At 70.1% G+C, this 57671-nt stretch carries 50 protein-coding genes, 1 tRNA gene and 1 pseudogene (2 of these 52 only partly in view); 36 read left to right on the top strand and 16 right to left on the bottom strand.

All coding sequences use genetic code 11. From position 1 onward, the window contains the following. A protein-coding gene (locus tag ACWDEW_RS35730; protein ID WP_450518527.1) for an exo-rhamnogalacturonan lyase family protein crosses the window boundary here: on the top strand, positions 1-2310 show its 3' portion. The gene continues 426 nt to the left of window position 1, outside the view; 2310 of the gene's 2736 nt are visible here — the last part of the coding sequence; the start codon falls outside the window, past its left edge; the stop codon is at positions 2308-2310. Between the two features lie 7 nt (positions 2311-2317). On the opposite strand, the gene ACWDEW_RS35725 is transcribed toward ACWDEW_RS35730, so the two are convergent. Next, positions 2318-4753, bottom strand: coding sequence for an SCO7613 C-terminal domain-containing membrane protein (locus ACWDEW_RS35725; protein WP_450518525.1), 2436 nt, complete (start codon positions 4751-4753; stop codon positions 2318-2320). A gap of 65 nt (positions 4754-4818) precedes the next feature. Here ACWDEW_RS35725 and ACWDEW_RS35720 point away from each other — a divergent pair, with 65 nt between their 5' ends. The 3 genes from ACWDEW_RS35720 (at position 4819) to ACWDEW_RS35710 (ending at position 6279) form a co-directional block, all read left to right on the top strand. Next, positions 4819-5265 carry an SRPBCC family protein gene (locus ACWDEW_RS35720; protein WP_450518523.1) on the top strand — a complete coding sequence of 149 codons (447 nt, stop codon included), beginning with the start codon at positions 4819-4821 and terminating at the stop codon, positions 5263-5265. A gap of 39 nt (positions 5266-5304) precedes the next feature. Beyond that, positions 5305-5376 (top strand) — tRNA-Val (locus tag ACWDEW_RS35715). 234 nt (positions 5377-5610) lie between these two features. Next, a complete protein-coding gene (locus ACWDEW_RS35710; protein WP_450518522.1) occupies positions 5611-6279 on the top strand; it encodes a class I SAM-dependent DNA methyltransferase in 669 nt (222 codons plus the stop codon). A 39-nt stretch (positions 6280-6318) separates the two neighbouring features. Here ACWDEW_RS35710 and ACWDEW_RS35705 read toward each other — a convergent pair whose 3' ends face one another. Both ACWDEW_RS35705 and ACWDEW_RS35700 read right to left on the bottom strand, forming a co-directional pair. Then, a complete protein-coding gene (locus ACWDEW_RS35705; RefSeq protein WP_450518520.1) occupies positions 6319-8328 on the bottom strand; it encodes a S9 family peptidase in 2010 nt (669 codons plus the stop codon). A gap of 397 nt (positions 8329-8725) precedes the next feature. Then, on the bottom strand, positions 8726-9451 hold the full coding sequence (locus ACWDEW_RS35700; RefSeq protein WP_359608468.1) for a 3'-5' exonuclease: 726 nt from the start codon (positions 9449-9451) through the stop codon (positions 8726-8728). A gap of 169 nt (positions 9452-9620) precedes the next feature. Here ACWDEW_RS35700 and ACWDEW_RS35695 point away from each other — a divergent pair, with 169 nt between their 5' ends. From ACWDEW_RS35695 to thrS, 3 genes are all read left to right on the top strand, one after another. Next, entirely contained in the window at positions 9621-10187 is a 567-nt protein-coding gene (locus tag ACWDEW_RS35695; RefSeq protein ID WP_093624554.1) for a DUF4365 domain-containing protein, read from the top strand. Continuing rightward, entirely contained in the window at positions 10184-11410 is a 1227-nt protein-coding gene (locus tag ACWDEW_RS35690; protein WP_450518517.1) for a hypothetical protein, read from the top strand. Before ACWDEW_RS35695 ends, ACWDEW_RS35690 begins: the two co-directional genes overlap by 4 nt. Before the next feature lie 130 nt (positions 11411-11540). Further along, positions 11541-13517: a threonine--tRNA ligase gene (thrS, locus tag ACWDEW_RS35685; RefSeq protein ID WP_450518515.1), complete on the top strand. Its 1977-nt coding sequence runs from the start codon at positions 11541-11543 to the stop codon at positions 13515-13517. Between the two features lie 37 nt (positions 13518-13554). On the opposite strand, the gene ACWDEW_RS35680 is transcribed toward thrS, so the two are convergent. Continuing rightward, positions 13555-14211 carry an ion channel gene (locus tag ACWDEW_RS35680; protein WP_450518514.1) on the bottom strand — a complete coding sequence of 219 codons (657 nt, stop codon included), beginning with the start codon at positions 14209-14211 and terminating at the stop codon, positions 13555-13557. 67 nt (positions 14212-14278) lie between these two features. Between ACWDEW_RS35680 and ACWDEW_RS35675 the strand changes: the two genes are divergently transcribed. After that, on the top strand, positions 14279-14839 hold the full coding sequence (locus ACWDEW_RS35675; RefSeq protein WP_019066352.1) for an HIT family protein: 561 nt from the start codon (positions 14279-14281) through the stop codon (positions 14837-14839). Between the two features lie 19 nt (positions 14840-14858). Here ACWDEW_RS35675 and ACWDEW_RS35670 read toward each other — a convergent pair whose 3' ends face one another. Both ACWDEW_RS35670 and ACWDEW_RS35665 read right to left on the bottom strand, forming a co-directional pair. Then, the gene (locus ACWDEW_RS35670; protein ID WP_450518512.1) at positions 14859-16523 is read right to left on the bottom strand and encodes a hypothetical protein; all 1665 of its coding nucleotides are present in this window, start codon (positions 16521-16523) and stop codon (positions 14859-14861) included. A 208-nt stretch (positions 16524-16731) separates the two neighbouring features. Then, positions 16732-18927, bottom strand: coding sequence for an elongation factor G-like protein EF-G2 (locus ACWDEW_RS35665; RefSeq protein WP_450518510.1), 2196 nt, complete (start codon positions 18925-18927; stop codon positions 16732-16734). Positions 18928-19145: 218 nt separating this feature from the next. Here ACWDEW_RS35665 and pgsA point away from each other — a divergent pair, with 218 nt between their 5' ends. The 16 genes from pgsA (at position 19146) to ACWDEW_RS35585 (ending at position 35364) form a co-directional block, all read left to right on the top strand. Then, positions 19146-19880 carry a phosphatidylinositol phosphate synthase gene (gene pgsA, locus ACWDEW_RS35660; RefSeq protein ID WP_431249433.1) on the top strand — a complete coding sequence of 245 codons (735 nt, stop codon included), beginning with the start codon at positions 19146-19148 and terminating at the stop codon, positions 19878-19880. Beyond that, entirely contained in the window at positions 19877-20788 is a 912-nt protein-coding gene (locus ACWDEW_RS35655; RefSeq protein WP_450518508.1) for a phosphatidylinositol mannoside acyltransferase, read from the top strand. The genes pgsA and ACWDEW_RS35655 overlap by 4 nt, the downstream gene beginning before the upstream one ends. Continuing rightward, entirely contained in the window at positions 20785-21945 is a 1161-nt protein-coding gene (locus ACWDEW_RS35650; RefSeq protein WP_450518506.1) for a glycosyltransferase family 4 protein, read from the top strand. Before ACWDEW_RS35655 ends, ACWDEW_RS35650 begins: the two co-directional genes overlap by 4 nt. A gap of 76 nt (positions 21946-22021) precedes the next feature. Further along, the gene (locus tag ACWDEW_RS35645; RefSeq protein ID WP_450518504.1) at positions 22022-22855 is read left to right on the top strand and encodes a formylglycine-generating enzyme family protein; all 834 of its coding nucleotides are present in this window, start codon (positions 22022-22024) and stop codon (positions 22853-22855) included. Between the two features lie 25 nt (positions 22856-22880). Then, on the top strand, positions 22881-23423 hold the full coding sequence (locus ACWDEW_RS35640) for a hypothetical protein (RefSeq protein ID WP_450518502.1): 543 nt from the start codon (positions 22881-22883) through the stop codon (positions 23421-23423). Between the two features lie 189 nt (positions 23424-23612). Continuing rightward, positions 23613-24461 carry a pyridoxal 5'-phosphate synthase lyase subunit PdxS gene (pdxS, locus tag ACWDEW_RS35635; protein WP_234468195.1) on the top strand — a complete coding sequence of 283 codons (849 nt, stop codon included), beginning with the start codon at positions 23613-23615 and terminating at the stop codon, positions 24459-24461. Then, positions 24461-25063: a pyridoxal 5'-phosphate synthase glutaminase subunit PdxT gene (gene pdxT / locus ACWDEW_RS35630; RefSeq protein WP_450518501.1), complete on the top strand. Its 603-nt coding sequence runs from the start codon at positions 24461-24463 to the stop codon at positions 25061-25063. Before pdxS ends, pdxT begins: the two co-directional genes overlap by 1 nt. Positions 25064-25114: 51 nt before the next feature. After that, positions 25115-25867 carry a YebC/PmpR family DNA-binding transcriptional regulator gene (locus ACWDEW_RS35625; RefSeq protein WP_019066362.1) on the top strand — a complete coding sequence of 251 codons (753 nt, stop codon included), beginning with the start codon at positions 25115-25117 and terminating at the stop codon, positions 25865-25867. 120 nt (positions 25868-25987) lie between these two features. Further along, positions 25988-26563, top strand: a complete 576-nt coding sequence (gene ruvC / locus ACWDEW_RS35620) for a crossover junction endodeoxyribonuclease RuvC (RefSeq protein WP_450518499.1) — start codon at positions 25988-25990, stop codon at positions 26561-26563. Further along, positions 26560-27168: a Holliday junction branch migration protein RuvA gene (gene ruvA / locus ACWDEW_RS35615; protein ID WP_381246099.1), complete on the top strand. Its 609-nt coding sequence runs from the start codon at positions 26560-26562 to the stop codon at positions 27166-27168. Before ruvC ends, ruvA begins: the two co-directional genes overlap by 4 nt. A 9-nt stretch (positions 27169-27177) precedes the next feature. Then, on the top strand, positions 27178-28248 hold the full coding sequence (ruvB, locus tag ACWDEW_RS35610; protein WP_366021970.1) for a Holliday junction branch migration DNA helicase RuvB: 1071 nt from the start codon (positions 27178-27180) through the stop codon (positions 28246-28248). 165 nt (positions 28249-28413) lie between these two features. After that, positions 28414-28920, top strand: a complete 507-nt coding sequence (gene yajC, locus ACWDEW_RS35605) for a preprotein translocase subunit YajC (RefSeq protein ID WP_450518496.1) — start codon at positions 28414-28416, stop codon at positions 28918-28920. A 142-nt stretch (positions 28921-29062) separates the two neighbouring features. Further along, the gene (secD, locus tag ACWDEW_RS35600; RefSeq protein ID WP_450518494.1) at positions 29063-30832 is read left to right on the top strand and encodes a protein translocase subunit SecD; all 1770 of its coding nucleotides are present in this window, start codon (positions 29063-29065) and stop codon (positions 30830-30832) included. A gap of 1 nt (position 30833) precedes the next feature. Next, entirely contained in the window at positions 30834-31952 is a 1119-nt protein-coding gene (gene secF, locus ACWDEW_RS35595; protein WP_450518492.1) for a protein translocase subunit SecF, read from the top strand. After that, positions 31949-32488 carry an adenine phosphoribosyltransferase gene (locus ACWDEW_RS35590; protein ID WP_450518490.1) on the top strand — a complete coding sequence of 180 codons (540 nt, stop codon included), beginning with the start codon at positions 31949-31951 and terminating at the stop codon, positions 32486-32488. The genes secF and ACWDEW_RS35590 overlap by 4 nt, the downstream gene beginning before the upstream one ends. A 335-nt stretch (positions 32489-32823) precedes the next feature. Beyond that, positions 32824-35364, top strand: a complete 2541-nt coding sequence (locus ACWDEW_RS35585) for a RelA/SpoT family protein (RefSeq protein WP_450518488.1) — start codon at positions 32824-32826, stop codon at positions 35362-35364. A 67-nt stretch (positions 35365-35431) separates the two neighbouring features. Here ACWDEW_RS35585 and ACWDEW_RS35580 read toward each other — a convergent pair whose 3' ends face one another. Together ACWDEW_RS35580 and ACWDEW_RS35575 are read right to left on the bottom strand one after the other, a co-directional pair. Then, positions 35432-36661, bottom strand: coding sequence for a DUF349 domain-containing protein (locus ACWDEW_RS35580; protein WP_450518486.1), 1230 nt, complete (start codon positions 36659-36661; stop codon positions 35432-35434). A 135-nt stretch (positions 36662-36796) separates the two neighbouring features. After that, the gene (locus ACWDEW_RS35575) at positions 36797-37615 is read right to left on the bottom strand and encodes a peptidylprolyl isomerase (protein ID WP_450518485.1); all 819 of its coding nucleotides are present in this window, start codon (positions 37613-37615) and stop codon (positions 36797-36799) included. Between the two features lie 179 nt (positions 37616-37794). Here ACWDEW_RS35575 and ACWDEW_RS35570 point away from each other — a divergent pair, with 179 nt between their 5' ends. Together ACWDEW_RS35570 and hisS are read left to right on the top strand one after the other, a co-directional pair. Then, a complete protein-coding gene (locus tag ACWDEW_RS35570; RefSeq protein ID WP_450518483.1) occupies positions 37795-38502 on the top strand; it encodes an MBL fold metallo-hydrolase in 708 nt (235 codons plus the stop codon). Positions 38503-38515: 13 nt separating this feature from the next. After that, positions 38516-39778 carry a histidine--tRNA ligase gene (gene hisS, locus ACWDEW_RS35565; protein ID WP_450518481.1) on the top strand — a complete coding sequence of 421 codons (1263 nt, stop codon included), beginning with the start codon at positions 38516-38518 and terminating at the stop codon, positions 39776-39778. A gap of 169 nt (positions 39779-39947) precedes the next feature. Here the strand turns inward: hisS and ACWDEW_RS35560 are convergent, their stop codons facing one another. From ACWDEW_RS35560 to ACWDEW_RS35545, 4 genes are read right to left on the bottom strand one after another with little or no spacing between them, the layout of a single operon-like run. Next, complete coding sequence (locus ACWDEW_RS35560; protein ID WP_450518479.1) at positions 39948-40571, bottom strand: response regulator; 624 nt, start codon at positions 40569-40571, stop codon at positions 39948-39950. Continuing rightward, the gene (locus ACWDEW_RS35555) at positions 40568-41794 is read right to left on the bottom strand and encodes a sensor histidine kinase (RefSeq protein WP_450518477.1); all 1227 of its coding nucleotides are present in this window, start codon (positions 41792-41794) and stop codon (positions 40568-40570) included. Before ACWDEW_RS35555 ends, ACWDEW_RS35560 begins: the two co-directional genes overlap by 4 nt. Next, positions 41791-42636, bottom strand: a complete 846-nt coding sequence (locus ACWDEW_RS35550) for an ABC transporter permease (protein ID WP_450518475.1) — start codon at positions 42634-42636, stop codon at positions 41791-41793. The genes ACWDEW_RS35555 and ACWDEW_RS35550 overlap by 4 nt, the downstream gene beginning before the upstream one ends. Further along, positions 42633-43499 carry an ABC transporter ATP-binding protein gene (locus ACWDEW_RS35545; protein ID WP_359614048.1) on the bottom strand — a complete coding sequence of 289 codons (867 nt, stop codon included), beginning with the start codon at positions 43497-43499 and terminating at the stop codon, positions 42633-42635. The genes ACWDEW_RS35550 and ACWDEW_RS35545 overlap by 4 nt, the downstream gene beginning before the upstream one ends. A 142-nt stretch (positions 43500-43641) precedes the next feature. On the opposite strand from ACWDEW_RS35545, the gene ACWDEW_RS35540 reads away from it, so the two are divergent. From ACWDEW_RS35540 to rpsD, 3 genes are all read left to right on the top strand, one after another. Beyond that, positions 43642-44298, top strand: a complete 657-nt coding sequence (locus ACWDEW_RS35540; RefSeq protein WP_450518473.1) for a vitamin K epoxide reductase family protein — start codon at positions 43642-43644, stop codon at positions 44296-44298. A 47-nt stretch (positions 44299-44345) separates the two neighbouring features. Beyond that, entirely contained in the window at positions 44346-45701 is a 1356-nt protein-coding gene (locus ACWDEW_RS35535) for a replication-associated recombination protein A (protein WP_450518471.1), read from the top strand. A gap of 313 nt (positions 45702-46014) precedes the next feature. Continuing rightward, a complete protein-coding gene (gene rpsD, locus ACWDEW_RS35530) occupies positions 46015-46629 on the top strand; it encodes a 30S ribosomal protein S4 (protein WP_362660023.1) in 615 nt (204 codons plus the stop codon). Between the two features lie 31 nt (positions 46630-46660). Here rpsD and ACWDEW_RS35525 read toward each other — a convergent pair whose 3' ends face one another. Beyond that, positions 46661-48820 (bottom strand): ATP-binding protein, encoded by a 2160-nt coding sequence (locus ACWDEW_RS35525; protein WP_450518468.1) that lies wholly within the window; start codon positions 48818-48820, stop codon positions 46661-46663. Between the two features lie 152 nt (positions 48821-48972). On the opposite strand from ACWDEW_RS35525, the gene ACWDEW_RS35520 reads away from it, so the two are divergent. From ACWDEW_RS35520 to ACWDEW_RS35490, 7 genes and pseudogenes are all read left to right on the top strand, one after another. Beyond that, complete coding sequence (locus ACWDEW_RS35520; RefSeq protein WP_450518466.1) at positions 48973-49419, top strand: DUF948 domain-containing protein; 447 nt, start codon at positions 48973-48975, stop codon at positions 49417-49419. Positions 49420-49426: 7 nt separating this feature from the next. Then, positions 49427-49777 (top strand): hypothetical protein, encoded by a 351-nt coding sequence (locus tag ACWDEW_RS35515; protein WP_381257109.1) that lies wholly within the window; start codon positions 49427-49429, stop codon positions 49775-49777. Further along, positions 49777-52449: an alanine--tRNA ligase gene (gene alaS / locus ACWDEW_RS35510; RefSeq protein WP_450518463.1), complete on the top strand. Its 2673-nt coding sequence runs from the start codon at positions 49777-49779 to the stop codon at positions 52447-52449. The genes ACWDEW_RS35515 and alaS overlap by 1 nt, the downstream gene beginning before the upstream one ends. A gap of 15 nt (positions 52450-52464) precedes the next feature. Beyond that, the gene (ruvX, locus tag ACWDEW_RS35505; RefSeq protein WP_450518461.1) at positions 52465-52929 is read left to right on the top strand and encodes a Holliday junction resolvase RuvX; all 465 of its coding nucleotides are present in this window, start codon (positions 52465-52467) and stop codon (positions 52927-52929) included. 122 nt (positions 52930-53051) lie between these two features. Further along, positions 53052-54866, top strand: coding sequence for an endolytic transglycosylase MltG (gene mltG, locus ACWDEW_RS35500; RefSeq protein WP_450518459.1), 1815 nt, complete (start codon positions 53052-53054; stop codon positions 54864-54866). Beyond that, on the top strand, positions 54847-55686 hold the full coding sequence (locus ACWDEW_RS35495) for a shikimate dehydrogenase (RefSeq protein ID WP_450518457.1): 840 nt from the start codon (positions 54847-54849) through the stop codon (positions 55684-55686). Before mltG ends, ACWDEW_RS35495 begins: the two co-directional genes overlap by 20 nt. Positions 55687-55774: 88 nt before the next feature. Next, positions 55775-56091, top strand: a pseudogene (locus tag ACWDEW_RS35490) (chorismate synthase); the annotation flags it as partial. 184 nt (positions 56092-56275) lie between these two features. Here ACWDEW_RS35490 and ACWDEW_RS35485 read toward each other — a convergent pair. The 3 genes in view from ACWDEW_RS35485 to ACWDEW_RS35475 are tightly spaced (at most 5 nt apart) and all read right to left on the bottom strand, a layout consistent with a single transcriptional unit that may run on beyond the window. Beyond that, positions 56276-57046: a hypothetical protein gene (locus ACWDEW_RS35485; RefSeq protein WP_450518455.1), complete on the bottom strand. Its 771-nt coding sequence runs from the start codon at positions 57044-57046 to the stop codon at positions 56276-56278. Continuing rightward, entirely contained in the window at positions 57043-57534 is a 492-nt protein-coding gene (locus ACWDEW_RS35480; RefSeq protein ID WP_450518454.1) for a hypothetical protein, read from the bottom strand. The genes ACWDEW_RS35485 and ACWDEW_RS35480 overlap by 4 nt, the downstream gene beginning before the upstream one ends. Before the next feature lie 5 nt (positions 57535-57539). Then, positions 57540-57671: the end of a glycoside hydrolase domain-containing protein gene (locus ACWDEW_RS35475; protein WP_450518453.1), read on the bottom strand. 2103 nt of this gene lie beyond the right edge of the window; 132 of the gene's 2235 nt are visible here — the last part of the coding sequence; the start codon falls outside the window, past its right edge; the stop codon is at positions 57540-57542.

Below are 57671 nucleotides of genomic sequence, written 5' to 3'. Positions count from 1 at the left end.
TCGACCGGGGTCATCACCGCGAAGATCGGCAAGAACGGCTCCACCCTCATCAAGTCGGTCACCCGGGGCGGCACGGAGATCGCCAGGAACGGCCGGCTCGTCCTCATCCGCCAGCCGGAGATCGAGGACGAGGACCAGGGCTCGGTGAGGACCGAGCGCTTCGACGGCGTGATCGGCGAGGTCATCGTCGAACAGGACGGCCCGGTAAGGGCGGTGGTCCGCATCGACGGCAAACACCGCAAGAGCGGCCGGAGTTGGCTGCCGTTCTCGATCCGCCTCTACTTCTACGCGGGCGCCGACTCCTTCCGCATGGTGCACACGATCACCTTCGACGGGACCGTGGAGCCGGGCAGGGCGAGCGGCGACTTCATCCGCGGGCTCGGCGTCCGCTTCACCGTGCCGATGCGGGACCAGGCCTACGACCGCCACATCCGCATCGGCGGCGAAGGAACCGGCCTGCTGCGCGAGGCGGTTCAGGGCATCACGGGTCTGCGCCGGGACCCGGGCGCGAGCGTCCAGGCCGCCCAGTACGCGGGCCAGAAGCTGGCCGATCCCTCCACCTGGGACCAGCGGGTCACGACCCGCCTCCAGTACATCCCCAAGTGGGGCGACTACACCCTCTCCCAGCTCTCCGCCGACGGCTTCACCCTGCGCAAGCGCACCACCAAGGGCCACGGCTGGATCGCGGCCGGCGGTGGCGGACACGCCTCCGGATTCGGGTACGTCGGCGGGGCGAGCGGCGGATTCTCCTTCGGACTGCGGGACTTCTGGGAGAAGTTCCCCGCCCAGCTCGACATCCGCGACGCCCACACCGACGAGGCCGAGGTCACCCTCTGGCTCTGGTCCCCCGAGGCCCAGCCCATGGACCTGCGCTTCTACCACGACGGCATGGGCCAGGACACGTATGCCGAACAGCTCCAAGGTCTCGAAATCACCTACGAGGACTACGAACCCGAGTTCGGCACCCCGTACGGCATCGCCCGCACCTCCGAACTCCTCTTCTGGGCCAACGAGTCGACACCGGCACCGGAGGCGCTCGCCCAACAGGTCGAAGCGGTACGGGTGTTGCCCCAACTCGCGGCCCCGCCCGCGCAGTTGATCAAGTCCAAGGTCTTCGGCCCCGGCCTCTACTCCGAGCCCGACCGCTCCACCGCCGCCAAGGCGAAGATCGAGGACCACCTCGACTTCCTCTTCACCTACTACAAGGACCAGGTGGCGCAACGCCGTTGGTACGGCTTCTGGGACTACGGCGACTTCATGCACTCGTACGACTCCGTGCGCCACCAGTGGCGGTACGACGTCGGCGGCTACGCCTGGGACAACTCCGAGCTGTCGCCGGACATCTGGCTCTGGTTCGCGTACATCCGCTCGGGCCGCTCGGACATCTTCCGCTTCGCCGAGGCGCTCACCCGGCACACCGGCGAGGTCGACGTCTACCACCTCGGCCAGTGGGCCGGCCTGGGCACCCGGCACGGCGTCCAGCACTACGCCGACAGCGCCAAGCAGCAGCGCATCGCCAACACCACCTACCGGCGCTACTACTACTTCCTCACCGCGGACGAACGCGTCGGCGACCTCATGGCGGCCAACGTCGACTCCGACGAGACGTTCCTCGTTCTCGACCCGATCCGCAAGATCCGCACCGAGCCGTACACGCCCGACCGGCACGCCCTGTCGATCGGATTCGGCACGGACTGGAGCGGGTTGGTGTCGGCGTGGCTGACGGAGTGGGAGCGCAAGGGCCCCAAGTGGGAGAAGGCGAAAGCGCGCGTCCTGTCCACGATGGAGACAATCGCCGCCCAGCCCAACGGATTTGTGCAGGGCAGCGGGCTGTACGACCTCGACACGGGCAAGTTCGCCGTCGCGTCCGCGCCCGTGGTCTCCGTCTCGCACCTCTCGGCGGTCTTCGGCCTCAACGAGCTGTGCGCGGAGCTGATCTACCTCGTCGACATGCCCAAGTTCAAGGAGGTGTACATGGATTACTGCCGCTACTTCAACGCCTCCAAGACCGAACAGGCGGCACGCTACGGCTCCAACTTCGGCACCCTGCTGCTCTTCCAGGGCCATTCACGCCTCGACGCCTACGCCGCCGTACAACTCGACGACGCGACGCTCGCCAAGCGGGCCTGGACGAAGTTCTACAGCTCGGACGGCTATATGGAGACCTCGCCCTGGAAGACGGAGGCGCTGAACGGCCCGGTCACCCTCGTCCCGGGCAGCGAGGCCGCGTGGGTGTCCTCCAACGACACCGCGCTGTACGGCCTCGCCGCCATCGAGAACCTGGCGCTGCTCGGCGACAAGATGCCGTAGCGCAGGGCTAGTTCATTCTCCCCAGGACCTCCCGCACCCGCCGGGCGTCCCGGATCCGCTGCTCGTAGGTCGCGCCGATGGCGAGCAGCAGCAGTCCGGCGAGGGCGGGAGGTGCCCAGCGGGGGAGGGCGCCGACGACCTGGGCGAGGTACGGGGCGAGTTCGTGCAGCGCGTCCAGCGCGAGGGTGGTGCCGCCGAGGACGAGGGGTGCCTGCAGACGGTGCCGGGCTCCCAGCAGGGTGACGGCCAGCGCGGCCGTGCCCAGCAGCAGCGGGCGCGTCCAGTGCGGGTCCGTCCAGGCCGCGAGGAGGCTCGGTGCGAGCGTGACGGTGAGCCCGGGGCCGTAGGCCGTCCAGGACGTGGCGCTCGGGTCGCGGCGCCTGCGCAGCGCGCCGACGAACAGCGCGGGGGCGGTCACCGGCAGCGTGTACGCCTCGGGGTCGGTGACGTTCCAGGTGCCCAGCCGCACCCAGCCGGCGAGGACGAAGAGAGCGGCGGCCGCATAGCCGAGGCCTCTGCGCTCGGGCCGTATCGCCGTACCCGCCACGATCACCCCACACAGGGCCAATACCAGTGCCAGCAGGGGCAGTTCGGCAGTCGCGAGATCGATCGCGATGAGAGCTGACGCAGCCCCGGTGATCTCGATGGCCTTCGTGGTGGCCGGGTCGGCGACGCGTGCCGCGAGCAGTGCTGCGGTCGCCGGAACGAGGAGCACCAGCAGTGCCATGTGCTGTGGCTGCCAGTCGAGGGAGGCGCCCACCGCGCAGGCCAGGGCCGTGGCGTAGCCGAGGGAGGCGGCGGCGGATCCCGGTGCGAGGCGTCCGCGCCAGGCGGCCGCCGCGAACACGGCGGTCAGCGACGCGAGGACGGCGAGGGTGGCAGGCTCGGCGGCCAGGGCGAGGCAGGCGAGGCTGAGAGAGGTGACCAGGGCGAGCGTGGTCGCCACGCGGTCCCTGAGCGCGAGCAGGGCCATGACCGCGCCCCCGTGCACCAACAGACCGACGTTGTACGGCAGTTGCAGCGCGGTCGGGAGGGTGAGTGCAGCCGCCCAGGTCAGGGCGAGGGCGGCGGTCAGTGCCTGGGGGCGCCACTGGGCGGCGCGGACCGAGAAGGCCAGCACCGCGGCAACTGTCAGCAGAACCAGGGGGGTTGTGGTCGCGTGCGCCGGCCAGTAGGTGTCCGTCGCCGCCGCTTCACGCGCGTCGCCGGGCGCGCCGGACCACGCACGGGACAGCCACGCGGCCGGGCCGAGCAGCGTGACGCCGACGGCGGGCAGCGTCCACAGCACCGCGCTCGCCTGCACGACACCGCAGGCCCGGCCGAGGCCGTCGCGTACGTGCTGGGGGAGTCGGCCCCGTACCAGTGCCAACAGGGCGATTCCGCACGCCAGATACCCGGGAACCGTCCAGTCGGCGGGCAGGGCCGCGCGCAGCATTCCGCCGAGCGCGGCGACCACGAACAGGCCGCCCGCCGCTGCCGTACTCGTCCGGAGGCCACGGCCCGAAGCGAGCCACGCGGCGCCGAACGCGCCCGCCGCCGCGAGGGCGAAGAGCGCCGCCGCACGGGCGGCGGCGCCCGGACCGGCCGCATCCAGGGAGATGAGACCGGTCGCCAGTACGCCCCAGCCACCCATGCCGAACGCACCGCCGGCGGCGACGGCACGAACGGCCTTCGGAGTGGCCCGGAGCGCGACAACCATGTCGGTCACGGCGGTCAGCAGCACCGCCGCCGTGATCGTACGAAGGCCCCCGCCGGCCGCGATCGCCCAGAGAATCAGGGGGAGTTGGGCGACCGCGAGCGCGGCGGGGAGGGGGAGGAGAAGGGTCGGTGAGGCGGGTGCGGTGGTCGGGTCGGCGCGGGTGACGGCCGGGCGGGGGAGCTCCGCCGTCCCGATGCCGTACGCCGCCCACACCACCGCGAGCACCGCCGACGCGGCAGCCGCGAACGCGGCGCCGTCCCCGCCCGGGAACGCGACCTCGTGCAGCGCGTAGGTGTCCAGCACCGTCAGGACCAGACCGATGCCCGCGATCGACTCGGCCGTGGAACGCAGGCCCCGCCGCAGCAGCGCCACGGGCGCGCCGAGCGCCGCCAGGGTCACCGCGCCGAGCACCAGCGCCCGGCCCGCGATCCCCATGCTCCCCCAGCTGACCAGCGTGAACGCCGTCGCGGCGAGGGCGAGCAGGATGCCGCCGAGCACGAGCAGCAGGTTCTGCACACCGGGTGCGGTGGCCTCGCGGCGGGGCGGCACGGCCGGCAGTGGCGGTGGCGCGGGCGCGGACCAGGTCGGCTGAAGCACGGTCAGCAGCCAGGCCCGACGGTGCAGCAACTGCGCACGGCGGGCGTCCAGTTGGCGCAGCTCGGCATCGAGGAGCCGCAACTCCACGGCCGGGGGCGGAATGTGCGTCATGACTCGGAGTGTGGCGCCCGTCACGCCGTACGGCATGAGTACGCGTACTCAAAGGCCCCCGATTGCCGGGAGACGGGCCTTTCAGTGGGCAGACTCCCGCCATGGACTGGACCCACTACCGCTTCCGCGCCCGGTGGGAGCTGCCCGTGCCGGCCGCCGTCGTCTACCCGGTCCTGGAGCGGGCGGAGGAGTATCCGCTCTGGTGGCCGCAGGTGCGTGAAGTCAACCGGCTCGACGACACCACCGGCGTCATCCGCATACGCGCGAGCCTGCCGTACGCCCTGACCTTCACCGCGCGCGAAGTGCGGCGCGATCCGGCCGCCGGAGTGCTGGAGATCGCCATGACCGGCGACCTGGAGGGCTGGGCGCGCTGGACGCTCACGGCCGACGGCTCCGGCACGCTCGCCCGCTACGACCAGGAGGTCGACCTGAACCGGCCGCTGCTCAGGTGTTTCGCGGTACCCGGGCGGCCGGTGTTCCGGCTCAATCACGCGCTGATGATGCGGTCCGGACGGCGCGGGCTGCTCGCACACCTGGAAGCGGTTTGAAGGAAACCGGCGGGGGCCTGTATTGTTCAGTCCGTTCCCGGGCGATTAGCTCAGTGGGAGAGCGCTTCGTTCACACCGAAGAGGTCACTGGTTCGAACCCAGTATCGCCCACCGGGAAAGGCCGGTCCGCAGCAGCGGGCCGGTTTTTTCGTGTCCGGGCACGTCTTCGTGTCCGCTGCGCGTCTTGAGGTTCGTGCTGGTGGTGTTCGGTGGGCCCGGCGCCGCCTGCCGGGCACCGTGTCTTGATCCCCCTGCCACGGCACCGGACCGAACCTGCCCGACCAGGACGCGGGTTGCCCCGCTCCGGGCGCTGCCCGTGTCAGTGGCACCCGCTACGTTCCCGGGATGGTCGAACTGGACTCCCTCCCCGCCACCCGCGACGCCTACGACGCCGTCGCGACGCGTTATGCACAGCACTTCGCCGACACTCTGCGCGATCGGCCGCTTGAGCGTGCGCTGCTGGCCGCCTTCGCCGAGTCGGTGCGCGCCGGTGGTCAGGACGTGGTCGCGGATCTGGGCTGCGGACCCGGGCATGTCACCGCTCATCTGGGGCGGTTGGGACTGTGTGCGTTCGGGGTGGACGCGTCGCCCGCGATGATCGGGCTGGCACAGGAGGCCAACCCGGAGTTTCGCTTCGAGGTGGGCTCGATGGCAGCACTCGACATCGCGGACGGCGCGCTGGGCGGGGTGCTCTCACGATCCTCGATCATCCACATCCCACCGCAGGACCTCCCGGCCGTGCTCGCGGAGTTCGCCCGGGTCCTGGCCCCTGGCGGCCACCTCCTGATCAGCTGCTACGCCACCGACGACTCCGCGATTCCCACACAGTCCTTCGACCACTCGGTGATGACGGCCTATCGCTGGTCGCCCGACCGCCTGGCGGGGCTGCTGCGCGATGTCGGCATGCGCGAGACCGCCCGAGTGCTGTGCGAGCCGAAGCCCTCCGACAAGCGGCAGTTCAAGGAGCTGCAATTGCTGGCGACCAAGAAGCAGCCGACTTCCGGCGCCCCGTAGGAGAACTCGCAGAGGACGTTGCTGCCGGGCTCGGCCGGGTCACAGCAGGCCGGGCCGCTGCCATTCGGTGCCGAGGACGTGGTGGTCGAGGAAGTTGAGGAACGTCTCGTACCACAGGCGCGTGTGCTGTGGCTTGAGGATCCAGTGGTTCTCGTCGGGGAAGTAGAGGTACTTCGCGGGGACTTCGTGCCGCTGCAGTTCCTGGAAGAGCGTGGCGCCCTGTCCGACGGGCACGCGGTAGTCCTTCGCGCCGTGGATGACCAGCATCGGGGTGCGGATCTTCGCGACGTCCAGGTGCGGCGAGTCGGCCTCGTACCGCTCGGGGCGGCTCAGCGGGTCGCCGAAGATCCGCTGGAAGTACCAGGGCACATCGGTGTCGCCCTGGAACATCCGCAGGTCCCACAGACCCGCATGGCTGATGATCGCCTTGAACCGGTTGGTGCTGGTGGCGACCCGGTTCGCCATGTATCCGCCGTACGAGCCGCCGGCGAGCGCCGTCCGTGAGGCGTCGATGTCGGTGCGGGCCTCGGTCGCGTCGGTCAGCGCGATCACATCCGTGTAGGGGCGCCCGCCCCACTGCCCCCAGCCGCGCCGGTGGTTCGTCTGCCCGTAGCCGGTCGACAGGGCCGGATCCGGCAGCAGCACCGCATAGCCGCGCGCGGCGAACGGCCACGGGTTCCACCGCCAGGTCCAGCCGTTCCAGCTGGACTGCGGTCCGCCGTGAACGGCGACGAGCAGGGGAGCGGGCCGCTCGGCGGACGCGCCCTCAGGCACTACGAGCCAGCCGCGCAGCACGAACCCGTCGTCCGCCTCCGCGTGCACCTCGGTGAGCCTGCCCGGGAGTTCACCGATGCCGCCCGGGGCGGGCAGCTCGTCCGGGGTCTGGTCGACGATGCCGGCATCGATCCGGACGGGCGTCGGCGGCGCGTCGACCGCGTGGCGCAGGGCGTAGAGCGTCCGCCCGTCGGGGGCCACGGCCAGCGAGCCGTACGCACCCGAAGCGGTCAGACGTGTGACGCCACCGTCCGGGTCGCGCCGGAAGACGGGCGCGTGCCCCTGCTCGTCGGAGGTAAAGAAGAGTGTGTCGTCCACCGGTGAACAGGCCACGTCTCCGGGCCAGTTGTCGAATCCCGGCAGCAGGTCCTGCACCGTGCCGTCGGCCAGGTCGATCCGGACGAGGGTGGCGTCCCAGGGGGCGTCGTACGTCGGGTAGCGCATCCGGAGGCACACGAGGGCCGAGCCGTCGTGGGTGAACCGCGGTGCCTCGTAGAGGTGCTCCAGATCGCCGACGACGCGGATCTCCGTACCGCTCACCGCGTCGGCCGTCACCACGGCGGTGCGATGCTCGTCCGGGACCCGTCCGGGCACGAACCGGCTGTACGCGACCCGTGTGCCGTCCGGCGACAACGCCGCGTCCCCCGGACTCTCCAGACCGATCCCCTGCCCGCCGACCACAACCGGCTCCGCGTCAACGTCGGCACGGACGAAGGTGTACGGCTCCGCCGGGCCGAGGTCGTGGTCCCAGGCGCGGGTCGGCCCGGCCTCGTACAGGATCGCGGTGACCTGCGCGTCCTTTCGCGCTGCGCGCAGCTTGCCGTGCTCCTCGGCGTCCGCGGCCCCCGGCAGCAGCCCCGCGGTGTGGCACAGCGCGCCGGAGTCCCGGGCGACGGTGACCGCGGCGATCCCGCCCGCGTGCCGGGCCACAACGACGGCCTCCCCGCGCGGCGGCAGCGCCCACAGCGCGGCGCCCTCGTCCTCGTCGCCGTCCGAGGCGGCGCGTGCGGACAGGAAGTACAGCGTCCCGTCCGGACCGAACACCGGCCCCGACTCACCCTTGTCGGACCGGGTCAGCCGCAGCGCGTCGCGCTCCCCGGCCGGATCGATCTCCCACAGACCGGACACGAACCGCGTCCCGTCCCCGGACGACGACTGCACGGCGGCGACGAGACGTGTGCCGTCAACAGACAGGGCAAGGGAGTTGACGCGGGGACAGCTGACGAAGGCGGACAGGTCACGGAAGGTGGACGAACCACCGGACGACTCGATCATGCGGGCGATTGTCGCCCGCGCGCCACGCGGACGGCCAGGGAGCATGACGTAGAACTCCCGTCTGCCGGCAGCCTTTTCAGCACACTCGCCCCTCTCAAGGTGGGGGACGCCGGATGCACGTTCGGGGGAGTGCACCGCTGTCTCGTCCTTCAGGGCGGTCCGGGAGCTGGCCAGACGTACCCCTGGCGGCACCACGCGCCGGCTCCAAGTCGAGGCGCTCCGGCCCTACTTGGCCGACCCGGCCGGCTACCCCGACGAACTGCCCGTCGGGCGGGGAGAGCGCGGACCGATACGCCGCACGGGCGGCGGCCCTGAGGCTCGAACGCGGCCTCCAGCTCAGGGGGTTCCAGCTCCGGCGGCGGCCCTTGGCGAGGTGCGGGGGCGCGCCCCCACACCGTCAGGCCGCTTCGGCCAGGCCCGGCCGGAGTGGCCAGTCCGTGCTCACCACCTCCGGTGTGCCGCTGCGCGTGAACCACGCCTGGAGTCCTCGCGCCTGTGCCGCGTGCCACGTCGACTGCAGCGTGTGGAGTTCGGCGGGGGTCAGGCGCTCCAGCCGGGTCGCGAAGCGGCGGCCCAGGGCCCGTACGACTTCCAGGGAGGCCAGCGCGTCCGCGCCCGCGTCGTGCGCGCCGTCCAGCGTGACGCCGTAGTGCGCGCACAGGTCGGTGAGGGTGCGGCGGCCCTTGCGGTAGCGGTCCAGGTGCTTGTCGAGGACCCGCGGATCCAGCACCCGCAGCGCCGCCGACTCGAACCAGTGGTCCAGCGAGGACGCGCGGTGGCGGCGCAGCTCGCGGTCCAGCAGGGTCAGGTCGAACGGCGCGTTCATCACCACCAACGGGCGTCCCATGGCAGCCTGTTCGGCCAGCTCGTCGGCTATCTCGTGCATCACCGGCGCGGGCCAGCGGCCGTTGCGCTGAAGATGCTCGTCCGTCAGTCCATGGATCGCCGTCGCCCCGGCGGGCACCGGCACCCCCGGGTTCACCAGCCACCGGGAGACCCGGGGACGGGTACCGGGGGCGTCCTGGACGACGACGGCGGCCGACACTATGCGGTCGGTCTCGACATCCACGCCCGTGGTCTCCGTGTCGAACGCGGCCAACGGGCCCTCGTACCAGCACGTCATACGTACACAACTCCTCGTTCACCCACGGCAGGTGACGCACCGTCTTCTGCCAGTTTGGTGATACCCGTGCTGTTTGCGCCGTACGCCGGAAGGACACAACAGGAGTACGGGTCTTTGCAGTTCAGCGGCCCGGTACGGGGAAACACTTGGCGTGGAAGGCGATTTGGTCATGGTGATAGCGCAGCCCGAGCGGGGCGGGCTGCTGCCCGAACGGACGGCACCCCATCGCGGATCGCTCGCCACCACCGCCTGCATGGAAACCCTGCAGGTGGGCTATCTGCACGCCGTGGCCGCCGCGGCCGGCTGCTCGCTGTCGCAGCCCTTTCCGGACAACGGCATCGACTGGCACGTCAGCCACGGCTCGCCCGGACACACGGTGGACGACGAGGTCACCATCAAGGTGCAGCTCAAGTGCACCTACCAGATCCCGCCGAACCCGCCAGGCCGCTCCTTCTCCTTCACACTCGACAACGACCACCTGCGCAAGCTCGCCCGCACGCCGGTCTCCGTGCACAAGATCCTGGTCGTGATGCTCGTCCCGCGTTCCCAGGACGACTGGCTGCGCGCCAGCCACGACCGGCTCGACCTGCGGCACTGCTGCTACTGGGTCAACCTCGCCGGTCACGCGATCACCGGCCGGACCCGGACCACCGTGCGGATACCCACCGCGCGCATCTTCGACGACCGGGCGCTGTGCGAGATCATGACGCGGGTCGGGACGGGAGGCAGGCCATGAGGGACCGCCCGGTCGAGGAACACCTGAGGCAGGTACGGCCGCATCCCGTGGACACCACCTCCTGGGAGCGCCCGCCCGAGCCCGACCGGGTCGACCCCGCCGTCCTCGGCGCCCTGCTGCGCCGGCACGGCTGGCAGCGGCGCGGCGGCGCCCCCGGACGCTACGGCCGCTGGACCCCACCAGGGCCCGGCGGCTCGGCCACCAGCCTGCTGGTCCCCGAGAGCCGGGCCTTCCCCGACAGCGACGACCTCCTCGGTGAGGCGCTCATCGCGCTCGCCCGCAGCAACACCCCCTCCGCCCGCGAGGTCCTGGTCGGCCTCGCCGTACCGAGCGACGAGATCCGCTGGTGGCGGGACATCCCGACCGGACCGGCCGGCACCGCGCCCTGGACCGTCGAGGAACAACTCCGCGCCGCCGCCCGCCAGATGCTGCTCGCCGCCGCCCTCGCCACCCGCGCGCGTGCCGGCTACTACGGCGCCCGCCACCGCCGCCCCGCCGCCGCGTCCCTGGACCACGTCCTCGTCGGCTCCGCCCCCGGCGGCCGGCAGCTCACCGCGTTCGTCCCCGTCGACACCGGCCGCGCCCTCGCCGTACGCCTCCACCAGGCCCTGTACGCCACCCGCGAGGCCATCGACTACGAGCGGGCCACCGGCGGCATGGACGCCTTCGACGGAGCCGTCGAGGCGGGCGTAAGCCGCGAGTTGACCGAGTCCGTCGTCGCGCTGGTGCGCGGTACCGAGGGTGCCCGGATCGCCGTCGAGTGGGCGCCGGGCGCAGGTGTTCCCGAGGGCTGTGCCGCCCCCGCCGAGGCCGTCGAGTTCTCGCCGGGCGACCTGCCCGTGCTGCGCGCGGCCGGCGCCCGCTATCTGCGCGAGGAACCCTCCGTGGGCGTGCGCATTACCGGCTCGGTGGTGCGGATGCGCCGCTCGGGGCCGCGCGGCGAGGGCACCGTACGGATGCAGGTCCTGGCGGGCGCCGAGGTCGGGCACGTCCGGATGACGCTGGACGAGGAGTCGTACCGGATAGCCGGTCACGCCCATCTCGTCGGGCTCCCGGTGCGGGTGCACGGGCGGCTGGAGAGCCGGGGCGGCTTCCGCCGGCTGACCGGCGCCTCCGGGGTCGTACCCGTGCAGGTGGACGAGGCGGAGCGGGACCGGCTGATGAAGTCCCTCCAGGAGAACCTCGACTTCTTCGAGGAGGCGTGCAGCGGGGAGGAGGGCTGAGGGAGGGGAGCGCTGCGGGGAAGGGGAGTGCGGCAACCGTTTCGCGGTGGGCCCCGTAGGGTCGGTACGATCCCCCAATGCGCGCGCTCACGGTATGGCGCCGCATCCACCCCGCAGTCAGGAGAGACCGGTGTCAGACGTCCGCGTGATCATCCAACGCGATTCCGAGCGGGAAGAGCGCACGGTGACGACGGGCACGACGGCCGCCGAGCTCTTCGCCGGCGAGCGCTCGATCATCGCCGCGCGCGTGGCCGGAGAGCTCAAGGACCTGGCCTACGTCGTCTCCGAGGGGGACGAGGTCGAGGGCGTCGAGATCTCCTCCGCCGACGGCCTCAACATCCTGCGCCACTCCACCGCGCACGTCATGGCCCAGGCCGTGCAGGAGCTCTTCCCCGAGGCCAAGCTCGGCATCGGCCCGCCGGTCAAGGACGGCTTCTACTACGACTTCGACGTCGAGCGGCCGTTCACGCCCGAGGATCTCAAGGCCATCGAGAAGAAGATGCAGGAGATCCAGAAGCGGGGGCAGAAGTTCTCGCGCCGAGTCGTCACCGACGAGGACGCCCGCGAGGAGCTGGCCGACGAGCCGTACAAGCTCGAACTCATCGGTATCAAGGGCTCCGCGTCCACCGACGACGGCGCGGACGTCGAGGTCGGCGGCGGCGAGCTGACGATCTACGACAACCTCGACGCCAAGACCGGCGACCTGTGCTGGAAGGACCTCTGCCGCGGTCCGCACCTGCCGACCACGCGCAACATCCCGGCGTTCAAGCTGATGCGCAACGCGGCCGCCTACTGGCGCGGCAGCGAGAAGAACCCCATGCTCCAGCGCATCTACGGCACCGCCTGGCCCTCCAAGGAGGAGCTGAAGGCGCACCTCGACTTCCTGGTCGAGGCCGAGAAGCGCGACCACCGCAAGCTGGGCAACGAGCTGGACCTCTTCTCCATCCCGGACCAGATCGGCTCGGGCCTCGCCGTCTTCCACCCCAAGGGCGGTGTCGTCCGCCGGGTCATGGAGGACTACTCGCGGCGCCGCCACGAGGAGGAGGGCTACGAGTTCGTCTACACCCCGCACGCGACGAAGGGGAAGCTCTTCGAGACGTCCGGGCACCTGGACTGGTACGCCGACGGCATGTACCCGCCCATGCAGCTCGACGAGGGCGTGGACTACTACCTCAAGCCCATGAACTGCCCGATGCACAACCTGATCTTCGACGCGCGCGGCCGGTCCTACCGTGAACTGCCGCTGCGCCTCTTCGAGTTCGGGACCGTGTACCGGTACGAGAAGTCGGGCGTCGTGCACGGTCTGACCCGCGCGCGCGGCTTCACGCAGGACGACGCGCACATCTACTGCACGCGCGAGCAGATGGCCGACGAGCTCGACAAGACGCTCACGTTCGTCCTCAACCTGCTGCGGGACTACGGCCTGACGGACTTCTACCTGGAGCTGTCGACCAAGGACCCGGAGAAGTTCGTCGGCTCGGACGAGGTCTGGGAAGAGGCCACGGAGACGCTGCGCCAGGTCGCCGAGAAGCAGGGACTGCCGCTCGTGCCCGACCCGGGCGGGGCCGCGTTCTACGGGCCGAAGATCTCCGTCCAGACGAAGGACGCGATCGGGCGGACCTGGCAGATGTCGACGGTCCAGCTGGACTTCAACCTGCCCGAGCGGTTCGACCTGGAGTACACCGGTCCCGACGGCTCCAAGCAGCGGCCGGTCATGATCCACCGGGCGCTGTTCGGTTCGATCGAGCGGTTCTTCGCCGTGCTTCTCGAGCACTACGCGGGCGCCTTCCCGGCGTGGCTCGCGCCGGTGCAGGCAGTCGGGATTCCGATCGGGGACTCGCACGTCGAGTACCTGGAGAAGTTCGCCGTAGCGGCCAAGAAGAAGGGGCTGCGTGTCGAGGTCGACTCCTCCTCGGACCGGATGCAGAAGAAGATCCGCAACGCGCAGAAGCAGAAGGTGCCGTTCATGGTCATCGTCGGCGACGAGGACATGAACGCCGGCACGGTCTCCTTCCGCTACCGCGACGGCTCGCAGGAGAACGGCATCGCGTTCGACGCGGCCATCGCGAAGATCGAGCAGATCGTGGCGGACCGGGTTCAGGTCTGAGTCTGCCGGTTCGGCTTTGTGAGGCCCTCGGGGGAGTTCAGATTCCCGGGGGCCTCTCGTCGTCCTCCCGCGCGAAGACCTGGAGCAGCCAGGAGGCGAAGGTTCCGGTGACGGCGCCGAGCAGGGCCAGGCCGATGGCCATCATGCCGACCGCGATCAGCCGGCCCAGCGGGGTGATGGGCACGACGTCGCCGTAGCCGACGGTCGCGAAGGTCGCGCAGGTCCACCACACGGCGTCGCCGAAGGTCTTGATCGTCGCGCCCGGTGCCGTGTGCTCGGTCTGGTAGACGGACAGGGCGCCGGCGAAGCCCAGCAGGGTGGTGGACAGCCCGGCATAGACCATCACGCGCGCGTGCAGCGCGAGCCGGGGCTCGCCGTGCCGGCGTTGCACGGCCTCGTACGCCTTGACGACCCGCAGCGGGCGCAGCAGGGGCAGGATCAGTACCAGGGTGTCCAGCCAGTGCGTGCGGACGAAGCGCAGCCGTTCGCCGCTCAGCCGCCAGCGGACCGCGTAGTCCACGGCGAAGAGGGCCCACGCGCCGAACAGCACGGCGAGGCAGAGGTCCTTCCAGTCGCCGGACAGGCCGTGGGCCAGGATGCGGACCGCGTACGCGGCGAGGAAGACCATCGACGCCACGGCGAGCGGAACCTCCGTGCTGCGCTCCCAGCGGGCCTTGCGGGTGTCGTCGTCCATCGGTCCAGCTTGGCGGTGGGTGGCCCTCCCGCAACCCCGGCGACACGCCGCGAACGAGCGAAGCCATATGCTGACTTGCATGACGAGTGAGCCGGAGCAGCAGATCGGAGTGGGGACGCCGGACGCGTTCCAGCGCCTGTGGACCCCGCACCGGATGGCCTACATCCAGGGTGAGAACAAGCCGACCGGCCCCGGTGCCGACGACGGTTGCCCCTTCTGCTCGATTCCGGCCAAATCGGACGAGGACGGGTTGATCGTCAGGCGCGGCGAGCTGGTGTACGGGGTGCTCAATCTGTACCCGTACAACGGCGGCCATCTGATGGTCGTGCCCTACCGCCATGTCGCCGACTACACGGACCTGACCGACGCGGAGACCGTGGAACTCGCGGCGCTCACCAAGCAGGCGATGACGGCCCTGCGCACCGCGTCCGGCGCCCACGGCTTCAACATCGGCATGAACCAGGGGAGTGTGGCGGGCGCGGGCATCGCCGCCCATCTGCACCAGCACATCGTCCCGCGCTGGGGCGGCGACACCAACTTCATGCCGGTGGTCGGCCACACCAAGGTGCTGCCCCAACTCCTCGCGGACACAAGGAAGATGCTGGCGGATGCGTGGCCCACGGCGTGAGCCACGCGACGGGGACCGGCTACGCGTCGTAGAGGTCGGCCTTCTTCGGTGACACCTCCTGCACGCCGCCGCTGAGGGCCGACGAGCGGCTGCTGAACTTCTCCGTGTCCACGCCGTTCTCGTCGAGGACGCGGATCGCGGCCGCGTGCACCACGCGCAGGACCGGTGTCGCGGCGCGCAGCGCGTCGTCCGCCATGAAGCGGTGGCGCCAGGGCTGGTCGGCCCAGGCGTGCCGCAGGCCGAACGGCTCGGGCAGGGATATCGAACCGCCGAGCCAGTTCAGCAGTGGCGGGTACCAGGTGATCGGGGCGCGGACCGCCAGGCGTACCACTTCGCCGGTGGGGACGAGCGGGAGCTTGACCTTGCGCGTCTCCCACGGCTTCAGGGTCTTCTGGACGTCCTTGGTGGGGGCCTCGGGCTTGCTCGTGAACAGCGAGTTCACGGGTCCCAGGGCATGTCCGGTGATCTCGATGCGCAGCGTTTTGTGCAGCACGGTCACTGTGATCATCATCGTGATGACCAGCTGCCCTTCCCAGAGCGTCCACTGCACACCCAGGTAGTGCCGGTCGCCGGCGCCGAACTGTTGCTTGTTGCAGATGTCCTGGATGGCGTGCGACTTGACCTGGTACGCGTCGACGTCCGTGCCCTCGGGCCGGGACACCGCCTTCGCGCCCTCACCGATCGGTGTGACGACCCAGTGGCGTATGGACGGCTTCGGGAAGCCGCCGGTGTTGATCGTGTTCCGCTCCAGCATGCGCAGGTCGTCGTGGATGTTCCGGATGACGTCCCAGCTGCGGAAGGGGTGGATCTCCCGGTCGGCGTCCCGCGCGATCAGGTCCTCGGCCAGCTGCCAGCTGCCCCAGCGGGTGCCCATGCCGAGGATGCCCTTGGGCCCGGCGTAGAAGACCGAGTTGGACTGCTGCTCGGCGCTGAGCTTCGCCAGTGACTGGCGGAGCTGCTCGGCCTGGGTCTCGCCGGGGCTGGTCGGCACCGCCTCGGGGACCTTGGCGCCGACGCTGCTGCCGGAGAGGAGACTGTCCCACCGCCCGCGCAGATCCTTCGCGGTGTTCTCGCAGACCTGCTTGGCCCACAGCCAGCCGACCACGGGGAGGATGATGCACGCACGCGCGTACCAGCCCCAGAAGCCCGTGAACGGCATCTTGATCAGGAAGATCACGGCGAGGGCGCCCACCCCGACGAGCAGGGTCGTTGCGAGCGCGCCGGCCCTCTTGTTGTTCTTGGTGAGGCCGTCGATCATGCCGCGCAGTTGGAAGACCAGCAGCCAGATGATGAGCCCCGGCAGGAAGAGCACACCGCACAGCACCATGATCGCGGACAGCCTGTTGTCCCGGGCCCGGCGGATGTTGTTCGCCGCCAAGGCGTGCTCCACGACGGCCTGCGGTTCCGTGCCGAACGACTGAATGAGCGGCTTGCGGCCGGGGCCGAGCATGCGGGCCACCACGGCTCCGGAGAACGCCTCACCGAGGTTGGGACGGAAGAGCGTCGTCCAGATGCCGGGATTGACCGTCGTCTGGTGCCACTCGTTGTCGGCCTTCTTTATCTCCTCGACCGGGTTGTCCCGGTAGGCCGCCGAGGCCAGCGCGAAGGTCGCCGTCTGGCCCTCGTCGCCCGTACGCGGCACCTGTGGTCCGAAGATGTCCGCATAACCGCTGTCAACGGTCATTCCCGCCCCCGATCGCCGCTGCTCCCGCTTCTGCGGCTTTCCCGACTTCCGTGCTCCGCACACCTGTTGATCAGGTCATCAGCGTATCGGCCATCACTGACATCCGTCGGCGGACGGCCCAAACCGCCCGCCGACTCGGAAGGAAGCGTTCCATTTAGGTCACTTGTGGTTCTTCGCGCGCCACAGGTGAGCCGCCCGGCATCAACTCCTAGGCGTCGCCCGCCTCTTCACGGATCCGTTCGGCGATCTGCGGGGGCATCGGTTCGTGGCGGACGTAGGTGCGGTTGAAGCGTGCCGTGCCGTGCGAGAGGGAGCGGAGGTCGACGGCATAGCGGCCGATCTCTATCTCCGGGACCTCGGCCCGGATCAGTGTGCGCCCGCCGGTCGTCTGCTCGGTGCCGAGCACCCGGCCGCGCCGCCCGGACAGGTCGCTCATCACCGCGCCCACGTAGTCGTCGCCGACCAGCACGGTCACCTCGGCCACCGGTTCGAGGAGATGGATCTTCGCGTCCGCCGCGGCCTCCCGCAGCGCCAGCGCCCCGGCCGTCTGGAACGCGGCGTCCGAGGAGTCCACCGAGTGCGCCTTGCCGTCCAGGAGCGTGATCCGTACGTCGAGCAGCGGATGCCCTGCGGCAACTCCCTTGGCGGCCTGGGCCCTTACCCCCTTCTCCACCGACGGGATGAACTGCCGCGGCACGGCGCCGCCGATGACCTTGTCCACGAACTCGATGCCCGTGCCGCCCGGCAGCGGTTCCACCTCGATCTCGCAGATCGCGAACTGCCCGTGCCCGCCCGACTGTTTGACGTGCCGGCCGCGCCCCTGCGCCTTGGCGGCGAACGTCTCCCGCAGGGAGACCTTGTGCGGGACGAGGTCGACCTGGACCCCGTAGCGGCTGCGCAGCCGTTCCAGGGCGACGTCCGCGTGGGCCTCGCCGAGGCACCACAGGACGACCTGGTGGGTGTCCTGGTTCTGCTCCAGACGCATCGTGGGGTCCTCGGCGACGAGCCTGCTCAGGCCCTGCGAGAGCTTGTCCTCGTCCGCCTTGCTGTGCGCCTGGATGGCGAGCGGCAGCAGCGGGTCGGGCATCTCCCAGGGCTCCATGAGCAGCGGGTCGTCCTTGGCCGAGAGGGTGTCCCCGGTCTCCGCGCGGCCGAGTTTCGCCACGCACGCGAGGTCGCCCGCGATGCAGTGCGTGAGCGCGCGCTGCTGTTTGCCGAAGGGCGCGGACAGGGCGCCGACGCGTTCGTCGACGTCGTGGTCCTCGTGCCCGCGGTCGGCGAGCCCGTGCCCGGAGACATGGACCGTCTCGTCGGGGCGCAGCGTCCCGGAGAAGACCCGCACCAGGGAGACCCGGCCGACGTACGGGTCGGAGGCGGTCTTCACGACCTCGGCGACCAGCGGCCCGTTCGGGTCGCACGCCTTCAGCTCCCGCGCCCTGCCGTCGACCGTGGTGACCCCGGGCGCCTCGCGCTCCAGCGGGGTCGGGAAACCGCGCGTGATCAGCTCAAGGAGCTCGACCGTGCCCAGGCCCTGCCGGGCGCCCTCGGCGGCGGGGGCGGCGGCCAGGACGGGGAAGAACACCCCGCGCGCGACGGCCCGCTCCAGGTCGGCGATCAGCGTCTTGACGTCGATGTCCTCGCCGCCGAGGTAGCGGTCCATGAGGGTCTCGTCCTCGCTCTCCGAGATGATCCCCTCGATGAGCCGGTTGCGGGCCTCCTCGATCCCCGGCACCTGGTCGGCCCCGGGCTCGGACTCCTTGCGCTCCCCGGACGCGTAGTCGAACAGCTTCTGCGACAGCAGCCCCACCAGACCGGTCACGGGCGCGTGCCCGTCGGGCCCCGGCGCGCCGTGCAGCGGCAGATACAGGGGGAGTACGGCGTCGGGGTCGTCCGCGCCGAAGGCCTCCGCGCAGTTGCGGGTCATCGACTCGAAGTCGGCGCGCGCCGACTCCAGGTGCGTGATGACGATGGCGCGCGGCATGCCGACCGCCGCGCACTCCTCCCACACCATGCGGGTCGAGCCGTCCACCCCGTCGGAGGCCGAGACGACGAAGAGGGCCGCGTCCGCCGCACGCAGACCGGCCCTCAACTCGCCGACGAAATCGGCGTATCCGGGGGTGTCCAGAAGATTGACCTTGTACCCGTCCCAGTCGACGGGCACCAGGGAGAGCTGCACCGAGCGCTGCTGGCGGTGCTCGATCTCGTCGTAGTCGGAGACGGTGCCGCCGTCCTCCACGCGGCCCGCCCGGTTCACCGCCCCCGCGGTCAGCGCGAGGGCCTCCACCAGAGTCGTCTTGCCCGATCCGGAGTGGCCGACCAGCACCACATTCCGTACGGACGCGGGGTGGTCGGCCGCCGTAGCCCTGCCGGCGGCTCCGGGGTGTGCGTTCGCCTTGTCGCCCATGGCCTTGCCTCCCGTGCACGGTGAGGTCACTGTGGGCGCGGACACACGGTGCCGCGTGCGGTGGCGGCTCCGATGACGCCCGCGGTGCTTCGAGCTTTCCACTCCCGTCACGGTGCGTCCATACAGCGGACGTGATCGTGCCCGTAGGTCCCGGCGAACCGGGCCACAGGTCCCGTGTCCGAGTGCCCGTCCGCCACCCGCACGCGCGCGTGGCTACGATGGGCCAGCCGGTGGCCAGCAGGGGCCGCGCGGCGACACCGACCCTCGGGAAGGCCATGCTGAACAAGTACGCGCGTGCATTCTTCACGCGTGTCCTCACGCCGTTCGCCGCGTTTCTGATCCGCCGGGGCGTCAGCCCCGACACGGTCACCCTCCTCGGCACCGCCGGGGTGGTCGCGGGCGCGCTGGTCTTCTACCCCATGGGCGAGTTCTTCTGGGGCACGGTCGTGATCACGCTGTTCGTGTTCTCCGACCTCGTCGACGGCAACATGGCCCGCCAGCTGGGCCGCTCCAGCCGCTGGGGCGCCTTCCTCGACTCCACGCTCGACCGGGTCGCCGACGGCGCGATCTTCGGCGGCCTCGCCCTCTGGTACGCGGGCGGCGGCGACAACATCGCCCTGTGCGCCGTCTCGATCTTCTGCCTGGCCAGCGGCCAGGTGGTGTCGTACACCAAGGCGCGCGGCGAGGCGATCGGCCTGCCGGTCGCCGTCAACGGTCTCGTCGAGCGGGCCGAGCGACTGGTGATCTCACTCGTCGCGTGCGGTCTCTCCGGCCTCCACAAGTTCGGCGTCCCGGGCATCCAGTGGCTGCTGCCGATCGCGCTGTGGATCGTCGCAGTGGGCAGCCTGGTCACGCTCATCCAGCGGGTCGTCACGGTCCGCAGGGAGGCCGCCGAGGCCGACGCCGCCGCGGCTCAGGAAACCGAGCAGCACAGCACCGGGGCGACCCCGTGAGCAGTGCCCAGGAGCGGCTGACGGACGCGCTCTACGGCGTCGGCTGGAGCACCGTCAAGAAGCTCCCCGAGCCGGTCGCCGTCCGGCTCGGCCGCACCATCGCCGACCTCGCCTGGAAGCGGCGCGGCAAGGGCGTACGGCGGCTGGAGAGCAACTACGCGCGCGTGGTGCCCGACGCGAGCCCCGAGCGGCTCGCCGAGCTCTCGCGCGCGGGCATGCGGTCGTACCTCCGCTACTGGATGGAGTCCTTCCGGCTCCCCGCCTGGAGCCCCGAGCGCGTCAGGACGGGCTTCGACCCCAAGGACGTGCACTACCTGACCGACGGCATCGCCTCCGACCGGGGCGTGATCCTCGCGCTGCCGCACCTCGCCAACTGGGACCTGGCGGGCGCCTGGGTCACCACCGCCCTGGAGACCCCGTTCACCACGGTCGCCGAACGCCTCAAGCCCGAGACGCTCTACGACCGGTTCGTCGCCTACCGCGAGGGCCTCGGCATGGAGGTCCTGCCGCACAGCGGCGGCACCGCCTTCGGCACCCTGGCCCGGCGGCTGCGCGACGGCGGCCTGGTCTGTCTGGTCGCCGAGCGCGACCTGTCCGCCTCCGGGGTCGAGGTCGAGTTCTTCGGCGAGGCCACCCGCATGCCGGCCGGACCGGCCCTCCTCGCCCAGCAGACGGGTGCGCTGCTCCTCCCGGTGACACTCTGGTACGACGACTCGCCGGTCATGCAGGGGCGGGTCCACCCGCCCGTCGAGGTACCCGAGTCAGGTGACCGGGCCGAGAAGACGTCTGTCATGACACAGGCGCTGGCAGACGCCTTCGCCACCGGCATCGCCGACCACCCGGAGGACTGGCACATGCTGCAGCGCTTGTGGCTCGCGGATCTCGATCCCACGAAGGGGCCCTCGTGAGGATCGGCATCGTCTGCCCCTACTCCTGGGACGTGCCGGGCGGCGTCCAGTTCCACATCAGGGACCTGGCCGAGTACTTCATCCGGCTCGGCCACGAGGTGTCCGTCCTGGCCCCGGCCGACGACGACACCCCGCTCCCGCCCTACGTCGTCTCGGCGGGTCGCGCGGTCCCGGTGCCGTACAACGGCTCGGTGGCCCGGCTGAACTTCGGCTTCCTGTCCGCCGCCCGGGTCCGGCGCTGGCTGCACGACGGCGAGTTCGACGTCATCCACATCCACGAGCCGACCTCGCCGTCGCTGGGCCTGCTGGCCTGCTGGGCGGCCTCGGGCCCGATCGTGGCGACCTTCCACACCTCCAACCCGCGCTCCCGGGCGATGATCGCCGCGTACGCGATCCTCCAGGCCGCGCTGGAGAAGATCAGCGCGCGGATCGCCGTGAGCGAGTACGCCCGCCGCACACTCGTCGAACACCTCGGCGGGGACGCGGTCGTCATCCCGAACGGCGTCGACGTCGACTTCTTCGCCCGCGCCGAGCCCAAGCCCGAGTGGCAGGGGGAGACGATCGGCTTCATAGGGCGTATCGACGAACCCCGCAAGGGCCTCCCGGTGCTGATGAAGGCCCTGCCGAGGATCTTCGCCGAGCGGCCGAACGCCAGGCTGCTGGTCGCCGGGCGCGGCGACGAGGAGGAGGCCGTCGAGACGCTCCCCGAGGAGCTGCGCTCACGCGTCGAGTTCCTCGGCATGATCAGCGACGACGACAAGGCCCGCTTCCTGCGCAGCATCGACCTCTACGTCGCCCCCAACACCGGTGGCGAGAGCTTCGGCATCATCCTCGTCGAGGCCATGTCGGCGGGCGCCCCCGTCCTCGCCTCCGACCTGCCGGCCTTCGCGCAGGTCCTCGACCAGGGCGCGGCCGGCGAGCTGTTCACCAACGAGGACGCGGACACCCTCGCCGAGGCGGCCGTACGGCTCCTGGGCGACCCCGAGCGGCTGGCGCAGCTGCGGCGGAGCGGGAGCGCCCATGTGAGGCGCTTCGACTGGTCCACGGTCGGGGCCGACATCCTGTCCGTGTACGAGACGGTGACCGCCGGCGCGGCGGCCGTCGCCACCGACGAACGCACCGGTCTGCGGGCGCGGTTCGGGCTGGCCCGGGACTGAGGTGCGGGACGGCGACCGCGCGGGGGCGTGCTGCTCTCCCGCGCGCGGGGAGGTCGGTCCGGTTTTCCAACTCGGGGTGCCCGTCGGCCGATCCGCCGACGACACCCTCGCGATCGCCCTGCCCGGCGGTGAGTTCCACATGGGCGACGCATTCGAGGAGGGCTACCCGGAGGACGCTGAGGGACCCGTCCGTACGGTGACCGTCGAGCCGTTCCGCATCGACGCGACCGCCGTCTCCAACGCGCGTTTCGGCCGCTTCGTCGAGGACACCGGATACGTCACCGAGGCGGAGCGGTACGGAAGTTCGTTCGTGTTCCACCTGCTGCTGCACCCCCGCGCGCGGGACGCCGTGTTCGGCCAGGTCGAGGCGGCACCCTGGTGGCTCGGGGTGGAGGGCGCCTTCTGGAGAGCGCCGGAGGGCCCCGGTTCCGATGTCGGCGGCCGCGCGGACCACCCCGTAGTGCACGTCTCGCACCACGACGCCCTCGCCTACTGTGCCTGGGCGGGCGCCCGGCTGCCCACCGAGGCCGAGTGGGAGTACGCGGCACGGGGCGGGCTCGACGGCCGGCGTTATCCCTGGGGCGACGATTTCGACCCGGAGCGGCTGAACACCTGGCAGGGCGACTTCCCCAGGACCAGCACCCGCACCGGCGGCGCCACGGGCACGGTCCCCGCGGACGCGTACGAGCCCAATGCCTTCGGCCTGTTCAACACATCGGGCAACGTGTGGGAGTGGTGCGCCGACCGGTTCGTACCCGGCGGCGAGGAACGCGTGATCCGCGGCGGCTCGTACCTCTGCCACGCCTCCTACTGCCACCGCTACCGGGTCGCCGCCCGCTCGAAGAACACCCCCGACTCCTCGACGGGGCACGGGGGTTTCCGATGCGCGTGGGACCTGACGGGACCGTGACCACGGGCGGGTAGCCTTGCCGCCCGTGAGCGCAACTCTGATCTGGATCCTCGTCGCCCTGGTGGCGATCGGCCTGTACCTGAGCTGGACCGCGGGCCGGCTCGACCGGCTGCACGCCCGGATCGACGCGGCCCGCGCGGCGCTCGACGCCCAACTCCTGCGCCGTGCCTCGGTGACACAGGAGTTGGCCACCTCGGGCGTCCTCGACCCGGCCGCCTCGATCGTCCTCTACGAGGCCGCGCACGCCGCCCGGCAGGCCGAGGAGGAGCAACGGGAGGTCGCCGAGAGCGAGTTGAGCCAGGCCCTGCGCGCCGTCTTCGCCGAGCCGCCGCAGGTCGAGGGCGTCCGCGAGGCCCCCGGCGGAGAGGCGGCGGCCCGCGAACTCGCCGAGTCGGTACGCCGCGTCCCGATGGCCCGCCGCTTCCACAACGACGCCGTGGGCGCGGCCCGCCGCCTCCGCGAACACCGCAAGGTCCGCTGGTTCAAGCTCGCCGGACACGCTCCCTTTCCGATGGCCTTCGAGATGGACGACGAGCCGCCCGCAGCACTGGTCGACCGGGCCGCATAGAGGGCGCCCCGGGGCACACCGGTTCGAAAACGATCCACCGGCTGCCCATTGGCCCTTGCTGTGGCCTGCATCTCTGGCGTTTCCTCGGTACTGCAGCAGCCCTCTTTCACCGAGTGAGGTCACCCCGTGTCCAGCACCCCCAGCTCCGCCCAGACTCCCGAGACCGGCACCGCGCGCGTGAAGCGCGGGATGGCCGAGCAGCTCAAGGGCGGTGTGATCATGGACGTGGTCAACGCCGAGCAGGCGAAGATAGCCGAGGACGCCGGCGCCGTCGCCGTCATGGCCCTGGAGCGGGTCCCCGCCGACATCCGCAAGGACGGCGGCGTGGCCCGGATGTCCGACCCGAACATGATCGAGGAGATCATCGAGGCGGTCTCCATCCCGGTCATGGCCAAGTCCCGCATCGGCCACTTCGTCGAGGCCCAGGTCCTGCAGTCCCTCGGCGTCGACTACATCGACGAGTCCGAGGTCCTCACCCCGGCCGACGAGGTCAACCACAGCGACAAGTTCGCCTTCACCACCCCCTTCGTCTGCGGTGCCACCAACCTGGGCGAGGCCCTGCGCCGCATCGCCGAGGGCGCCGCGATGATCCGTTCCAAGGGCGAGGCCGGCACCGGCAACGTCGTCGAGGCGGTCCGCCACCTTCGCCAGATCAAGAACGAGATCGCCCGCCTGCGCGGCTTCGACAACAACGAGCTGTACGCCGCCGCCAAGGACCTGCGCGCCCCGTACGAGCTGGTCCGCGAGGTCGCCGAGCTCGGCAAGCTCCCGGTCGTACTGTTCTCCGCCGGCGGTGTCGCCACCCCCGCGGACGCCGCGCTCATGCGCCAGCTCGGCGCCGAGGGCGTCTTCGTCGGCTCCGGCATCTTCAAGTCCGGCGACCCGGCCAAGCGCGCCGCCGCCATCGTGAAGGCGACCACGTTCTACGACGACCCGAAGATCATCGCGGACGCGTCCCGCAACCTCGGCGAGGCCATGGTCGGCATCAACTGCGACACCCTCCCCGAGGCCGAGCGTTACGCGAACCGGGGCTGGTGATGACCACTCCCGTAGTCGGAGTGCTCGCGCTCCAGGGCGACGTACGGGAGCACCTGATCGCCCTGGCCGCGGCCGACGCCGTGGCCAGGCAGGTCAGGCGTCCCGAGGAACTCGCCGAGGTGGACGCCCTCGTCATCCCCGGGGGTGAGTCCACCACCATCTCCAAGCTGGCCGTCCTCTTCGGACTGATGGGCCCCCTGCGCGCACGCGTGCGTGCCGGTATGCCCGTCTACGGCACCTGCGCCGGCCTGATCATGCTCGCCGACAAGATCCTCGACCCGCGCTCGGGCCAGGAGACGATCGGCGGTATCGACATGATCGTGCGCCGCAACGCCTTCGGACGTCAGAACGAGTCCTTCGAAGCAGCTGTCGACGTCCGGGGCATTGAGGGCGATCCTGTGGAGGGCGTCTTCATCCGCGCCCCCTGGGTGGAGTCCGTCGGCGCCGAGACGGAGGTCCTCGCCGAACACGAGGGCCACATCGTCGCGGTCCGCCAGGGCAACGCGCTCGCCACGTCGTTCCACCCGGAACTGACCGGCGACCACCGCGTGCACTCCCTGTTCGTCGACATGGTGCGCGCGAACCTGGCTCCGGGGTCCTAGTAGGATCTCTGGGGTTCGTAAAGAGTTGGGTTACGCGAAGGAGACAGGCAGATGTCCGGCCACTCTAAATGGGCTACGACGAAGCACAAGAAGGCCGTGATCGACGCCAAGCGCGGCAAGCTCTTCGCGAAGATGATCAAGAACATCGAGGTCGCGGCCCGTACCGGTGGTGCCGATGTGTCCGGCAACCCGACGCTGTTCGACGCCATCCAGAAGGCCAAGAAGAGCTCGGTCCCGAACAAGAACATCGACTCCGCCGTCAAGCGCGGCGCCGGTCTCGAAGCCGGTGGCGCCGACTACGAGACGATCATGTACGAGGGTTACGGCCCCAACGGTGTAGCGGTGCTCATCGAGTGCCTCACCGACAACCGCAACCGCGCCGCCTCGGACGTCCGCGTCGCCATGACCCGCAACGGCGGGAACATGGCCGACCCCGGCTCCGTGTCGTACCTGTTCAACCGCAAGGGCGTCGTCGTCGTCCCGAAGGGCGAGCTGACCGAGGACGACGTCCTGGGTGCCGTGCTCGACGCGGGCGCCGAGGAGGTCAACGACCTCGGTGAGTCCTTCGAGGTCATCTCCGAGGCCACCGACCTGGTCGCGGTCCGCACCGCACTCCAGGACGCCGGTATCGACTACGACTCCGCCGACGCCAACTTCGTCCCGACCATGCAGGTCGAGCTCGACGAAGAGGGCGCCCGCAAGATCTTCAAGCTGATCGACGCCCTGGAGGACAGCGACGACGTGCAGAACGTCTTCGCCAACTTCGACGTCAGCGACGAGGTCATGGAGAAGGTCGACGCGTAGCGCTGCCGCGAGCTGGGCCGACCAAGAGGCTCAACGGGCCGACGGGACACACCCGTCGGCCCGTCGCTTTGTCAGTGGGACCCGCTAGCCTGCACAAACAGGCGATCGAAGGGAGGGCTCGTGCGCGTACTCGGGGTGGACCCCGGACTGACCCGCTGCGGTGTCGGTGTCGTCGAAGGTGTCGCGGGCCGGCCGCTCACGATGGTCGGCGTCGGCGTCGTACGGACCCCGGCGGACGCCGAGTTGGGGCTGCGCCTCGTCGCCATCGAGCAGGGCATCGAGGCGTGGCTCGACGAGCACCGGCCCGAATTCGTCGCCGTGGAGCGGGTGTTCAGCCAACACAACGTCCGTACGGTGATGGGCACCGCCCAGGCCAGCGCCGTCGCCATGCTGTGCGCAGCCCGCCGTGGCATCCCGGTCGCCCTGCACACCCCCAGCGAGGTCAAGGCAGCCGTCACCGGCAGCGGACGCGCCGACAAGGCCCAGGTCGGCGCCATGGTCACGCGTCTGCTCAGGCTCGACGCGCCCCCCAAGCCCGCCGACGCGGCCGACGCACTCGCCCTCGCCATCTGCCACATCTGGCGGGCCCCCGCCCACAACCGCCTCCAACAGGCGGTCGCCCAGAACCGACTTCAGCAGGCCGTCGCCCTGCACGCAGCCAGGACCCCGAACGCATCGAAAGGCCGTACCGCATGATCGCCTTCGTCAGTGGCACGGTCGCCGCACTCGCTCCCGACGCCGCGGTGGTGGAGGTCGGCGGTGTCGGCATGGCGATCCAGTGCACGCCGAACACGCTCTCCACGCTCCGCCTGGGCAAGCCGGCCAAGCTCGCCACCTCCCTCGTCGTCCGCGAGGACTCGCTCACCCTGTACGGCTTCGTGGACGACGACGAACGCCAGATCTTCGAGCTGCTCCAGACCGCGACCGGCGTCGGCCCCCGGCTCGCGCAGGCCATGCTCGCCGTGCACACCCCGGACGCCCTGCGCCGCGCGGTCGCCGCCGGTGACGAGAAGGCGCTGATGGCCGTGCCCGGCATCGGCAAGAAGGGCGCGCAGAAGCTGCTCCTTGAGTTCAAGGACCGGCTCGGCGCACCCGTGGGCACCGCTCCGGCGATCGGCGCCCCGGTCACCAGCGGCTGGCGCGACCAGCTGCACGCCGCCCTCATCGGCCTCGGGTACGCCACCCGCGAGGCCGACGAGGCCGTGGCCGCCGTAGCACCGCAGGCCGAGGCCGCCGAAGGGGCGCCGCAGGTGGGGCAGTTGCTCAAGGCCGCCCTGCAGACCCTGAACCGCGCCCGCTAGGAGACGTCAGTGAACTGGGACGACACGACCGACGAGACCGCCGCGGAGCGGCTGGTGGGCTCGGTCGCCGACCGCGAGGACCAGGCCGTCGAGGCCGCCCTGCGCCCCAAGGACCTGGGCGAGTTCATCGGCCAGGAGAAGGTCCGCGAACAGCTCGACCTGGTGCTGCGCGCCGCACGCGCGCGTGGCGCCACCGCCGACCACGTGCTGCTCTCCGGCGCCCCCGGCCTCGGCAAGACCACTCTCTCGATGATCATCGCGGCCGAGATGGGCGCCCCCATCCGCATCACCAGCGGCCCCGCCATCCAGCACGCCGGCGACCTCGCCGCGATCCTCTCTTCTCTTCAGGAGGGCGAGGTCCTCTTCCTCGACGAGATCCACCGCATGTCCCGGCCCGCCGAAGAGATGCTCTACATGGCGATGGAGGACTTCCGCGTCGACGTCATCGTCGGCAAGGGCCCCGGCGCCACCGCCATCCCGCTCGAACTGCCGCCGTTCACCCTGGTCGGCGCCACCACGCGCGCGGGACTGCTGCCGCCCCCGCTGCGCGACCGCTTCGGCTTCACCGCGCACATGGAGTTCTACGAACCCACCGAGCTGGAACGCGTCATCCACCGCTCGGCCAACCTCCTCGACGTGGAGATCGACCCCGCCGGCGCCGCCGAGATCGCCGGCCGCTCCCGTGGCACCCCCCGTATCGCCAACCGGCTCCTGCGCCGCGTCCGGGACTACGCGCAGGTCAAGGCCGACGGCTTCATCACCCGGGACATCGCCGGGGCGGCGCTCAAGGTGTACGAGGTCGACGGCCGCGGGCTCGACCGGCTGGACCGCGGTGTCCTCGAAGCGCTGCTCAAGCTGTTCGGCGGCGGACCGGTCGGCCTCTCCACGCTCGCCGTCGCGGTGGGGGAGGAGCGCGAGACCGTCGAGGAGGTGGCCGAACCCTTCCTCGTACGGGAAGGTCTGCTGGCCCGCACCCCCCGGGGACGCGTCGCCACGCCGGCCGCGTGGGCCCATCTCGGTCTCACCCCGCCCCGCTCGTCAACCGGGGGAAACGGACAAGGGGACCTGTTCGGGGCGTGACGGCGGGGGCACTGGCCGGGTCAGGAACCCCGGTGCCATGCTGTGCGTTGTTCCATCAGCGTGGACTCGCTTAGACTCCGCCGATGCCGCCTTTGTGGGCGGCGCCGACCACCCCCATCCACCAGGCCGCTCACCGCCGCGGTCGTGCGAAGGAAATTCCGTCCCGTGAATATCGTGACCCTCCTCCCGTTCATCGTGCTCATCGGGGCCATGTTCCTGATGACCCGCTCTGCCAAGCGCAAGCAGCAGGCGGCCGCGTCGATGCGTAATGACATGCAGCCCGGCACCGGCGTCCGCACGATCGGGGGCGTGTACGCGACGGTCAAGGAGGTCAACGAGGAGACGGTTCTCCTCGACGCCGGCCCCGGTGTCGAGCTCCTCTTCGCGAAGAACGCGATCGGCGCCGTCCTCACCGACGACGAGTACAACCGCATCGTCCACGGCATCGAGCACGACCTGAAGGACGACTCCGACGTCGTCCCGGACGACGCTTCCTCCCTCACCGAGACCGACGAGCCCGCCGCCGACTCTTCCGACGACAAGCCCATCGACCTCGGCAAGAAGGACGTGGCCGAAGAGCCCGCCGACGCCACCGAGGAGCCGGCCGAGGCCGCCGAGGCCAAGACGGACGAAGAGCCGAAGAAGACCGACGGCGACTCCGACGCGAAGTAGTCACGTCCCGGGAGCGCGGCGCGATCCGCTTGCGCCCCGCGCACCCCGGGGACGTGCGTCGCTCGCACGGGATCCCGACACCATGTCATGGCCGCAGGCGCGCTGACCCGGCGCGGAGCGGCCCGAGAGGGAGTACGAGAAGGTGGCAGCACCTAAGAGGGGCCGTAGCGCGAGCGCCCAGAGCAAGCCAGGGCGCTCGCTGGCCCTCATCCTGATCGCCATCGTGGCGCTCACCGGTGGCATGTTCGCATCCGGGCACACCACTCCGCGGCTCGGCATCGACCTGGCGGGCGGCACGAGCATCACCCTCCGGGCCGTCCCGGAGAAGGGCCAGGAATCCGCGATCAACAAGGCCAACATGAACACCGCGGTCGACATCATGAACCGCCGTGTCAATGGTCTTGGTGTCTCGGAGGCCGAGGTCCAGACACAGGGCACCAGGAACATCATCGTCAACATCCCCAAGGGCACGAACTCGGAGGAAGCCCGTCAGCAGGTCGGCACCACGGCCAAGCTGTACTTCCGCCCGGTCCTGGCCACGGAGGCGTCGGTCGGCGCCGCGGCGAGCCCGTCCCCGAGCGCCTCGGGCAGTGCTTCCAGCAGCCCGTCGAGCTCCGCCAGCCCCAAGACGACGGCTTCCTCGTCCAAGACCGGCTCCGCGACGCCGACGGCCACCGCCACCTCGCAGGGACGCGCCGCGAGCGACGCACTGAAGGCCGACTCCACCCCGTCCGCGAGCGCCAGCGCCTCGGCCTCGGCCAGCGCCTCCCCGTCGGCGTCCAGCAGCAGCGCCGCCAGCGCGGCGGCGGCCAAGCTGGAGGCCCAGTACACCGCGCTCGACTGCTCCAAGAAGGCGACGCAGAACACCGCGGGCAAGGGCGCCAAGGCCACCGACGCGACCGTGGCCTGCGGCCAGGTCAACGGCGTCTGGTACAAGTACCTGCTCGGTCCCGCCGCGGTCGACGGCACGGACGTCAAGAAGGCCTCGGCCGTCTACAACACGACGACCGCCGCCGGCTGGCAGGTCACCATGGACTTCACCGGCAAGGGCGGCGACAAGTTCGCCAAGGTCACCGGTGAGCTCGCGAAGAACACCAGTCCGCAGAACGAGTTCGGCATCGTCCTCGACGGCCAGGTCGTCTCCAGCCCCTCCGTCAGCTCGTCGATCACCGGCGGCAGCGCGGAGATCTCCGGCAGCTTCACCCAGGAAGAGGCCCAGAGCCTCGCCAACATGCTGTCGTACGGCGCCCTGCCGCTGACCTTCAAGGAGGACAGCGTCACCACGGTGACCGCGGCGCTCGGCGGTGAGCAGCTGCACGCCGGCCTGATCGCGGGCGCGATCGGCCTCGCGCTGGTCGTCATCTACCTGCTGATCTTCTACCGCGGCCTGTCGGTCATCGCGATCCCCTCGCTGCTGGTCTCGGCGATCCTCACCTACGTGATCATGGCGCTGCTCGGCCCGGGCATCGGCTTCGCGCTGAATCTGCCGGCCGTCTGCGGTGCGATCGTCGCGATCGGTATCACCGCGGACTCGTTCATCGTGTTCTTCGAACGCATCCGGGACGAGATCCGCGAGGGCCGCTCGCTGCGCCCCGCCGTCGAGCGGGCCTGGCCGCGCGCCCGGCGCACCATCCTGGTCTCCGACTTCGTGTCGTTCCTCGCCGCCGCGGTGCTGTTCATCGTCACCGTCGGCAAGGTCCAGGGCTTCGCGTTCACGCTCGGTCTGACCACCGTGCTCGACGTCGTCGTGGTGTTCCTCTTCACCAAGCCGCTGATGACGATCCTCGCGCGCCGGAAGTTCTTCTCGACCGGCCACAAGTACTCCGGCCTCGACCCGAAGGCCCTCGGCGCCAAGGCGCCCCTGCGCCGCACCCGCCGTCCCTCCGCCCCCGTCGACCCGAAGGAGGCGTGAGATGTCGAAGCTCGGCAACCTCGGCGCCCGACTGCACCGTGGCGAGGTCGGGTACGACTTCGTCGGCAATCGCAAGATCTGGTACGGCATCTCGATCCTGATCACCATCACGGCCATCCTCGGCCTGACGGTGCGCGGCCTGAACATGGGCATCGAGTTCCAGGGCGGCGCCGCCTTCACCACGCCGAAGCACATGAGCGCCTCGGTGACCCAGGCCGAGAACTACGCCCAGGACGCCTCCGGCCACGAGGCGGTCGTCCAGAAGCTCGGCGACGGCAGCCTGCGCATCCAGATCGCGGGCATCGACACCGACAAGTCCGACACCATCAAGGCGCAGCTGGCCAAGGACCTGAACGTCAGCTCCGAGAGCATCGCCGCCGACCTGGTCGGTCCCAGCTGGGGCGACCAGATCGCCAACAAGGCCTGGGAGGGCCTGGCGATCTTCATGGTGCTGGTCGTGATCTACCTGGCGATCGCCTTCGAGTGGCGCATGGCGCTGGCCGCGCTCGTCGCCCTGATCCACGACATCACCATCACCATCGGCATCTACGCCCTCGTCGGCTTCGAGGTCACGCCCGGCACGGTGATCGGTCTGCTGACGATCCTCGGTTACTCGCTCTACGACACGGTCGTCGTCTTCGACAGCCTCAAGGAGCAGACCAAGGACATCACCAAGCAGACCCGCTGGACCTACAGCGACATCGCCAACCGCTCGATCAACGGCACCCTGGTGCGTTCCATCAACACCACGGTCGTCGCGCTGCTGCCGGTCGCGGCCCTGCTGTTCATCGGCGGCGGCTTCCTCGGCGCGGGTGTCCTCAACGACATCTCGCTGTCGCTGTTCGTCGGTCTCGCCGCCGGTGCGTACTCCTCGATCTTCATCGCCACGCCGCTCGTCGCCGACCTCAAGGAGGCCGAGCCGCAGATGAAGGCGCTCAAGAAGCGCGTCCTCGCCAAGCGGGCCCAGGCCGCCGCGGCGGGCGAGCCGATCGAGCCCGAGGTCACCGACCACTCGGACGACGACTACGACGACGAGGACGCGGCGGCGGTCGTAGGACCGCGCACCCAGCCCGCGTCCCGCAACCGCGGCCGTGGCCGCCCCTCGGGGAAGCGCCGATGACCGACGTCCAGGAGCTGCTGCTCAGCCGCATCCGCGATGTGGCCGACTACCCGGAGCCGGGTGTGATGTTCAAGGACATCACCCCTCTCCTGGCGGACCCGGCCGCGTTCACGGCCCTCACGGACGCGCTCGCCGAGATCGTCGTGACCACCGGTGCCACCAAGGTCGTCGGCCTGGAGGCCCGCGGCTTCATCCTCGGCGCCCCGGTGGCCGTCCGCGCGGGCGTCGGCTTCATCCCCGTACGCAAGGCGGGCAAGCTCCCCGGAGCCACCCTCAGCCAGGCGTACGACCTGGAGTACGGCTCCGCCGAGATCGAGGTGCACGCGGAGGACCTGTCGGCCGGCGACCGCATCCTGATCGTCGACGACGTCCTGGCCACGGGCGGCACCGCGGAGGCCTCGATCCAGCTGATCCGCCGGGCGGGCGCCGAGGTCGCCGGCCTCGCGGTCCTGATGGAACTCGGCTTCCTCGCGGGCCGCGCCCGCCTGGAGCCGGCCCTGGACGGGGCGCTGCTGGAGGCACTGCTCGTAGTCTGACGTGATCGCGTGACATCGCAACGGCCGTCCCTGAGCCAGGGGGACGGCCGTTGCGATGTCACGGGCCTCGGTGCCACCCCCAAGGGGCGCGGAGAACTGCGCGACCAGCCACGACGAACCCGCAGTCGCCAACGCACCCCGGACCACCCCCACGCCATCCGCAGAGCACTCCCGAGCCACCCTGAATCCACTCCCGGAATGCCGGCGGCAGTCCCCCGCGTTTCACCGGTAGACGGCCCTCACATCGGCCTGAAGGCGATCCCGGAGCCCGGGATCGCTACCATGGGCACTCCGGAGCCTGACCGGGGGACCCGGATCGCGCACGAGGAGTCCTCTTGGCAGACGAGGCCCAGCCCCTGACCGCCGCCAAGCCCGAGCCCACCCCGGGCCCCGCGGCACAGCCCGCGCCCGCCGCGACGACCGCGCCCGGTGAGCCGCGCGGGACGGCGGAGCACGCCCAGACTGCGCCCGCCGACAAGGCGGCGGAGCCCTCGCGCCCCAAGCCCGACCAGCCCGAGCGCCCGGCGCCGGCCCCCGCACCCCGGCCCACCGCCGGTCAGCCCGCCCGCACGGGCGGCGGCTCCTCCAACCGCGTCCGCGCCCGCCTGGCCCGCCTCGGCGTGCAGCGCTCGAACCCGTACAACCCGGTCCTGGAGCCGTTGCTGCGGATAGTGCGCAGCAACGACCCGAAGATCGAGACGGCCACCCTCCGCCAGGTCGAGAGCGCCTACCAGGTCGCCGAGCGCTGGCACCGCGGCCAGAAGCGCAAGAGCGGCGACCCGTACATCACGCACCCGCTCGCCGTCACCACGATCCTCGCCGAACTCGGCATGGACCCGGCCACGTTGATGGCCGGCCTGCTGCACGACACCGTCGAGGACACCGAGTACGGCCTCGACCAGCTCCGCCGCGACTTCGGCGACTCCGTGGCCCTCCTCGTCGACGGCGTCACCAAGCTCGACAAGGTCAAGTTCGGCGAGGCCGCGCAGGCCGAGACCGTGCGCAAGATGGTCGTCGCGATGGCCAAGGACCCGCGCGTCCTGGTCATCAAGCTCGCCGACCGCCTGCACAACATGCGCACCATGCGCTACCTCAAGCGCGAGAAGCAGGAGAAGAAGGCGCGCGAGACCCTGGAGATCTACGCGCCGCTCGCCCATCGCCTGGGCATGAACACCATCAAGTGGGAACTGGAGGACCTCGCCTTCGCGATCCTCTACCCCAAGATGTACGACGAGATCGTCCGGCTGGTGGCCGAGCGGGCACCGAAGCGTGACGAGTACCTGGCCATAGTGACCGACGAGGTCCAGACCGACCTGCGCGCCGCCCGCATCAAGGCCACCGTCACCGGCCGCCCCAAGCACTACTACAGCGTCTACCAGAAGATGATCGTCCGAGGTCGCGACTTCGCGGAGATCTACGACCTGGTGGGCATCCGCGTCCTCGTGGACACCGTCCGCGACTGCTACGCGGCCCTCGGCACCGTGCACGCGCGATGGAACCCGGTCCCCGGCCGGTTCAAGGACTACATCGCGATGCCCAAGTTCAACATGTACCAGTCGCTGCACACGACAGTGATCGGCCCCAACGGCAAGCCTGTCGAGCTCCAGATCCGCACCTTCGACATGCACCGCCGTGCCGAGTACGGCATCGCCGCGCACTGGAAGTACAAGCAGGAGGCCGTCGCCGGCACCTCCAAGGTCCGCTCGGACCAGCCGAGGACCACCGGCAAGGACGACCACCTCAACGACATGGCGTGGCTGCGCCAGTTGCTCGACTGGCAGAAGGAGACCGAGGACCCGGGCGAGTTCCTGGAGTCCCTGCGCTTCGACCTGTCCCGCAACGAGGTCTTCGTCTTCACGCCCAAGGGCGACGTGATAGCGCTGCCCGCCGGCGCCACCCCGGTGGACTTCTCGTACGCGGTGCACACCGAGGTCGGCCACCGGACCATAGGAGCACGGGTCAACGGGCGGCTCGTACCGCTCGAATCCACCCTGGACAACGGCGACCTGGTCGAGGTCTTCACCTCCAAGGCACCCGGCGCGGGTCCCTCCCGCGACTGGCTCGGCTTCGTCAAGTCGCCGCGCGCCCGCAACAAGATCAGAGCCTGGTTCTCCAAGGAGCGCCGCGACGAGGCGATCGAGCAGGGCAAGGACGCCATCGCCCGCGCGATGCGCAAGCAGAACCTGCCGATCCAGCGCATCCTGACCGGCGACTCTCTGGTCACGCTCGCGCACGAGATGCGCTATCCGGACATCTCCTCGCTGTACGCGGCGATCGGCGAGGGCCATGTCGCCGCGCAGAACGTCGTGCAGAAGCTGGTGCAGGCACTCGGTGGCGAGGAGGCGGCCACCGAGGAGATCGACGAGAGCGTGCCGCCGACGCCCGGCAGGGGCCGCAAGCGCCGGTCGAACGCCGACCCGGGTGTGGTCGTCAAGGGCGTCGACGACGTGTGGGTCAAACTGGCCCGCTGTTGTACGCCCGTCCCCGGCGACCCCATCATCGGTTTCGTCACACGCGGTAGCGGCGTATCGGTTCACCGCAGCGACTGCGTCAACGTGGAGTCACTGTCCCGCGAACCCGAGCGCATCCTGGAAGTCGAGTGGGCGCCCACCCAGTCCTCGGTCTTCCTGGTCGCCATCCAGGTGGAGGCCCTGGACCGCTCCCGGCTCCTCTCGGACGTCACCCGCGTCCTGTCCGACCAGCACGTCAACATCCTCTCCGCGGCCGTCCAGACCTCCCGCGACCGCGTCGCCACCTCCCGCTTCACCTTCGAGATGGGCGACCCCAAGCATCTGGGCCACGTCCTGAAGGCGGTCAGGGGAGTGGAGGGCGTCTACGACGTCTACCGCGTGACGTCGGCGCGCAACAAGTCGTAGACCGTACGCAGAAGGGGCTCCCGTACGCGATGTACGGGAGCCCCTTCTCCATGCCTACGACCTACTGTCAGCCGCCGAACTCCTGGAGGCCCTTCAGCGCCTGGTCCAGCAGGGCCTGGCGGCCCTCCAGCTCGCGCTCCAGCTTGTCGGCGCGGGAGTTGTTGCCCTGGGACCGCGCCTGCTCGATCTGGCCCTTGAGCTTGTCCACCGCGGCCTGGAGCTGGCCGGTCAGACCCTCGGCACGCGCGCGTGCCTCCGGGTTCGTCCGGCGCCACTCGGTCTCCTCGGACTCCTGAAGGGCCCGCTCGACCGCGTGCATCCGGCCCTCGACCTTCGGGCGGGAGTCGCGCGGCACATGGCCGATGGCCTCCCAGCGCTCGTTGATCGAGCGGAAGGCCGCGCGGGCCGCCTTGAGGTCGCCGATCGGCAGCAGCTTCTCGGCCTCCTCGGCGAGCTCCTCCTTGAGCTTCAGGTTCTCCGTCTGCTCCGCGTCCCGCTCGGCGAAGACCGAGCTGCGGGCGGCGAAGAAGACGTCCTGGGCGCCGCGGAAGCGGTTCCACAGATCGTCCTCGTGCTCGCGCTGGGCGCGGCCCGCCGCCTTCCAGTCGGACATCAGCTCGCGGTACCGCGCGGCCGTGGGACCCCAGTCCGTCGAGGCCGACAGACTCTCGGCCTCGGCGACCAGCTTCTCCTTGGTCTTGCGGGCCTCCTCGCGCTGCGCGTCCAGCGACGCGAAGTGCGCCTTGCGGCGCTTGGAGAAGGCCGACCGGGCGTGCGAGAAGCGGTGCCACAGCTCGTCGTCCGACTTGCGGTCCAGGCGCGGCAGCCCCTTCCAGGTGTCCACCAGGGCGCGCAGCCGCTCACCGGCGGCCCGCCACTGGTCGGACTGCGCCAGCTCCTCCGCCTCGACGACCAGCGCCTCCTTGGCGTGCCGGGCCTCGTCGGACTGCTTGGCGCGCTGCTGCTTGCGCTCCTCGCGGCGCGCCTCGACGGTCTCCACCAGCTTGTCGAGCCGGACCCGCAGCGCGGCGAGGTCGCCGACCGCGTGGTGGGCGTCGACCTGCTCGCGCAGATGGTCGACGGCGGCCTGCGCGTCCTTCGCCGACAGGTCGGTGGTCTTCACGCGCTTTTCGAGGAGGCCGATCTCGACAACCAGGCCCTCGTACTTGCGTTCGAAGTAGGCCAGCGCCTCGTCAGGGGAGCCGGCCTGCCAGGAACCGACGACCTGCTCGCCGTCGGCCGTACGCACGTACACGGTCCCCGTCTCGTCGACGCGTCCCCACGGGTCGCTGCTCACAGCGCCTCCTCCACATGATGCCTGCACAGGGCCTCTGTGCCCCCGGGCATCGTCCACAGTTTCGTCACGGCCAACATAGGCGACCGGCGGGTTGCCTGTCCGCATCCCGCGCGACCGAAGTTTCCCTGTTGACGGTCAGGATTTGGTGACGGTCGCCTTGTTGATCACGACGGTCGCGTTCGGTGCGCCGTCGCCCTGCCCCGTGCTCTCACCGGCCGCCGCGATCTTGTTCAGAACCTTCATCCCGGAGGCCGAGATGGTACCGAACGGGGTGTAACTCGCCGGGAGCGGACTGGCCTTGTAGACGAGGAAGAACTGGCTGCCGCCGGTGTGCTTCTGACCGGTGTTGGCCATCGCCACCGTGCCCGCCGGGTACGACCCGCCCTTGAGGCTGGTGTCCTTCAGGTTCTCGTCCGGGATCGTGTAGCCGGGACCGCCGCTGCCGGCGCCCGTCGGGTCGCCGCACTGCAGCACGTAGATGCCGTTGGTGGTGAGCCGGTGGCACTTCGTGTGGTCGAAGAAGCCCTTGCTCGCGAGGAAGTTGAACGAGTTCACGGTGTGCGGCGCGGCCGACGTCTTCAGCGCGATGTCGATGTCGCCGCAGGTCGTCGCCAGTTTCATCGTGTACTTCGCCGACTTGTCGATCGTGATCGCCGGCTCTTTCTTCCAGGTCTCCGTCTTGATCTTGCCCGCGGTCGGCTTCGCGCACGGGTCCGGCGCCTTGCTCGTCGCCGAGGCACTGGGCGTCACGTCCGCGCTCGCGTTGGACTTCTTGTCGTCCTTCATGACCCCGGTCGTGTACAGCACGACGCTGCCGATCACGATCACGCCGAGCACCGACGCGATCACCGAGTTGCGCGCCCGCGCCTTGCGCCGCGCGGCCGTGCGCCGCTGCTGCTGCCGCAAGAACTTCTCCCGCGCGAGCTGCCGCTTCCGCTGTTCCTGGGTGACCACCGGATTCTCTCCTCATGCGTCTCGTACGCCGACTGGGACGCGTGCGTCTTGTGAGCCGACCGCCTGCGTGTGCCCCGTACCGTATATGGGTTCGCTGAGGATTCGGCAGCGCCGGTAGGCTCTGACCACTGACGCAGGGATCCTTATCCCCACCCGTATCGACACAACGAAGGACGATCGTGCTCATTGCCGGGTTCCCCGCCGGGGCCTGGGGGACGAACTGTTATCTCGTCGCCCCCGCCGCCGGTGAGGAGTGCGTGATCATCGACCCGGGCCATCAGGCCGCCGAGGGAGTCGAGGAAGCGCTCAGGAAGCATCGGCTCAAGCCCGTCGCGGTCGTCCTCACCCATGGCCACATCGACCATGTGGCCTCGGTCGTCCCGGTGTGCGGCGCGCACGACGTGCCGGCCTGGATCCACCCCGAGGACCGCTACATGATGAGCGATCCCGAGAAGGCGCTCGGCCGCTCGATCGGGATGCCGCTGATGGGCGAGCTGACCGTGGGGGAGCCGGACGACGTCAAGGAGCTGACCGACGGGGCACGGCTCGCGCTCGCGGGACTGGAGTTCTCGGTCGCGCACGCGCCGGGCCATACGAAGGGGTCGGTGACGTTCCAGATGCCGGAGACGGCCGAGATCCCCTCGGTCTTCTTCTCCGGGGATCTGCTCTTCGCCGGCTCCATCGGACGCACCGACCTGCCCGGCGGCTCCCACGCCGAGATCCTCGACTCGCTGGCCCGTGTGTGCCTGCCGCTCGACGACTCGACCGTGGTGCTGTCCGGCCACGGCCCCCAGACGACCATCGGCCAGGAGCGCGCCACCAACCCGTATCTGCGGGAAGTGGCCGCCGGCCTCGGGAGCTCGGACGCTCCCCGACGAGGAATGTGACGAGAGACTTTTCGTGAGTACCTTCCAGGCCCCCAAGGGCACGTACGACCTGATTCCGCCGGAGTCGGCCAAGTACCTCGCCGTGCGCGAGGCGATCGCGGCCCCGCTGCGCAACTCCGGCTACGGCTACATCGAGACGCCCGGCTTCGAGAACGTCGAACTCTTCGCGCGCGGGGTCGGTGAGTCCACCGACATCGTGACCAAGGAGATGTACGCCTTCGAGACCAAGGGCGGCGACCGGCTGGCCCTGCGCCCCGAGGGCACGGCTTCCGTACTGCGCGCGGCACTTGAGGCCAACCTGCACAAGCTGGGCAACCTCCCCGTCAAGCTCTGGTACTCGGGCTCCTACTACCGCTACGAGCGCCCCCAGAAGGGCCGTTACCGGCACTTCTCCCAGGTCGGCGCCGAGGCGATCGGTGCGGAGGACCCGGCGCTGGACGCCGAGTTGATCATCCTGGCGGACCAGGCGTACCGCTCTCTGGGCCTCAGGAACTTCCGCATCCTCCTCAACAGCCTGGGCGACAAGGAGTGCCGCCCGGTCTACCGGGAGGCGCTGCAGAACTTCCTCCGGGGCCTGGACCTCGACGAGGAGACGCTCCGCCGCGCGGACATCAACCCGCTCCGAGTCCTCGACGACAAGCGCCCGGACGTCCAGAAGCAGCTGACGGACGCGCCGCTGCTCCGCGACTACCTGTGCGACGCGTGCAAGGCCTACCACGAGGAGGTCCGCGAGCTGATCACGGCGGCGGGCGTCTCCTTCGAGGACGACCCGAAGCTGGTCCGCGGCCTGGACTACTACACCCGCACGACCTTCGAGTTCGTCCACGACGGTCTGGGCTCCCAGTCCGCGGTGGGCGGCGGCGGTCGCTACGACGGCCTCTCCGAGATGATCGGCGGCCCCGCACTGCCCTCCGTGGGCTGGGCGTTGGGCGTCGACCGTACGGTCCTCGCGCTGGAGGCGGAGGGCGTCGAACTCCAACTCCCCGCGTCCACCAGCGTGTTCGCCGTCCCGCTGGGCGAGGAGGCCCGCCGGGTCCTCTTCGCCAAGGTGACCGAACTCCGCAAGCTGGGCATCGCGGCCGACTTCTCCTACGGCTCCAAGGGCCTCAAGGGTGCGATGAAGAACGCCAACCGCAGCGGCGCCCGCTACACGATCGTCGCCGGCGAACGCGACCTCGCCGAGGGCGTCGTCCAGCTCAAGGACATGGAGTCCGGCGAGCAGTCGGCGGTCGCGGTGAACGAGATCGTGGCGGAACTGGAGTCGAGGCTGGGCTGAGGGGGGTGGGGGCGGGGACCGGTTTCTTCGCCCCCGCCGCCCCTACCCGTCCCGTCCCTGGGGGCTGCGCCCCCAGGGACGGGCTTCGGCCTGAACGGCCTCGTCCTCAAACGCCGGACGGGCTGAAAATCCAGCCCGTCCGGCGTTTGAGGAGCGGGGGCGGGAATCCCTAGTCCAGCAACCCGAACCGCATCGCACTCGTCACCGCCGCAGTCCGGTCGTCCACCCCCAACTTCCCGAAGACCCGCAGCAGATGGGTCTTCACCGTCGACTCCCCGATGTACAACCGCCGCCCGATCTCCGCGTTGGTGCACCCCTCCGCCACCAACCGCAACACCGCCGTCTCCCGCTCCGACAACCGCGGCCGCTCCGGCTTCGTCCGCAACTGGTCCACCAACCGGGCGGCCACCGAGGGCGCCAACACGGTCTCGCCCCGCGCAGCGGCCCGTACCGCGTCGGCAAGCTCACCCCGCGGCAGATCCTTCAGCAGATAACCCGCCGCTCCCGCCTCCACCGCGCGCAGAATGTCCCGGTCCGTCTCATACGTCGTGAGGACGATCACCCGGCACGGCAGCCCGGCCTCGCTCATCCGCACGATGGAGTCGACACCTCCGCCACCCGGCATACGCAGGTCCATCAGCACGATGTCGGGCCGGAGTTCGGCCGCCAGCGTCTCGGCCTGCGGCCCGCTGGACGCGTCGGCGACCACGTCGAGATCCGGTTCGGCACTGAGCATGGCGCGCAGGCCCTCCCGTACGACGGGATGGTCGTCGGCCAGCACGATCCGGATCATCGGGGACTCCTCAAGGGCGATGGAGGCGATGCAGGTGATACGGGCGACACCGGCAGCTCTACGGTCACCGTCGTGCCCCCGCCCCGCGCGCTGCGAACCCGCGCGGTCCCGCCCACCTCCGCGGCTCGGCTGCGGAGCCCCGCCAGGCCGTAGCCGCCGGACACCGCACCCGGGTCGAAACCGCACCCGTCGTCCCGCACCGAGACGGTCAGCGTCGCGTCGGTGTACGCCAGTGTGAGGCTCACCGTCGCCGAACTCCCCGCGTGCTTGCGGGCGTTGGCAAGGGCCTCCTGGCAGGAACGCAGGGCGACCACCTCGGGCGCGGCAGGCAACGTCCTTACCGGGCCGGTGACTTGGAGCGCCGCGTCATGGCGTGCGGCGAGCCGGCGCAGGGCGTCCGGCAGTGTGGCGTCGGCGAGGTCGGCCGGGGTGCCGCCGGCGACCAGGGCGCGGGCCTCGGCGAGGTTCTGCCGGGCGGTCTCGTCCATCAGCGCGAGGTGGCGGCGGGCTTGGGGGACGTCCTCGTCCAGCTCGGCCTCCACCGCCTGGATCAGCATCAGCAGACTGGTGAAGCCCTGCGCGAGGGTGTCGTGGATCTCCCGGGCCATGCGCTCCCGCTCGGCCAGCGCGCCGTGCGCCGACGACAGCCGGGAGACCTCGTGACGGCTCGCGTCCAGCTCGGCGATCAACTCGGCGCGCTCCTGGCTCTGTTCGATGACCCGGATGATCCAGGTGCCCAGGGCCATCGAGAAGACCAGGGTGACCACGGCGAACACCGAGTTGAAGAACACGTCGTGGGCGCCGGGCCACCACAGCAGCGCCCAGCCGATCACCGGCACGATGTTGATCACGGTCACCGCGATCAGCGCCCAGCGCAGCCGCAGCATCATGAAGCAGGGCGGGACGAGCGCGAAGGCCATCAGCCGGGTCTCGCCGACCAGCACCGCCGACGGCAGGAACAGCGCCATCTGCGCCGCGAGGTAGGAGACGGCCCGCCGCTCGTCGGGCGGATCGCCCCGCAGGACAGGGCGCCCGAACCAGACGTACAGCGGAACCAGCGGGGCGAGCAGCCCGGCCGCCACCACGCGCACCGGCCACCCCGGCTTGTCCGTGCCGAGCACGAACACCAGGGTGGCCAGCCAGATCAGGGCGAAGTACGTGTCCCAGAGCCGGAAGGAGCGGTCCCAGGTGTACGACCCCTTCACCGGGGCGGGAACGGTCATCCGTCGCGCCGGTTCTTCCACCGAAAGGTCAGCAGGCACAGCAGCAATCCTCCGACGCACCACGCCCCGAGCACCAGCGCGATCTTCCCGAACTCCCAGCTCCCGGCCTGCTCCAGCACCTGTGCCGACGAGGGCAGGAACACCCCGCGCAGCCCCTGGCACATCCACTTCAGCGGGAACAGGGCACCGATGTTGAGCATCCAGTCCGGGATCGTGTCGATCGAGATGTACACCCCGGAGATGAACTGCAGCACCAGGAAGGGCAGTACGACCACGGAGGTCGCGCTCTTGCCGGACTTGGGGACCGAGCTGACCGCGATGCCGAGCAGTGCGCACGCCGTGAGACCGAGCACGAAGATCCACCCGAAGTCCAGCCACTTGCCGGCGGACGAGGGCAGGTCGACGCCGTAGAAACTGGTCCCGACGAGCAGCAGGATCGCCGTCTCCAGCAGGCCCGTGACCAGAACCAGCCAGATCTTGCCGAGGAAGTACGCGGCCGGTGGCATCGGCGTCCCGCGCAGTCGGCGCAGCACCTTCTCGTCGCGTTCGATCGCGATCGAGATGCCGAGGGACTGGAAACTCGTCGACATGATGCCGGCGGCCATCATGGCCGGGACGTAGAGCTGGGAGGCGGTGACGCCCGCGCCCCTGACGTCGTCCTTGAAGATCGACGCGAAGAGGAAGAGGAAGACGACCGGGAAGGCGAAGGTGAAGACCACCTGGTCGCGCTGGCGGAAGAACTGCCTGAGCTCCAGCACCCCGCGCCGCAGCCCGAGCCCCCAGGCGCCGGGCAGCCGTTCCTCGGAGGTCCGGGGCCGGGCCCGCTCTGCCGTCGTGGTCATCGCACGTCCTCCTGTCCGGTCAGCCGGAGGTAGACGTCCTCCAGGGTGGGGCGGGTCACCAGCAGACCGGGGATCTCGCCGTCGAAGCGGTGCATGAGTTCGGCCACGACCTTGGTGGGAGTGTCGGTGTGCTCCGCGCGCGGGGTGCCGTCGGGCTCGGTCCACTCGACGGTGGCTCCGGTGCCGTGGCGCTCGCGCAGGGCGGCCGGTTCGCCTTCGGCGACCACCCGGCCCTTGGCGACGATGGCGAGGCGGTCGGCGAGGTTCTCCGCCTCCTCCAGGTAGTGGGTGGTGAGGAGGATCGTGGTGCCCTCGCCCGCCAGCTTGCGGATCAGGTCCCAGAACTGGCGCCGGGCCGCCGGGTCGAAACCGGTCGTCGGTTCGTCCAGGAGCAGCAGCTCCGGGTCGCCGATCACCCCGAGGGCCACGTCCAGACGCCTGCGCTGGCCGCCCGACAGCGCCTTGATCCGGCTGTCCACCTTGGCCTCCAGACCCACCAGGCCGATGACCTCCTCGGGGTCGCGCGGACGCGGGTAGTAGCGGGCGAAGTGCCGTACGGTCTCGCCGACAGTCAACTCCGCGGGTGCCGATTCGTCCTGCCAGACGATGCCGACCCGCGAACGCCACGCGCGTGTGCCCGTCGCCGGGTCCGACCCGAGTACCAGGACCTCGCCCGCGTCCCGGCCCCGGTTGCCCTGGAGGATCTCCACCGTGGTGCTCTTGCCCGCGCCATTGGGCCCGAGCAGGCCGAACACCTCCCCGGTGCGTATCTCCAGGTCGATTCCGTCCACGGCGGTCACGTCCCCGTACTGCTTGCGCAGCCCCCGCACATCCACTGCGAGTTCGTTCGCCTGTGTTGTCATGCCATGAGCATCGTCCGGAATCGGGCGCTCAGGGACGACCGTGCGTACTTCCTTATGTCCACCGAACGGTGGACAGGGCCGTGCGTGCGGCACAATGGCCCTGCCCGAAGATGGTCCAACTCTCAAGTGACGGATCGGCGTGATGAGCAAGACGACAGTGAAGGACGTCTCCACCGACTCCGAGCCGGAGCGCACGGCCGGGGAGCCGCGCACGGTCGGCAGCAGCCGGGCCTTCGCCGTGCTGCTGGTGATCACCGGCGCGGCCGGTCTGCTCGCCGCGTGGGTCATCACGATCGACAAGTTCAAGATCCTTGAGGGCAAGCTCGCGGGCAAGACGTTCACCCCGAGCTGCAGCATCAACCCGATCGTGTCCTGCGGCAGCGTCATGGAGAGCAAGCAGGCCTCGGCCTTCGGCTTCCCGAACCCGATGCTCGGCCTGGTCGCCTACGGCATCGTCATCTGCGTCGGCGTCAGCCTGCTGACCCGGGTCAAGTTCCCGCGCTGGTACTGGCTGACCTTCAACTTCGGCACGCTCTTCGGAGTGGGCTTCTGCACCTGGCTGCAGTTCCAGTCGCTGTACCGGATCAACGCGCTGTGCCTGTGGTGCTCGCTGGCCTGGGTCGCCACGATCACCATGTTCTGGTACGTCACCTCGTTCAACATCCGCAACGACTTCCTGAAGGCCCCCCGCCCGGTGAAGAACTTCCTTGGCGAGTTCACCTGGGTCCTCCCGGTCACCCACGTCGGCATCATCGCCATGCTGATCCTGACCCGCTGGGGCACCCAGCTCTGGGCCTGACCCCGGTCCCGACGGGATTGTCAGTGGCGTGACATAGGGTTTTGGACGTGGAGCCCGACCTGTTCACCGCCGCAGCCGAAGAACGCCAGGAGAAGGACCCGTCCAGCAGTCCCCTGGCGGTCCGGATGCGCCCGCGCACCCTCGACGAGGTGGTGGGCCAGCAGCACCTGCTGAAGCCGGGCTCACCCCTGCGCCGGTTGGTGGGCGAGGGGGCGGGCGGCCCGGCGGGACCGTCGTCGGTGATCCTCTGGGGTCCGCCCGGCACCGGGAAGACGACTCTCGCCTACGTCGTCTCCAAGGCCACCAACAAGCGCTTCGTGGAGCTGTCCGCGATCACCGCGGGCGTCAAGGAGGTCCGCGCGGTCATCGACGGCGCCCGGCGCGCGACCGGAGGCTTCGGCAAGGAGACCGTCCTCTTCCTCGACGAGATCCACCGCTTCAGCAAGGCCCAGCAGGACTCCCTCCTCCCCGCCGTCGAGAACCGCTGGGTGACCCTGATCGCGGCGACCACGGAGAACCCGTACTTCTCGGTGATCTCCCCGCTCCTGTCCCGCTCCCTGCTCCTCACCCTCGAACCCCTCACGGACGACGACCTGCGCGCCCTGCTGCGCCGGGCCCTGTCCGACGAGCGCGGTCTCAAGGACGCGGTCACCCTCCCCGAGGACAGCGAGAACCACCTGCTGCGGATCGCGGGCGGCGACGCCCGCCGCGCGCTGACCGCCCTGGAGGCCGCCGCCGGGGCCGCCCTCGACAAGGGCGAGCCGGACATCACCCTCCAGACCCTGGAAGAGACCGTCGACCGCGCGGCCGTGAAGTACGACCGGGACGGCGACCAGCACTACGACGTGGCCAGCGCCCTCATCAAGTCCATCCGCGGCTCGGACGTCGACGCGGCCCTGCACTACCTCGCCCGCATGATCGAGGCCGGCGAGGACCCTCGCTTCATCGCCCGCCGCCTGATGATCTCCGCCAGTGAGGACATCGGCCTTGCCGATCCCAACGCACTGCCGATCGCGGTCGCCGCCGCCCAGGCCGTGGCGATGATCGGCTTCCCGGAGGCCGCGCTCACCCTCAGCCACGCCACCATCGCGCTCGCCCTGGCCCCCAAGTCGAATGCCGCGACCACGGCGATCGGCGCCGCGATGGAGGACGTGCGGAAGGGGCACGCGGGCCCGGTGCCGATGCATCTGCGGGACGGGCACTACAAGGGCGCGGCCAAGCTCGGGCACGCCCAGGGGTACGTCTACCCGCACGACCTCCCTGAGGGGATCGCCGAGCAGCAGTACGCCCCGGAGGAGCTGAAGGACCGCGAGTACTACGAGCCGACCCGGCACGGGGCGGAGGCGCGGTACGCGGACGCCGTGGAGTGGACCAGAAAGCACCTTGGTCGTAAGCGGTCCTGAGCACCCTGTAGAATCCCCCGAAGTGCTGTGTCCCGTGCTGTCAGAACGGGACGGTCAGCCGGAGCCAGTCAAGGAACCCAGTTCTCGGACCGGCTCCAGGAGCGTCGCGCACCGTTCGAATGGTGTCGCGGGCAGCCCACCACCATCCGCCGTACGGCGGGACCGGTCGGTGGGCCACTCGCGTGCTGCACGTAGTGCCCAGATCAGGGGAGCGGCTGCCCGGCAGGTCCCGCAAGGGGCCCGACGGGTTTCCCCGGCTGCGGATGCGACCTCCCTCACCACCCTGACAAGCCGACAGACAGAGAGAGACATCGTGGCGAACCAGTCCCGCCCCAAGGTCAAGAAGTCGCGTGCCCTCGGCATCGCGCTGACCCCGAAGGCCGTCAAGTACTTCGAGGCCCGTCCCTACCCGCCGGGTGAGCACGGTCGTGGCCGCAAGCAGAACTCGGACTACAAGGTCCGTCTGCTGGAGAAGCAGCGTCTGCGCGCGCAGTACGACGTGTCCGAGCGCCAGCTCGTCCGCGCCTACGAGCGTGCCTCCAAGGTCCAGGGCAAGACCGGTGAGGCCCTGATCATCGAGCTGGAGCGTCGTCTCGACGCGCTGGTCCTGCGTTCGGGCATCGCCCGCACGATCTACCAGGCCCGCCAGATGGTCGTGCACGGCCACATCGAGGTCAACGGCCAGAAGGTCGACAAGCCGTCCTTCCGCGTCAAGCCGGACGACGTCGTCATGGTCCGCGAGCGCAGCCGCAGCAAGACCCTGTTCGAGGTCTCCCGCGCCGGTGGCTTCGCCCCCGACGGCGAGACCCCGCGCTACCTCCAGGTGAACCTCGCCGCCCTGGCCTTCCGCCTGGACCGTGAGCCGAACCGCAAGGAGATCCCGGTGATCTGCGACGAGCAGCTCGTCGTCGAGTACTACGCCCGCTGATCGCTCAACGGACGTAGCACCACCCTTCGCGTCAGCCCGCCGTCTCCCCGCCCTGGGTGGGCGAGGCGGCGGGCTTTCGCATGTCCACGCCCATCGGAGCGTGCCGTACGGGCCCACGCGGCAGCGGTACGGCGTCGAGGGCCTGCCGCGGCCCCAGCGCCCGTGCCACGGCGGCCTCCCGGCCGAGCCGCGCACCCTCGCGTACGCGCTCCTCGTACGGCCCGTCGCCCAGCCGCTCCCGGGCCATCGCCTCGCACAGTTCGTGCGGGGCGTTGTAGTACGCCGAACCGAACAGCGGCAGTCCCACTGACGGCCACATCCCGCCCGCCGCGCCCTGCAGCAGCGCGGCCTCGGCGGCGTCGCCCTCCGCCGCCGTGACGAGGGCGAGCAGTTCGACCGCCAGCACCGAGCCCAGCAGATCGCGGAAACCGTGCGCGCTGCCCAGACAGTCCGCCAACAGGTCGCGCGCGAGCGGGAGTCGGCCCTCGCTCCAGGCGACGTAGGCCAGGACGTACAGCGCGTAGGAACGGGTCCAGCGCTCGCCGTGGTCCTCGCACACCCGCCGTACGTCCTCGCACAGCTTCACCGCGTCGGCCAGGTCGCCCTGGAAGGCCCGGGCCATGGCCAGCTCGACCTGTCCCATCAGGACGTTGCTGTTCAGCTCGCCGATCTGCTGGTAACGGTCGAGAGCCGAGCGCAGCAGGGTCTCCGCGCGCGGCATGTCGTCGGTGACCAGCGCCAGGCAGCCGGTGCGGTGTTCGGCGTAGGCCACCGCTGTGGGATTCGCCGTGTGGTCGGCCTCCTCGCGGCACTCCTGGAGCGCGGCCAGCGCGGGCACGGTGTCGCCCTGGAGGATCGCCACATAGCCGAGCACCCACAGGGCCTTGAGCCGCGACTGGTCGTTGGCGGAGTCGAGCTGAACGGCCTGCTCCAGCCAGTGCCGGCCCTCCGAGAGCCGTCCGCAGCCCGCCCAGTAGAACCACAGGGAGCCCGCCAGGTACTGGCCCAGATGCGTCTGGTCCGGCTCGGTCAGGCAGTACTCCAGGGCACCGCGCAGATTCGGCAGCTCCGCCTCGACCCGCGCGGCGACCTCGCCCTGGCGCGGCGAGAACCAGTCGAGCTCGCACCAGGTGGCCAGCCCCAGATACCAGTCGCGGTGCCTGCGCCGCAGCCGGGCCGCGTCCCCGGTCGCCTCCAGCCAGTCGGCGCCGTAGGCCCGGATCGTGTCGAGCATCCGGTAGCGCACACCCGTCGGTGTCAACTCGCGGACGATCACGGACTGCGCGAGCAGTTCGGACAGCACGTCGAGGACACCGTCCGAGGGCAGTCCGTCGCCGCCGCAGACGTACTCGGCGGCCTCAAGGTCGAAGCGCCCGGCGAACACCGAGAGCCGCGCCCACAGCAACCGCTCATCGGGGGTGCACAGTTCATGGCTCCAGCCGATCGCCGTCCGCAGTGTCTGATGCCGGGGCAACGCGTCCCTGCGCCCACCGGCCAGCAGCCGGAACCGGTCGTCGAACCGCGCCAGCAACTCCCCGGGCGACAGGGCCCGCAGCCGCCCCGCCGCCAGTTCGACGGCGAGCGGAATCCCGTCCAGCCGCCGGCACAACTCCCGTACGTCCGCGTCCTCTTCGCCGAGGACGACCCCCTGCTGCTCGGCACGCGCGGCCAGCAGCTCCACCGCCTCGCCCTCGCCCAAGGGGGCCAGCGCCACCACCCGCTCGCCCGCCAGCTCCAACGGCCGCCGCCCCACCGCCAGTACGCGCAGCCCCGGCACCCGTCCCACCAACTCGGCGACCAGTGGCGCACACACCTCCACCAGATGCTCGAACCCGTCCAGCACCAACAGGAGTTGACGCTCCGCCAGATGCGCGAGCAGCGCCTCACGCGGCAACCGCGTGGTGTGATCCGTCAGCCCCAGCGCCTCCACGACCGCGAAGTCCACGAGTTCCGGATCGCGCACCGGTGCCAGCTCCACCCGCCACACGCCGTCCGGGGGAGCGGACCGGGCCGCCGCGTGGGCCGCGAGCCGGGACTTGCCGACTCCGCCGGGCCCGGTCACCGTGACCAGACGCGAGGCGTCGAGCGCCCGCGCCAGTTCGGTGAGTTCGGCCGAGCGGCCCACGAACCGGTCGGGTTCGAGGGGCAGATTGCCGTCCGCGGTGGCGTCACCGCCATGGGAAGCTCGCATGGAACACGGAGCGTACTGAACCGTATTCAGTCCGTACAATCGCTTCACCCAACTCCACTGCGCGCGGGGCGGGAATGCGGTACGGAGCGCCATCCCCGGCGCGATAGGCTCGGGACCAGTTATCTACAGGTGTTTGTGAGAGAGGGTGTCAGGTGTCCGGTGGAGAGGTGGCCGGGATCCTGGTGGCCGTCTTCTGGGCGATCCTGGTCTCCTTCCTCGCCGTCGCACTGGTGAGGCTGGCCCAGACGCTCAAGGCGACCACCAAGCTCGTCGCGGACGTCACCGACCAGGCCGTCCCGCTCCTGGCTGACGCCTCCGCGGCGGTACGTTCGGCGCAGACCCAGATCGACCGGGTCGACGCGATCGCCTCCGACGTCCAGGAAGTCACGTCGAACGCCTCCGCCCTGTCCACCACCGTCGCCTCCACCTTCGGCGGCCCCCTCGTCAAGGTCGCGGCCTTCGGCTACGGCGTCCGCCGGGCCCTGGGCGGCCGGCGCGAGAACGTGCCCGCGCCGTCCGGGCCGTCCCGTCGTACGGTGATCGTGGGCCGTACCGTTCCGGCCGGACGGCGGGGCAAACGCACCCGGAAGAAGGACTGACCGAGCGATGTTCCGCCGTACGTTCTGGTTCGGCACGGGCGTGGCCGCCGGTGTCTGGGCGACCACCAAGGTCAATCGCAAGCTGAAGCAGCTGACCCCCGAGCACCTCGCCGTCTCCGCGGCCAACAAGGCGCTCGAAGCCGGGCACCGGCTCAAGGACAGCGCGGTGGGCTTCGCGCTCGACGTCCGCGCGGGCATGGCCCAGCGCGAGGCCGAACTCGGCGACGCACTGGGGATCAACGCCCCGGTCGACCCCGAACTCCCCGCCCCCAGGCAGCACATCGCCATCGAGAACCGCAGCAACCCGAAGTTCGTCGACAGGACGACGTACTCGTACAACCGGAATGAGGACCACTGATGGAGTCGGCTGAAATCCGCCGCCGCTGGCTGAGCTTCTACGAGGAGCGCGGCCACACCGTTGTCCCCTCGGCGTCGCTCATCGCGGACGACCCGACTCTGCTCCTGGTCCCCGCCGGCATGGTCCCCTTCAAGCCGTACTTCCTGGGCGAGGTCAAGCCGCCGTGGCCGCGCGCCACCAGCGTGCAGAAGTGCGTGCGCACACCCGACATCGAAGAGGTCGGCAAGACCACCCGGCACGGCACGTTCTTCCAGATGTGCGGCAACTTCTCCTTCGGCGACTACTTCAAGGAAGGTGCCATCACCTACGCCTGGGAGCTGCTCACCTCGCCCCAGGACAAGGGTGGTTACGGCCTCGACCCCGAGCGCCTGTGGATCACGGTCTACCTCGACGACGACGAGGCCGAGACCATCTGGCGCGACAAGATCGGCGTCCCGGCCGAGCGCATCCAGCGCCTCGGCAAGAAGGACAACTACTGGTCGATGGGCGTCCCCGGACCCTGCGGCCCGTGCTCCGAGATCAATTACGACCGCGGCCCCGAGTTCGGTGTCGAGGGCGGCCCGGCCGTCAACGACGAGCGGTACGTGGAGATCTGGAACCTGGTCTTCATGCAGTACGAGCGCGGCGAGGGCATCGGCAAGGAGGACTTCGAGATCCTCGGCGAGCTGCCCAGCAAGAACATCGACACGGGCCTCGGCCTGGAGCGCCTGGCGATGATTCTCCAGGGCGTGCAGAACATGTACGAGATCGACACCTCCATGGCCGTCATCAAGAAGGCCACCGAGCTGACCGGTGTCGAGTACGGCGACTCGCACGAGTCCGACGTCTCCCTCCGCGTGGTCACGGACCACATGCGGACGTCCGTGATGCTCATCGGCGACGGTGTGACCCCCGGCAACGAGGGCCGCGGCTACGTCCTGCGCCGGATCATGCGCCGAGCCATCCGCAACATGCGACTGCTCGGCGCCACCGGCCTCGTCGTCAAGGACCTCATCGACACGGTCATCGCGATGATGGGCCAGCAGTACCCGGAACTCGTCACCGACCGGCAGCGCATCGAGACCGTCGCCCTCGCCGAGGAGGCCGCCTTCGTCAAGACGCTGAAGGCCGGCACCAACATCCTCGACACGGCCATCGCCGACACGAAGGAGTCCGGCGGCAAGGTCCTCGCCGGCGACAAGGCGTTCCTGCTCCACGACACCTGGGGCTTCCCGATCGACCTCACCCTCGAAATGGCCGCCGAACAGGGCCTTTCCGTGGACGAGGACGGCTTCCGCCGCCTGATGAAGCAGCAGCGCGACCAGGCCAAGGCCGACGCCCAGGCCAAGAAGACCGGCCACGCCGGCGTCGGCGCCTACCGCGCCATCGCCGACCAGGCCGGCGAGACGGACTTCATCGGCTACTCGGACACCGTGGGCGAGTCCACCATCGTCGGCATCCTCGTCGACGGCGTCTCCTCCCCGGCCGCCACCGAGGGCGACGAGGTCGAGATCGTCCTCGACCGCACCCCCTTCTACGCCGAGGGCGGCGGACAGATCGGCGACACCGGCCGCATCAAGGTCGAGTCCGGTGCCGTGATCGAGATCCGCGACTGCCAGAAGCCGGTCCCGGGCGTCTACGTCCACAAGGGCGTCGTCCAGTTCGGCGAGGTCACCGTCGGCGCCAAGGCCGAGGCCTCGATCGACGTCCGCCGACGTACCGCCATCGCCCGCGCCCACTCGGCCACCCACCTCACCCACCAGGCGCTGCGCGACGCCCTCGGTCCGACGGCCGCGCAGGCCGGTTCCGAGAACCAGCCGGGCCGCTTCCGCTTCGACTTCGGTTCGCCGTCCGCGGTTCCGACCGCCGTGATGACCGACGTCGAGCAGAAGATCAACGAGGTGCTCGCCCGCGACCTGGACGTGCACGCCGAGATCCTCAGCCTGGACGAGGCCAAGAAGCAGGGCGCCATCGCCGAGTTCGGCGAGAAGTACGGCGAGCGGGTCCGTGTCGTGACCATCGGCGACTTCTCCAAGGAGCTGTGCGGCGGCACCCACGTCCACAACACCTCCCAGCTCGGCCTGGTGAAGCTGCTCGGCGAGTCGTCGATCGGCTCCGGAGTCCGCCGTATCGAAGCGCTCGTCGGTGTCGACGCCTACAACTTCCTCGCCCGTGAGCACACGGTCGTCGCCCAGCTCCAGGAGCTGATCAAGGGGCGCCCGGAGGAGCTTCCGGAGAAGGTCTCCGCCATGCTCGGCAAGCTGAAGGACGCCGAGAAGGAGATCGAGAAGTTCCGCGCCGAGAAGGTGCTGCAGGCCGCCGCCGGTCTCGTCGAGTCGGCCAAGGACGTGCACGGCATCGCCGTCGTCACCGGCCAGGTCCCGGACGGTACGACCCCGGACGACCTGCGCAAGCTGGTCCTCGACGTGCGCGGCCGTATCCAGGGCGGACGGGCCGCCGTGGTCGCCCTCTTCACGGTCAACAACGGCAAGCCGCTCACCGTCATCGCCACCAACGAGGCCGCCCGCGAACGCGGCCTCAAGGCCGGTGACCTGGTGCGCGCCGCCGCCAAGACCCTCGGCGGCGGCGGTGGCGGCAAGCCGGACGTCGCCCAGGGCGGTGGCCAGAACCCGGCCGCCGTCGGCGAGGCCGTCGACGCCGTCGAGCGCCTCGTCGCCGACACGGCGAAGTAAGAAGCGGTCGAGAGTATGCGAAGAGGACGTCGGCTCGCGCTCGACGTCGGGGACGCCCGCATCGGGGTCGCCTCGTGCGACCCCGACGGGATCCTCGCCACTCCCGTCGAGACGGTCCCCGGCCGCGACATCCCGGCGGCCCACCGCCGGCTGAAGCAGCTCGTCGAGGAGTACGAACCGGTCGAAGTCGTCGTCGGCCTCCCTCGCTCCCTCAAGGGCGGCGAGGGACCGGCCGCAGTGAAGGTCCGGGCCTTCGCCCAGGAGCTGGCCAGGGGCATCACCCCGGTACCGGTCAGACTGTTGGACGAACGGATGACCACAGTGACGGCCAGTCAGGGACTGCGCGCCTCGGGCGTCACCTCCAAGAAGGGCCGCTCGGTCATCGACCAGGCCGCCGCCGTCATCATCCTTCAGCAGGCGTTGGAATCCGAACGGGTGTCAGGTAAACCACCCGGCGAGGGCGTCGAAGTGGTCATCTGATCGCGATACGGTAACGTTCCGCGCGATGCGATGGTGTTCGAACAGCCATGGCACAGCAAGAGGCGGGACGGGAGCCGGAGCCCCAAGCGCCGCGACCGCCGCCTCGCGGCTCTAGGGGATCGATGACTGAGTATGGCCGGGGCCCAGGCTCCGAACCGTGGCATCCGGAGGACCCGTTGTTCGGGGACATCGGATGGGAAGGCCAGCAGGCCCACGTGGGCCAGCAGTCCTCCTACGACGGCCAGCAGCAGCACTATCCGGAACAGCCGCAGCAGCCGCAGCAGTACGGCGACTGGGGTCACGGCCAGCAGGCCGACTACGGTCAGGCGCAGCAGCAGTACCAGGTCTACGACGAACAGGGCCACCCGCAGTACCCCGATCAGCACCAGCAGTACAACGACCAGCAGCAGTACGCCGATCAGGGGCATCAGCAGTACGCCGGTCAGCAGCAGCCGTACAACGACCAGCAGCAGTACGCCGATCAGAGCCATCAGCAGTACGTCGGTCAGCAGCAGCAGTACCAGCAGGGCGGCTCGGACGGCACCCACCCGCACGCCCAGGTCCCCTACGCCGCCGACCCCGGTGACCCGTACGGGCAGCAGGCCGCCGCCTACGGCGAACAGCAGCCCGATTTCTACGGCACACCCGACGCGTTCCCGCCGCCGGAGCCGCCCGGCAAGCGCCGCACGGAACCCGAACCGGAGAAGACCGACTGGGATCCGGGACCCGATGAAGGCGAACACGCGTTCTTCGCGGGGGGCGGCGACGACGATGACGAGGTCGACGACGAGCCGGAGGACGGCCGCCGACGCGGCAAGGGCAAGGGCGGCAAAGGCAAGGGCAAAGGCGGCAAGGAGAAGAAGCGCCGCAACGGCTGCGCCTGCCTGGTCGTCGTCCTGGTGTTCGGCGGCGGTCTCGCCGGCGTCGGCTATTTCGGCTGGCACTTCTACCAGAACCGTTTCGGCTCGGCGCCGGACTACGCGGGCGACGGCACCGGTTCGGTGAGCGTCACCATCCCCAAGGGCGCCTTCGGCTCGGACATCGGGCAGAAGCTGAAGGAGGCGGGCGTCGTCAAGAGCGTCGACGCGTTCGTCGCCGCCCAGTCGCAGAATCCCGACGGGAAGAAGATCCAGGCGGGCGTCTTTCTGCTCAAGGAGCACATGTCCGCCGAAAGTGCCGTAAAGCTGATGCTCGACCCCAAGAGCCAGAGCAATTTTATCGTTCCTCCAGGCTGGCGCACCACGAAGATCTACTCCGAACTCGATAAGCAACTCGGTCTTTCCGGCGGCACCACGAAAAAGGTGGCGAAAGCCGACTGGAAGAGTTTCGGACTGCCGAGCTGGGCGAACGACAACAAGGACATCAAGGACCCACTGGAAGGATTCCTCTACCCGGGCACTTATGGCGTCGCAAAGGGTATGAAGCCCGAGTCGGTCCTCAAGCAGATGGTCTCCCAGGCCAACGAGGCCTACGACAAGTACGACCTCGCGGGCAAGGCGAAGGCGTTCAATCTCGCGAGTCCGCTGCAGGTCATCACGGTCGCGAGCCTCGTCCAGGCTGAAGGAAAGACGCACGACGACTTCCGCAAGATGGCCGAAGTGGTCTACAACCGCCTCAAGACCACGAACACCGAAACAAACCGGTATCTGCAGTTCGACTCGACCTTCAATTACCTGAAGGGTCAGAGCAACATCCACATCAGCGAGTCCGAGATCAACAGCAACAAGGACCCGTACAACACCTACACCCAAAAGGGCCTGCCGCCCGGACCGATCGACAACCCCGGTGCCGAGGCTCTGGCGGCGGCACTGAATCCGACCCGCGACGGCTGGATCTACTTCGTGGCGACCGACGGTCAGAACAAGACCGAATTCGCCAAGACGTACGCCGAATTCCAGCGACTCAAGGAAGAGTTCAATGCCAGCACGGGCAACTGACGCCCGCCGGGCCGCCGTACTCGGTTCACCCATCGCCCACTCCCTCTCCCCGGTGCTGCATCGCGCGGCATACGGGGAGCTGGGGTTGGACGGCTGGTCGTACGACCGCTTCGAGGTCGACGAGGCCGGTCTGCCGGGGTTCTTCGAGAACCTCGGACCGGAGTGGGCGGGGCTGTCCCTGACGATGCCGCTGAAGCGGGCCGTCATACCGCTGCTCGACGAGATCAGCGAGACAGCGGCGTCGGTGGACGCGGTCAACACGGTGGTGTTCACCGAGGACGGCCGCAGTGTCGGCGACAACACCGACATCCCCGGCATGGTCGCCGCCCTCCATGAACACGGCATCGAACAGGTCGACTCGGCCGCGATCCTGGGCGCGGGCGCCACGGCTTCCTCCGCGCTGGCCGCCCTCTCCCGGATCTGCACCGGCGAGGTCGTCGCCTACGTCCGCAGCGAGGCCCGCGCCGCCGAGATGCGCCAATGGGGCGAGCGGCTCGACGTGGAGGTCCGTACGGCGGACTGGGCCGACGCGGCGCAGGGCCTGCGCGCCCCCCTGGTCTTCGCGACCACCCCGGCCGGCACCACGGACGCCCTCTCCTCCGCCGTACCGGAGCGCCCCGCCACCCTCTTCGACGTCCTGTACGAACCCTGGCCGACTGCTCTCGCGGCCCGCTGGTCCGGGTACGGCGGCGCGGTCGTCAGCGGTCTGGACTTGCTGGTCCACCAGGCTGTTCTCCAGGTCGAGCAGATGACCGGACGCAAGCCGGCTCCGCTGGCCGTCATGCGCCGGGCGGGCGAGGCCGCGCTCGCGGCCCGTTGACGTCCATCGCCATCGTCAGCCGGCGTCCGCCATCGCGTCCGCCTGCTGTACCTGAGTAAGGATCACTGCCCGGACGTGGGAGCCGCGACTCAGCCTCGGCTTCCTGGTCGCCGTCAAGGTCGGCGACACCGAGTGCGACTCGGTCACGCCCGCCGACCGATCCCCGCGGACGTCTTCGACGGCCTCGCCCGCAACGTCCCCTCACTCGGCCCCGCCGACCTCGTCGGCACGCAGAAGTACGGCTTCGACGAGGCCCGGCCGATCCTGGAGCGCGCCTCCGCCCGCGAGACCGAGGCCGGCGTCGTCCGCTCGTACCTGGAGGAGACCGCTGGCATCGAGGTCGTCGCGCACATTGTCGAACTGGCCGTGGCGAAGGCCCCGTACGGCGTCTACCCCCAGCCCTCGACGTCGAATGGCCGCAGCTCTCTTCCGAGCGATGCCTCGCGGGTGGTCGGGGCGGTCACGGTCTCCTCCCTCCACTGACGCCAGAGAGATGGTGCGGTATGCCTCTGACGAGTACGAGGCCACCGGGACCGACGAGGGCTGCCGATGTTCTGCACCCCTAGGCAGGACGTGGAGACTGCGGCTGCTACATGTACCGTGCTGCGTTTCGGCGCCGGGACGGCAGAGACGTATCGACGAGGACGCCGGCACCGGCACCGGGGGTCTCGTTCCAGGTGCGGATCTTGGTTGCAACACTTGTCAGGCGTGGGTTGCCGGGGCCCAGGTCCAGGTAGAACAGTGCCTCGTAGGGGCGACGGTCGTGGCCGCCCCAGCGGACGATGCCCTCGGTGTCGGCGAGGATGTCTCGGATAACTTCTTCCTGGTCCGCGGTGAAGTTGCCATGCGTGTTCGGTGGGTAGGAGTCGGGACGGATCGTGACGGCGGTGCCGGATGCCTGGTTCGACTCGGGCAGTCGGCTGTCGCGAACCTCCGACGGCTTGATCCAGCCGCGGAGCGGGCGTGGTTCATGCGGGAAAAGGGCGTCGACCTCGTAGTGGAAGCGGCGGATAACGTGCACCAGCACGGTCTCCACGTCCCCGGCGCGGAGCGCAACGCTCAGTCCCGTGCCGGGCACCGCGCGAGTGACCAGTTCGCTGTCGGCGTCGACGGCCTGGTGCATCTCCCAGCGGTTCGCGGAGGGGCGGCCGGTGAGGGTGCGGTCCTGCCGTGCGCGGAACTTGCGCAGGGCTTCCTTGAGATGTGCCGAGTCGACGGGCGGCGGCGGGGTGCCGACGGTGTCGGCAGCGTACGCCGGGGAGGAGAAAACGCCCGCTCCGGTGGTGACCAGCGCGGTGGTCGCAGCCAGGCCGGCGCCCCGGACGATGAGTCTGCGACGGGGTACGGCGGAGAAGTTCACGTCACTAGTTCCTTTCTCGGAGAAATGCGGCCCTTTGAGCGGAGCGCCAGGGCCCAACCAACGCCGGCTCCCAGAGCGAGCAGGAGAAGAACGGCGACGGCGGGGTTGAGGAAGGCGGGCACGACGAGGTCGAAGGTACGGCCGTCGGTGAGGTGGCAGACGACCTGTAACGGGACGAGGTCTCCATCGACTTTGGCCAGCCGGACGCCTTTCACCACGTCCTCGCCGGTGACGCATGACTTGCCGCTTTCTCCGCCGTAGCGGAACGCGATGTCCAGGCAGCCGAAGGTGTAGAGGGCGAGGGCCGCGGTGGCGAAGAACAGGGAGGTGTCACGCCAGCGGGTGGCGAGGGTGGCTTGCCGGCGCCGTTGGGAGGTGAGGGAGGCCGCCAGGAAGACGAGGAGGCCGACCACGGCGATCGGGCCTCCCCAGATGAGGGCGGTATGGAGCACACCGCCCGCTCCCGAGAATGGCTCTGACTTGGTCATGGTGCTCAGTTTCCGCGCAATGCCGCGTTGTACTTCTCGAAAATGGCGTACAGCGGCTCGCGCAGGTGTGCGTCGCTCTCTGCCTGGTCCCCGAACCCCTGGTAACGGCGCAGCAGTTGGTAGATCTCGTCCTGGGT

This window comes from Streptomyces sp. NPDC001100 (genome assembly GCF_053598575.1).
Note: the sequence above shows the minus strand (reverse complement) of the source record. Positions and strands in the feature narration are given on the sequence as shown.

Excerpts from the sequence above, each read along its gene's own strand:
- ACWDEW_RS35725 (WP_450518525.1), bottom strand. The coding sequence starts at position 4,753 with ATGCCGTACGGCGTGACGGGCGCCACACTCCGAGTCATGACGCACATT.
- ACWDEW_RS35720 (WP_450518523.1), top strand. The coding sequence starts at position 4,819 with ATGGACTGGACCCACTACCGCTTCCGCGCCCGGTGGGAGCTGCCCGTG.
- ACWDEW_RS35710 (WP_450518522.1), top strand. The coding sequence starts at position 5,611 with ATGGTCGAACTGGACTCCCTCCCCGCCACCCGCGACGCCTACGACGCC.
- ACWDEW_RS35705 (WP_450518520.1), bottom strand. The coding sequence starts at position 8,328 with ATGATCGAGTCGTCCGGTGGTTCGTCCACCTTCCGTGACCTGTCCGCC.
- ACWDEW_RS35700 (WP_359608468.1), bottom strand. The coding sequence starts at position 9,451 with ATGACGTGCTGGTACGAGGGCCCGTTGGCCGCGTTCGACACGGAGACC.
- ACWDEW_RS35695 (WP_093624554.1), top strand. The coding sequence starts at position 9,621 with ATGGTGATAGCGCAGCCCGAGCGGGGCGGGCTGCTGCCCGAACGGACG.
- ACWDEW_RS35690 (WP_450518517.1), top strand. The coding sequence starts at position 10,184 with ATGAGGGACCGCCCGGTCGAGGAACACCTGAGGCAGGTACGGCCGCAT.
- ACWDEW_RS35680 (WP_450518514.1), bottom strand. The coding sequence starts at position 14,211 with ATGGACGACGACACCCGCAAGGCCCGCTGGGAGCGCAGCACGGAGGTT.
- ACWDEW_RS35675 (WP_019066352.1), top strand. The coding sequence starts at position 14,279 with ATGCTGACTTGCATGACGAGTGAGCCGGAGCAGCAGATCGGAGTGGGG.
- ACWDEW_RS35670 (WP_450518512.1), bottom strand. The coding sequence starts at position 16,523 with ATGACCGTTGACAGCGGTTATGCGGACATCTTCGGACCACAGGTGCCG.
- ACWDEW_RS35665 (WP_450518510.1), bottom strand. The coding sequence starts at position 18,927 with ATGGGCGACAAGGCGAACGCACACCCCGGAGCCGCCGGCAGGGCTACG.
- pgsA (WP_431249433.1), top strand. The coding sequence starts at position 19,146 with ATGGGCCAGCCGGTGGCCAGCAGGGGCCGCGCGGCGACACCGACCCTC.
- pdxS (WP_234468195.1), top strand. The coding sequence starts at position 23,613 with ATGGCCGAGCAGCTCAAGGGCGGTGTGATCATGGACGTGGTCAACGCC.
- pdxT (WP_450518501.1), top strand. The coding sequence starts at position 24,461 with ATGACCACTCCCGTAGTCGGAGTGCTCGCGCTCCAGGGCGACGTACGG.
- ACWDEW_RS35625 (WP_019066362.1), top strand. The coding sequence starts at position 25,115 with ATGTCCGGCCACTCTAAATGGGCTACGACGAAGCACAAGAAGGCCGTG.
- ruvA (WP_381246099.1), top strand. The coding sequence starts at position 26,560 with ATGATCGCCTTCGTCAGTGGCACGGTCGCCGCACTCGCTCCCGACGCC.
- secF (WP_450518492.1), top strand. The coding sequence starts at position 30,834 with ATGTCGAAGCTCGGCAACCTCGGCGCCCGACTGCACCGTGGCGAGGTC.
- ACWDEW_RS35590 (WP_450518490.1), top strand. The coding sequence starts at position 31,949 with ATGACCGACGTCCAGGAGCTGCTGCTCAGCCGCATCCGCGATGTGGCC.
- ACWDEW_RS35560 (WP_450518479.1), bottom strand. The coding sequence starts at position 40,571 with ATGATCCGGATCGTGCTGGCCGACGACCATCCCGTCGTACGGGAGGGC.
- ACWDEW_RS35555 (WP_450518477.1), bottom strand. The coding sequence starts at position 41,794 with ATGACCGTTCCCGCCCCGGTGAAGGGGTCGTACACCTGGGACCGCTCC.
- ACWDEW_RS35550 (WP_450518475.1), bottom strand. The coding sequence starts at position 42,636 with ATGACCACGACGGCAGAGCGGGCCCGGCCCCGGACCTCCGAGGAACGG.
- ACWDEW_RS35545 (WP_359614048.1), bottom strand. The coding sequence starts at position 43,499 with ATGACAACACAGGCGAACGAACTCGCAGTGGATGTGCGGGGGCTGCGC.
- ACWDEW_RS35540 (WP_450518473.1), top strand. The coding sequence starts at position 43,642 with ATGAGCAAGACGACAGTGAAGGACGTCTCCACCGACTCCGAGCCGGAG.
- ACWDEW_RS35525 (WP_450518468.1), bottom strand. The coding sequence starts at position 48,820 with ATGCGAGCTTCCCATGGCGGTGACGCCACCGCGGACGGCAATCTGCCC.
- ACWDEW_RS35515 (WP_381257109.1), top strand. The coding sequence starts at position 49,427 with ATGTTCCGCCGTACGTTCTGGTTCGGCACGGGCGTGGCCGCCGGTGTC.
- alaS (WP_450518463.1), top strand. The coding sequence starts at position 49,777 with ATGGAGTCGGCTGAAATCCGCCGCCGCTGGCTGAGCTTCTACGAGGAG.
- ruvX (WP_450518461.1), top strand. The coding sequence starts at position 52,465 with ATGCGAAGAGGACGTCGGCTCGCGCTCGACGTCGGGGACGCCCGCATC.
- mltG (WP_450518459.1), top strand. The coding sequence starts at position 53,052 with ATGACTGAGTATGGCCGGGGCCCAGGCTCCGAACCGTGGCATCCGGAG.
- ACWDEW_RS35495 (WP_450518457.1), top strand. The coding sequence starts at position 54,847 with ATGCCAGCACGGGCAACTGACGCCCGCCGGGCCGCCGTACTCGGTTCA.
- ACWDEW_RS35480 (WP_450518454.1), bottom strand. The coding sequence starts at position 57,534 with ATGACCAAGTCAGAGCCATTCTCGGGAGCGGGCGGTGTGCTCCATACC.